The sequence below is a fragment of the Dinghuibacter sp. genome (genome assembly GCF_035492835.1).
In the GTDB taxonomy this organism is placed as follows: domain Bacteria; phylum Bacteroidota; class Bacteroidia; order Chitinophagales; family Chitinophagaceae; genus Dinghuibacter.
Genome location: NZ_DATJIY010000024.1, coordinates 1 through 56272 on the forward strand (window position 1 = coordinate 1; position 56272 = coordinate 56272).

A 56272-nucleotide genomic window follows, 5' to 3' on the forward strand; every position below is an offset into this window, starting at 1 on the left:
TTGGCGCAGATGTCGCCGGCGATGAGGACGCGGTCCTTTTCGTGCAGGAAGGCGACGTGCCCGGCGCTGTGACCGGGGGTATGGATGACCGTTAGGCCGTTGCTTAATCGCTCGCCGTCCCTTAGCGTCCGCTCGATGCTCACGGGCTCAATCGTTTTTGCGGCGTTCTTTACGAAGAGGTGGTAGACAAGCCAGTTGACGGCGCCCGGAGATAGGTGCATCGGCGTCCGCCCGGGGATGCCCTGCTCGACGAGCCTGGCGTCCTCGGCGTGCGCCCAGACGGGGACATTCCATTGTTTTTGCAGCGCCGCCGCGCTGCCCGCGTGATCGGTATGGGCGTGCGTCAGCAGGATGCGGTTTGGCGCCTTCGGCAGCTGGAGCTTCTTCGCGCTCCCGGGCATACCGGTGTCGATCAGGGTAAGGTCGTCGCCATCCTCGACGAGGTACGCGTTGACGGGACCCAGCGGGAGGAGGTAGATGTGGGGGGAGATTTGGCGCATTATTGAATTTTTATTCATTATTTGGGGAAAAAAATTAATTCAGGTCGAAGGGTTTGATGATCGTCAGCCCTGGAATTTGCTTAAAGTCATCGAGGTTTCGAGTTACCAGTGCCAGGCCGTGCTCGATGGCTGTCGCAGCGATGATGGCGTCCGGGGTTTTCAATCGTTTGAATGTCTGCCGGAGATCGATGGCTTTTCGGGTAATCGACTCAGTGAGCAGGTAAACGATGGAGTCATTGACAAAATCTGTCATTCTGATATATGTTTCGACCGTAAGACTACCCCATCCCAACAGTTCTATCCGGGTTATTACGGATAATTCTGACCCAATTTTGTCAAGAAAATTCTTCCCTTTTTCGGGAAGCGATTCGTCAAACCGGGCAATTATTATGTTCGTATCCAGTAAATATCTGTTTACCATTCGTTACGACTTTGTTGGACATAGCGTTGAAATGCCTCGCCTTCTTCTTTTGTCAAGATGCCTGCATAGTAAGACATAGGGCGTCTTTTACGGTTGGCGGAAGCCTCTTTTAACACATCATTCTCCAATTCGGAATACTTGTTAATCAATTCATTCCACTTATCCATGGGTATAACGACCGCTGTCGGGTTGCCGGTGTTATCGGATATGTATTGTAACTGCATAACGTTGTTTTATACTCTAAAGTTACTCCTTTATCGCGTCCCAGAAAAAGCGGAAGCTCTTGTCGAGGGCGGCTTTGCCGAGCAACGAGGGGTCGTGGCGGGCGGCTTCGGCGGCCTGGGACATAAAGCCCATGAGGAGCGGGACGATGAGCCTTTCCTTGTCAGATTTGACGAGACCCTGCTCCTGGCCTGCACGGAGGATGTCCCGTAATGGCGCCATCATCTTTTGCGCGTAGGCGGTCATGTCGTCGGCCCGGCGATAGGGCGAGATGCTGTATTGCTGCAGGAAAATCTGCTCCTCGTAGTGGGCGGCCATATAGCGGAGACCGTGGTCCCATAGTTTCCGTAGGGATTCCTTGACGGGCCTCGAGGGGTCGAAGCCGGCGAAGAAGGCGTCCTGAAAACGATATTTCACTTCACGATACAGCGCATTGATCAGGTCGTCCTTGTCCTTGAAATATACGTATACCGTGCCGGTAGCGACTTTGGAGGCCTTGGCTAGCTGCGGCACCGTCAGGCCGGACAGGCCGACTTTGGCCACCAGACCAAGGGTGGCGGTGAAGAGCTGCGGGATCTTCTGGTCGTCGCGGGGGCGCATCGGATACAAAATTAATGAATATTTTTTCATTTTTGAGCCCGCGGTGAAAAATAGCCGGAGGCTGCTGACATAGGGTTGGCAATGTCGCGGTCTACTTTCGGGACATGGAAGCAACACTACTTACCGCCCAGGCCTTTCTGAAGCACTGGCAGGGCCATCGCCGGTTGACGCGCCGCGTTATCGAGGCGTTCCCGGAAGACAAGCTCTTTACTTTTTCGGTGGGCGGGATGCGCCCGTTTGCGGGTCTCGCGCTCGAGATGATTAGCATGGCCTCCACCGGGGTGCGGGGCGTGGCGTCGGGCCAATGGTCCGACACCGAGGCTTTGGCGCATCGTTCGGCGGAAGGCGCGCCGGCGACGAAACGGGACTTGCTGGACCGGTGGGACGAGACCACGCGGACCATCGACCATTGGTGGCCGCAGATCGCGCCCGCGCGGTTCCAGGAGGTGGACAAGGTGTTCAATATGTACGAGACGACGATCTACGAGGCGCTGTTGTACCTGATGGACAATGAGGTCCACCACCGTGGGCAGGGGTATGTGTACCTGCGGGCGCTCGGGATCGAGCCGCCGCCGTTTTGGGAGCGCTGAGCGCGCCGGCCTATGGCGCGGACAGCGCCTCGAAAGGTATGTCGGTGACGGGATAGTCCTTCCAGCCGGCGTAATCGAAGTGCCACCATTCATGGGCGTAGATGTTGAACCCGTGCCTGACCATCACGTACTGGAGGAGCTTGCGGTTACGTCGCGCGTCCGCGGGAAGGTCGCCGTAAGCCGCGGCGGCCTTGGGGGTGAACGCGTCGTAGGGCGTCGGCATGGAGAGCTCGCGACCGGTCCGCAGATCGATCATCGTGAGGTCTACCGCGCAGCCGCGATTGTGGCGGGAGCCTGTATAGGGAGACGCCACGAAGTTGGTGTCGTGATACGCTTCATAGAACATAACGGTGACGGCGTAGGGGCGGTATGCGTCGAAAATCTTAAGGCCATAGCCTTTGACGGCGAGCTCGGCTTCGACGGCGCGCAACGCTTGCGCCGCGGGGGCCCGGAGGTAGGCGGCGGCGACCGTATATACGGGCCGGTGCATCAGGTTGCTGTCGGTCGCATACCGGATATCGAGGACGACGCCCGGGATCGCGGCTTGTAGCGACACGAGCGCCTGGCGGGGATCGGCGCGGACGGCGGCGTTGTATGTAGCGGTGTCGTGGACGGTGGCGAGGCTATATTGCGCGGCCGCGCGCAACGATAACAGGCACCAAAAAAGCGCGGAAAGCTTCATTGGCTCAAGGTAGCGAAATCCCGGTAACGGCGCAGCAACCGGCGTTGTTGATGAGGACGTCCAGCGCGGCGTGCGGGCCGGCGCCGGCGGCGATGCATTGCCGCACCTCGGCTGCCATCCGGCGGAAGCAGGGAGCGGTGAAACGCCGTGGGCTCGTTCCGGTGAAACGCCCCGGGGCGTATGCCGGAATCCGCGGTTTAATTACCTTTGCGGAATGCTGGATATCTGCTGCATCGGGCACGTGACCCGGGATACGGTTATAACGCCCTTCGATACGCGGGTGATGCCCGGGGGCACCGCGATATATTTTTCGCACGCGCTGGCGCACCGGGGCGAGCGGTACCGCCTGGTGACGGCGCTGGGCGCGGGCGGTCTGACGGAGGGCCTGCTCGACGGGCTTCGCGCCGCGGGAGTGCCGATGACGGTGCTCGGCAGCGCGCACACGGTCCACTTTGAAAATAAATATGGCGCGGACACCGACCAGCGGACGCAGCGCGTCCTGGAGGTCGCGGACCCGTTCCGGCTCGAGGACCTGGCGGAGGTCGAGGCCCGGGTCTACCACCTCGGGCCGCTGCTGGCGGAGGACATCCCCGGGGAAGCCATACGGATGCTGGCGGATAAGGGCGCGGTTTCGCTGGACGTACAAGGTTTTTTGCGGCGCGTGGAACGCCAGCGGGTCGTGCCGGTTGACTGGGCATCGAAGCTGGAATGGCTGCCTTACATACATTACCTGAAGGCGAGCGATGAAGAGATGTACGTCCTCACGGGCGAATCCAACCCCCAACGGGGCGCGGCGATCCTCCACGGCTGGGGCGCGACCGAGGTGATCATCACCAGCGGGAGCAAGGGCTCGCTGATCTATAACGGCTCCGAATTCATTACCGTCCCCGCGTTTGTCCCGCAGACCAACCGGCCCGATGCCACCGGGTGCGGCGACACCTATATGGCGGGTTATCTTCAGCAACGCCTGAAAGGGGCGACCGAGGCCGAGGCGGGGACCTTTGGCGCGGCGATGGCGACGCTCAAGATCGAGGCGGGCGGCCCCTACACGGGGACGATGGCGCAGGTCGAGGGGGTGCTGCGGCGCGCGGAAAGGGCGTAGGAGCGGACGCGGGGTCGAAGCGGACGCGGCATTGAAGCGGCCGCGAGGTCGAAGTGGAATTTTTTGTATTTTATAGGCATGAGACAGCTAGCTTACCTCCTATGCCTCCCCGCGGCCCTCGCAGCCCTCGCGGCAGGCGGCGCATGCGCGCAAAACGTCGGGCCGAAGGTCGACGCCATCATCCAAAGAGTCATGACGCAGGACGCCATTCCCGGGATGGCCGTGGCCGTTATCAAGGACGGCAACGTCCTGTACCAGCAGGCCTATGGCGTCCGTTCGATCGACGGCTCCGCCAAAACCGACGTCCATACCGCCTTTAGCATCGGTTCGGTATCCAAGGCATTCACGGCGATCGGCCTCATGCGATTGGTACAGGCGCACCAGCTGAACCTGGACGATCCGATCAAAAAATACATGCCCACGCTGCCCGCGGCCTGGCTGAACATCACCGTCCGCCAGTTCATGGCGCATACCAGCGGCATACCCGAAGTAAAAGGAGCGAAAGACCCCGACTTCAACAATACCGCGGCTGCCGCCGGTGCGAAGCCGCTCGTCTTCCAACCCGGCGCCCGCGGGCAGTACAACAACTTCAATTTCGCCATCATGGGTAAGCTGATCGAGGCCGTGAGCGGGATGGACTACCTGGCCTATATGCGGCAACAGGTCTTTACCCCCGCCGGTATGACCAGCACCGGCGTCGGGCTGTCCACCGGCGACGTCAGCACCGGCCAGCTGGACAGGAACGGCAAAGAGGTCGCGATCAAGTCCCACTTCAAACCCGGCGACTATGGCGTAGCCTCCGGCGGGTTGCAGACCACGCTCGCGGACGCCATACAACTCTGCCAGGCATTACAAAAGAACACGCTGCTCCAAAAAGCCACGACCACCACGATGTGGACCCCCTACTCCACCCGCGTGACCTATACCCCAGGCTGGGAGTCGCGCATGGCCGGAAGCACCCTCGTCATACACAAAGGCGGCGGTGGCACCGGCATCGGAAGTCTCTGTGACATCAAGGTCGTGCCGTCGCAGAACATCTACGTCGTGGTGATGATCAACAAAGACAAGATAAAAGATTCCCCGAGCGGGATCACCGACGAGATACTGAAACAATGCTTTAACCTCCCGGAGGGACCGAAGGGCCAACCGGAAAACGAATAGGGGCAAAGGCCTATTCCGTCTTCAGACTCTTGATCGGATTCTCGAGCGCCGCCCGCAAGCTCTGGTACCCGGTGGTGACCAACGCAATGAACAGCGCAACGACCCCGACCGCGAAGAAAACCCACAGCTGCACCGGCTGCCGGTAGTCCGCCTTGAAGTCCTGGAGCCAGTGGTTCATCGCCCACCAGGCGATGGGCGACGCGATCAGGACCGACAGGACGATCAGGAACACGAAGTTGCGCGACATCAGCACCAGCAGGTGCGGCAGCGAGGCGCCGAGGACCTTGCGGATGCCGATCTCCTTGGTGCGTTGCTCGGCCATAAAGGAAGACAACGCAAAAAGCCCGAGACACGCGATGATGATGGCCAGGACGGTAAAGCAGGTCAGGATCGAGCTGTCGCGCCGGACGTCGGCGTACATCTCGCGGAAGCCTTCGTCCATGAACGTATAGCGGAGGGTCTGGTTGGGGACGTATTTTTTCCAGACGTCGGTTACCCTGGGGATCAGGTCCCCCGCGCTGGCGGCGTTGAGCTTGACGCTGACAAGACCCGGGCTGATCCCCAGTTGCAGACAAACGGGATTGACGTCGTCCTTGAAGTCGGAGTTGAAGTCCCTGATGACGCCAATGACGCGAACCTGAGTGCCGTAGTGGTCGATGAGGCTGCCCACGGGGTGGGCGCCGAGGCCGAGTTTTTTGACCATGGCGTCGTTGATGACGACCGCGGCGGTGTCGCCCGCCAGGGCCCGGGAAAAGTTCCGGCCGTCGAGCAGGGTCATGCCCATCGTCGCCAGGTAGTCTTCATCGACGATCCAGTACTGGCCGAAGATGGGGGCGTCGAGCTTGGAGCGGCCCCATATATAGAAACTGTTGCCGTTGGTTTTGCCACCGGAGATATAGACGGGCAGGTAGTCGCTGACGGAGACGTTTTTGGCCTGGGGTATCTGCAGCAGGTCGTTTTTAAAGGACTTGATATCCTTGATCGCGGCAGTGCCCTGGAGGACCATGACCTGGTCCTTGTCAAAGCCCACCTTTCTGTTCAGGATGAAATGCATCTGCCGGTACACGATAAAGGTGCCGATGATCAGGATGATGGAGGTGGTGAACTGGAATACGACGAGCGTGCTCCGCAGCGCCGAGTTCCGGGAGCCGCGGGCAATGCTGCCCTTGAGCACCTTGGCGGGTTGGAAACGGGACAGGTAGAACGCGGGGTACAAACCGGAGACGACGCCCACTACGAGTATGGCCGCCAGCAGCGTCGGGACGAACCACCAGACGCCCCACGGTAACGACAGCGCCCTACCCGTCAACTGGTTGAAGAACGGCAACAGCATCCAGGCCAGGAGCAAACCCAGCACCACGGACAGGAAGCTATACACCATCGATTCGGTCAGGAACTGGCGGACGAGGCTGCCGCGCTGCGAGCCGACGACCTTGCGGAGACCGACCTCCTTGGCGCGGTTCGCGGACTTCGCGGTAGCCAGGTTGATAAAGTTGATACACGCGATGAGCAGGATAAAACAGGCAATGCCCCCAAACATCCAGATCAGCCGGATATCGCCGTGGAAGGGCAGCTCGTCGCCGATCCCGTAGGAGCGGAGATAGACGTCCCGGATGGGTTGCATAAAGACGTTATATAACGCCCCCTTCTTATCCGCGTCCTTCACGCCGTAATCTTTCAACGAGGGCGTAAAAAACCGTTTGGACAGCGAAGCGGACAGCTCCTTCTCGAAGGCGACGGGGTCGACGCCGGCTTTCAGCTTGAAATAGGTGATGTAATTGTTGGCGCCCCAATAGGATTGCTCGCCCTTCCAAAGCTCCACGCCCTTGAGGGTGAGGAACCAGTCGTATTCGATGGAGGATTTGCCGGCATAGTCGGGAATGACGCCGGTGATGGTATACGGATGCTCCTTGTCGTTGTTGAGGATCATGACCTGGCCAACGGGGTTCTGCCCGGGGAAATACTTATCGGCTATACGTTTCCGTATGACGATGGTGTTGGGGGCGTCGAGCGCGTGACCGGCCGTGCCGTAGAGCATGGGGAAACCCATGATATCCAGGAAGGGCTGGTCGGCGTACACGAACTTATCCTCGTACGTATTCTGGGCCTGCGCGGCGGTGCGGACCTGGTTGGCGCCCACCTTCGCGAACAGCTCGTTCGGCATCAGCCGGCCGGCCTTTTCGATCTGCGGGTAGTCCGCTCCCAGCGTGACGCCCAGCGGACCGGGAGTAGATGTATATATACCCATGTCGGCTTTCTGCCAGTTCACCACGTAGCGGTAGGTGCGGCCTGGATCGGGGATGTGCCGGTCGATCGCGAGCTCGTTACGGATATATAGCGCGATCAGGACGCAGGCGGCGATGCTAAGGGCAAAGCCCCCGATCTTGATGGCGGTATACATCTTCTGGCGGCGGAACTGGCGCAGGGCGACGAGGAGGTAGTTGCGATACATGGTTATTCCGATTTAAGGCTCTTAATGGGGTTTTCGAGCGCCGCGCGCAGGCTTTGATACCCGGTGGTGCACAAAGCGATCAGGAGCGCCGCGAGCCCGACGGCTCCGAATACCCAAAGGTCGACGGGTTGGCGGTAGTCGGCCTTGAAGTCCTGGAGCCAGCGGTTCATGGCCCACCAGGCGACGGGGGAGGCGATCAGCACCGACAGGAGGATCAGGAAAACGAAGTTGCGGGACATCAATGCGAGCAGGTGGGGAATCGACGCGCCGAGGACCTTGCGGATGCCGATCTCCTTGATCCGTTGCTCGGCCATGAAGGAGGACAGCGCGAACAGACCGAGACAGGCGATGATGACGGCCAGTACCGTGAAGCAGGTGAGGATCGAGCCGTCGCGCTGGACGTCTTTGTAGAACGTGCGGAAACCTTCGTCCATGAAGAGATAGCGCAGGTTTTGGTTGGGCACGTGCTGCTTCCAGACCTGGGACACCACGGGTATGACGTTGCCGATGTTCGGCGTTCCGAGCTTGATGCTCACCAAACCGGGACTGACGCCGAGCTTCAGGCAGACGGCCGGCATGTCGTACTTGAAGAACGAGGTAAAGTTTTTGATCACGCCGACGACGCGGAGCTGGGCGCCGCTATGGTCGATCAGACTGCCCACCGGATGGGGCCCGAGACCGAGTCGTTTGGCGAACTCCTCGTTGACGACGACAGCGGCGGTGTCGCCCGCCATTTCCTTTGAGAAGTTGCGGCCGTCGAGCATGGTCATGCCCATCGTTGGCAGGTAATCGTGGTCGACGATCCAGTACTGGCAGAACTGTTCCGGGTCGGTCTTGGCATGTCCCCACTTGTAGAAGCCGTTGGCGTCCATCTTATCCCCCGGTACATAGACCGGCAGGTAGTCGCTGACGGAAACGCTTTTGACCTGGGGTATCCTGAGCAAGTCGTTTTTAAAGGCCTGGATGTCCTTCACCGCAGTGGTACCCTGAAGTATCATGACCTGGTCCTTGTCAAAACCGATCTTTTGGCGCAGGATGAATTGCATCTGCCGGTACACGACAAAGGCGCCGATGATCAGGATGATGGAGGTCGTGAACTGGAAGACGACCAGCGTGCTGCGCAGCGCGGAGTTCCGCGAGCCGCGGGCCACGTTGCCCTTGAGCACCTTGGCGGGTTGGAAGTTCGAGAGGTAGAACGCGGGATATAAACCAGCAACCACGCCGACCACGAATATGACGGCCAGCAGCGACGGCGCCAGCCACCATTCACTCCAGGGCATGGACAGCTCTTTACCCGTGAGCTGGTTGAAGAACGGGATCAGGACATACGCGAGGACCACGCCCAGCGCTACGGACAGGAAGCTATAGAGCATCGATTCGGTCAGGAACTGGCGGATCAGGCTGCCCCGCTGCGAGCCCACGACCTTGCGGAGACCGACTTCCTTGGCGCGGTTGGCGGATTTGGCGGTGGCCAGGTTGATGAAGTTGATACAGGCGATGAGCAGGATAAAACAAGCGATGCCGCCAAACATCCAGATCAGCTTGATGTCGCCCTTGTCCCACCCGCCGTCGATCCCGCTGGAATGGAGGTAGACGTCGCGGAGGGGTTGCATGTAGACGCTTAACAGCGCGCCTTTTTTTTCCGCGTCATTGTCGCCGTTGGCCTTCATGTTGGGTACATAGTAGCGCCTGGCGAGCGTCGCCGACATCAACTTGCCAAAGGCAACCGGGTCGACGCCGGGCTTGAGCTTGTAAAACGTCGAATAGTTGTAGGCGCCCCAATCGCCTTGTTCCCCCGGCCAGAGCTCCACGCCCTTGAGGGTGAGGAACCAGTCCTCGGTGACGGAGGAAACGGAGGTGTAATCCGGTATGACGCCGGTTACGGTATAGGGATGCGTCTTGTCGTCGTTGAGGATAACGACCTGGCCGACGGGGTTCTGCCCGGGGAAGTATTTGTCGGCTATGCGTTTCCGTATGACGACGGTATAGGGCGCGTCGAGCGCGTGACCCGGTTGGCCATAAAGCATCGGGAAACCCATCACGTCCATGAAGGCCTGGTCGGCGAAGACGAATTTTTCCTCGTAGGTGTTCTGGGTCTGCTGTGCGGTCCGGACCTGGTTGGCGCCCGCCTTGTCAAACAGGGCGTTGCCCATCACCCGGCCGGCCTTTTCGATCTGCGGGAAGTTCTCGGTCAGCGCGGGTCCGAGGGGCGCCGGGTCAGAGGAGAAAATGCCCTGGCCAACCTTATGCCAGTCGGACACAAACCGGAAGGCGCGGTCCGCGTCGGGGATATGGCTGTCGATCGCCATTTCATCGCGGATATACAGCGCGATCAGGACGCAGGCGGTGATGCTGAGGGCGAAGCCGCCGATCTTGATGGCAGCGTACATCTTCTGGCGGCGGAACTGGCGCAGGGCCACGAGGAGGTAGTTGCGGTACATGTCCAAGGGTGAACAAAGGGAATGCCACCTATAATGGCCTGAGGAGCAATGACTACATAAAAAGGCGGCGTACGCTTTCGATACAAGTCGCGTATATGTACGCTTTCAATTGACCTGAAAAGTTTAAAATTTTGTCCCCGATTCAACCGCTCACTACTCATGGGACTAACCAAGAAAATACCAAGGCCCCTTGTCTGCCTTTGTGTGTTGTTTTTACACCAGGCAGCGACAGCGCAGGACACGCTGCTTCGACCCATAAGACCGATTGGACCCATCCGTCTCATCTCTCCGCCGGACACGTTGAACTTCGGCAACTTCACCGTTGTCGTGGACTCGTTCGTTTCCCGCGGCGCCTATGACGCAAAGGGGCTGGTCTACACCGGTCTTTCGGGCACGGGCACGATCCACTTCGGCTGTCAGCGGCCGATCATCATCTTCGAAAACCGGTTGCGGAACGGCCTGCGCTGGCCGGGTGTCACCGTGCATTTTACCGGGGTGACGACACACCCCCTTCGCCGGGGGTACGGAACCGTTAGCGCGGGCATGGCCACCGGCGGCGGGTTTAGCCTGAACGTCGCGCCGGGCTTTAGCCTCGAAGTGGACACGGTGACCATCCGACCCGGCCAGAACGCGGAGGCGGGCGCCCGGCTGCGGCTGCCCGCTACACTAAGCGGGACGGGCGGTTGCCAGGGGGCCACCATCGGGCTGGGCACGATCAGCCTCACGAACGCGTGCGAATTCTATAAAGTCCTGCCCGATTCCAACTATGGCGTTTTCACGGTGGGGAACACCACCCTGGCGGTGCACGGACGGGGATATGTCGCGGACTTCAGCGCCACCCAATCATACGCGGCGGACGGACACCCGGCTGCGTGGAAGGGCGTGGACCTGTTGAACGGCGGTTCCGATGGCAGCCCCGGGGACACGGTGCTGTCTAACACCGGCTACCTGCAAGGTCATTATCTCTATACCCTGGCCTCCGTGGACGCGGGCGGCCTTGCCGCGACCATGGTGCTGGCCCAGCCGTATACGTATGCGCCGGCCCAGCCCCTGGGATACATCGTAACGTTCGACACCGCCCGGCTGGTACTGGATTCCAGCCAGGTCTTCAGCGGGTTGATGTTGGGCGGCCGGATACGGCTGCCGCGGACCGCGGCACGGCTGTTGAACGATGCGGACGTGGTGCTGCCCCGTCCGCTGCTGGCGATCACCCGCAACCTCGACGCGATCGGCCTCGTCACCGTCCCCGCCGGGATAAACGTGTGCTGGGGAGACCTCGTACACGCGGGCGGCGGCGATCAGAAGTCGTTTGGGATCGGGGGGATCGACAGCGCCGCCATGGTGTATTTCGCGGCGCAGCCCAAGCCTTTCCGCCCACCCTTGAGCGGGGGTGCGTCGATCTTCGATTCGGTGCGCTACCTGAGCTTGCGCGACGTGGACAGCCTGGGGTTCCAGGGCGTCACCTTCAAGGCATTCAGCACCCTTTTTGTCAATACGCTCCAGTCCCCCACCCACTTCGACCCGCAAAAACCCGCGGTCAGCCTGAGCGGCAGCCACCTGGACTTCGGACTGCTCTACCAGCGCAGCGGGTGGCTGAACGTCGCCTCGGAAGGGGTCGCGTGCAACATCCACACCCGGATCGGCAGGGCGGACAGCGTGTATATAGGCGACCCGTCCCAATCGCTGTATGACGGGGTCACGCCGTTTACCTTCCTCCCCGTGGGCGACCAAAACAGGGCGGTCGCGGTCAAATATGTCGACGCCATCGAGCTCCAATGCTGGGAAAGCGCGGTTGTCCAGTGCCGTTATAAGTCCATCCTGAAGGAGCCCCAACCCACCGGCGGGTACTTCGTGGTGGACGGCATCTTCTTTACATCCACGGCCAACAACGCGGGCGGACAGGTGGGTATCGGTCTCAACGATTCGCTGTCCTACTGGGGCCTGGCGCTCGTCCAGAAACCGGGGTTCGCCAGCGGTGGCACCCTGAGCGGGCGCACGGGTCAGATCATCCTCACTGCCAGCGGGCTGTCGGAAAAAAGGCACTTCGCGCAACCCTTCTGGCTGACCTGGGGGGAAATCCTGGCCAACGGGTCGGTGGGTCGTCTTTTCTTCGACTATAATTCGGCCAACCAATCCTTTGACAAATTTGACTTCGTGCCCACGGCCGTGGCGCTATCACCCTATCCGGGTTCCAAACCCTATCTCCATGTCGCGGGGAACGCCCACTTCCATTTCTTCGGCGGGGACTACCTGAACATCGTCGACAGCTATGTGCCCGCACACCAGGCCGATCCTTTCGACGGACGCGAGGTCTCCCTGAGCAATGCCCCGACCGGCGACTTCCTGCCGACCCACCGGTCGGTCGGCGGGAACTGGCATGACGGGCTCGGTTTGTTCCAGTTCGACATCAACTATAACGCGACCAGCCAGGACGGCTTCGTGGGAACGGGAACGAGCGCGCTGCGATGCCTGCCGGGTGGCTCCGGCGTCGGGTCCACCCTCGACATGAGCAGCCGCGGCACCTGTATCCGTATGGGGACCGACCCGACGGACATGCACGCCATCGCGCTGGGGCCCGTAGCCGATGTGTCCAACCTGACCCAGATCTGGGGATGTGCCTGCGTACACGGCGACGACATCGACAACGTCGTGGTGGGGGGGTCGATCTCCAACGCGGCCAACCTTAGCGCCGTCATCCGGGCGGGCGACTATCTCTCGGCCATCCTGCAGGTCACGCCCAGCATGCAACGCCTGACCCTGGACGGGATGTGCAGCCTGTCGCTGGCGCTCTCGCTGGACGCTGAGGTCAACGGGCACGCCCAACTGACCGTCAACGAGGCGCAGGGCTTTATCGAGGGCGAAGTGGATGGGGACATCTCCCTGGGAGAGGGCGACGTGCTCAGCGGGAATTCGCTGCAGGCGCAGGGCCAGCTCGACTGGCACCTGGGCACCGACTACCAGTCGCTCCAGGGACAGGTCGCCCTCACCATCATGAGTGGGATTACGCTGGTCGGCGGCACGGGGACCACGCTCGGGTCCGGTTTTTATATCGGGCACAACGCGCCAAAGGCCGATGCCTGGGTGCTGATGGGGACTTCTCCGCAATATGCCCTGAACACCGCGGCGTTGCCGGACAACCTATCCGGGATCTATGGCTATATCCACGTCCAGCAAGGCGTGAACCTCTATATCGTCTCCGGGCAATACGAGGTATTCCTGGGTCTGGGCGCGTTTATGCTCACACCCCAGGGCGCCGGCGCCCTCGGCGCGCTGACATCCGGCGTGGGTCTGCCCTATATCGTCGGGAACCTGGGGGGATCGATCAACGGCGAGATCCTCGGCGGTCTCGTCTCCGCGGGCGCCAGCTTCGACCTGCAGATCATCGGGCCCTATCCCTTCTCCTTTCAGGGATCGGTAGGACTCCATGCCTGCGTCCTTTGGGTCTTCTGCGGGTCGGTGAGCGTCACCATCGGGCTCAATTCTGCACAGGGATTCTATATTAATTAAAATGACACAGATGAAAGGATTCCGCGTCTTCCTGATGCTCAGCGTGCTCATCCGCACGGCCGACGCCCAGATCGCCGTCACGTCCAACCCGGGCCCCGGTTTGTACGTGGCGCTCAATTGGCCTTCCGTCAGCGGCGCCACGGGCTATAATGTCTTCCGTAAACCGGCGGCCGATCCTGCCTATCCGGCCGCGCCGGTCAACCCCACGCCCATACAACCCGCCACCGGTTGCGCCGCCATACGTGCGTTGCTGATACACGGCCTGGACTCCACGGCCTGGAAATTGGTCGCGGCCGGCCTGGCGGACTCCACAACGCTATTCAATCCCTGTCTGGTCAACGGTTCGCTGACCAGCGCCAAGCGCCAGCGCCTGGCCGTTCTTACGGCCAGCAACATGCCGGTCGCGGAGGCGGTGGGGCTGGGGTACGAGGACCACGGCGTCACGAATGGTCAGGCTTACCAGTATAAGATTGTCGCGATAGGCCCCGGGACGACCGTGGCCACCGACCTGGCGGTCACCGCCGGTGTGGTGTCGCCGCTGGCCGCACCTGGCCAGGTACAGGCACAGGCCGGGGACGCCACCGCGCAGGTCAACTGGGCGACCGTTCCCGGGGCGGCCGGTTATGCCGTCGAACGCGCTACCAATGCGGGTGGGCCTTATACCCGGGTCAATCCCAGCCCCTATACATCCACCTTTACCCGCCAGCTCAACGGGGACACCCTCGTGCCGAACGCGCTGGGGTACGTCGACTTCCAGCACTATGACGCCACGGGTCACCCCGTCACACATATCGTCGCCGGCGTAAACGTAAACGGGCCGTCCGACAACACCGCCTACTTCTATCGCATAAAAGCCCTGGACTTCTTCCTGCGCCCGGGGACGGCTTCCGGACCGGCTGCCGCCGTGACGCCCAGGGACACCACGCCGCCGGTGGCGCCGGGGAACCTGACGACGTCGGTGGACGACGTGCACGGGTATGTACGCGTCGGCTGGACCCAGGTCACCAGGGACGTCAAAGGCCGGCAGGAACAACCCGACAGCTCGGTCACGTACAAGGTCTACCGCTTCACGGGGTCTGGCAGCCCGCTCACGCTGACACCCACCCTGGTGGCCAACATCGTCCCCGCGCGGAAGGGCCTCCATACCGACGACACCCTGGACACCTATAGCGGCTTGCGCGCGCAGTACGGGGACAAAACCTGGTGGTACCGCGTCCGGTCGGTGGACGTGGCGGGTAATATCAGCCCCTGGTCAACGGCGGTATCCGCCATCGTCAAGGATACCACGGCGCCGCGTATCGTCAAGGGCGTCATGGCAAAGGGTTTCGAGGACCATATTTCGGTGATGTGGCAGCTCAATACCGAACCGGACATGGCGCAATACACGGTTTACCGCAGCCTGTGTCATTTGGGGCAGTGGGTGAATTGCGACCGGCCGGATACCTGCCGCAGCTGGTATGCGGGCACGCCCGATGCCAATACGGGCGTGAAGAGCTATGTCCCTCCCACCCTGGCCGTGAATGACCGAAAAACATTCCCCTGCCCCTGCAGCGGCACCTTCGTTTTCCTGGGGACGATCACCCAGGACTCCGCCAAACGGGCCAAGGCCGCGGGACACTATATGCTCGACGACTACACCGTGCCGCCGGGCTCACCCCTCTGTTATGCGTACTGGGTAAAAGCCAAGGACTCTTCCGGGAACGAAAGCGGCGCTTTCCCCGTGCCCACGCCCGCCGAACAACAACAGATCGTGTGTGCGCACCTGCGTGACACCACACCCCCGGAAGCCGCCACCATCACGGGGTTGAACGCGCTGCCGGCGAGCATCCTCGTCCAATGGGTCGGTCCTCCCTCCCAGGACATACGGGCCTACCAGGTGTATCGCGCCCAAGGCGCCATTCCAGGCAAGGAGCCCCCCGTCACCGACTTTACGTGGGTGGGCGGCATGACCGTGGAGCTCCCACCAAAATCCCCCCAGGTACTCACGTCACCCTATCACGCACCGGCCGTGCTGCCCTGCGATAGCATACCGGTCCAGGCTATGCCCTGGATGAGCCAAGGGTTTTTCCTGGACAAAACCGTTCAACCCAAACTGACCTATTGGTACAAAGTCGTGGGGATCGACTACGGGGGTAATCAAACCTCCCTGGAGCTGGCGGCCTCGGTGAGTACCTTTACCTTCAGCACGACCGCGGTGCCCGCTCCGGTGATCGATACGATCGGTACCACCGCGGCGCCCTGCTCGGTGGTTTTGCGTTGGACGCCCGCGTTCGACCCGGTCACGGATAAGGGCTTTATCGTCTACCGGTCGGCGTCCGCCACGGGGGTATTCAACCCGATTGTCAAGGCGCCGGTGCAAGGCGATACCTATACCGACGCGAGCGTCACCCATGGTCAAACCTATTACTACAAGGTCGCGCTCCTGAAGACCGACGGGAAGCTATCGGCTTTGTCTACCGTCAAACTCATAACTCCCTAGCATATGAAAGCACTCTTGCCCGGCCTTTGTATGATGGCTTTCCTGGCCGCTTCCCCGGCCGCTTCCGCCCAGGCCGTGGACACGCCCTGGCTTCGCGAAAATACCTGGGCCTTCGGGAACATGGACTCCGGGAACGTCTCCTGGGACAACTTCCGCGCCACCTTTGTGGGCGTCGCGCCCAACCCGGCCGGGGACTTCGACCAGATCTTCTACAACGACCTCTATAAAGACAAGTTATTCAACGCGGGGTTTTGTTACGGCATGGACGTGATGGCCATGTTGATGATGTCCGACGGCGGCTGGATGGGGTTCTGTCACCCGCCCTATATCTATCCCGCGAGGTCCAGCCTGTCGGGCGCGCTGGACCCAAAGCTCGTACAAGCCATCATGATCACCCATGGCAACCAGATCAACCGGGGGTTCCTCGTCTTCCTGCTCGACGTGATCGCCGCCCAGGAAAACCGGGACGGCAACTATGCGTACTACCAGGTCGGGAAATACCTCGCCCAGGGGGATCAGCCGGTCATCAGCGTCTCGCAGTCGCTCATCCCCACGGACTCCGCGCACGTGCTGGTCCCCTACTATGAGGATGTCTCCGGTTCCATAAAGCGTATCTTCGTCTACGACCCCAACCGGTCGATCTATGTGCCCGGATCGGACCGCCACGACTACTATGCCAATGGGAGCAACTTCATCGCCATAAAATCCGACGGGACGTGGAGCTATCACTTCAACGACCTGTCGGCGCCGCCCTGGACCGGGAACCCCTCCAGCGGCGGTAACTGTATCGCCATCCCGCTCTCGGTGGCCGGCCGCAAGGACCGGCTCCCCCAAAGCCTGTTCGCGGACGCTCAGCTGGCGATCAACACCATCTTCATCTTTGGCCGTGACGTCCACGTCCGGCAGGTCACGGCGGGGGACCGGCGGTATATGAATGGGCGGGAGGTGGCTTTTGGGAAAAACGCGCTGACCACCATACTGCCTTTTCAAACGTCCGGAAGGAATCCGAACGACACGTTGCAGGTGTATTTTGTGCGCGGCATCGAGCCCCAATGCTGGGAAATCGAGGCGCACGGCCCTTATCGCGTGGAAATGTTCTATGCGGGGCAACACACCGCGGTCAGCGGTGTCGGCAACGGGGACCGGATGCGTTTCTACACGCCGCTCCGGCCGGTCATCAACCAATCAAGACGGTAGGGCACCCCAGGGTGATCGTCCCCCCGTGGGCCGTCGTATCGCCCATGCGGGCGGCGGGTTTGCCACCGATCAGGACGGTGGTGGAGCCCATCACGATGGAGTCGGGCGGGCCTACGCAGACGCAGGTGTCGCCCACGACGGCGGCGGGCATACCGCCGATCAGGACGGTGGGGGCGCCCGGGCCGACGACCGGGCCGCCTACGTGGGGAATGGGCGGGAGACCGGGGGTCACCATCGGGCAAACGTGCATATCGGTTAAACGTGCGGCGGGTTGTCCCATAGCTGTAAATCTTATATACAAAATACGCGTTTAATCGCGAAAATTTACCTACTTTTCGATGAAAGCTCTGACAAAATCGATAAAAGGGGGGACGTGAAAAACCAGGACAGGCGAGGGAATAATCGACGAAGAGGGCGAAAAAATCGACCAGCGTAAATGTTACCCAACGAACTCGACCATAAATATTTTTCACGGGAAAGGGTGCGCGCGCGTCTGCTCAAACGCGCGGCCGAAGTATGGGGTTTCTCCGAAACCGAAATGGACGACTTCGACCCATTGGTCAACCTGTTGATGGAGGCCCTGTCGGTGGAAGTCGAAAGGGTGGCCGGGGAAATCCCCAAGGCCCAGCACCGTATGCTCGAACGCCTGGCGCAGCTCCTGCATCCCGGCACGGTGGACGCCAAACCAGCCACGGGCGTGCTCCAGGTCCGCTCCACCGAACCCGTCTCGACGCTCTACCCCGACGCACAGTTCGTATTCAAAGCGCCCAACCCGGAGTTGCGGCGCGATGCGCCGATGGTCGATTGTTTTTTCTCCCCCGCTTTTCCGATGCGGATCGTAGATGGCTCGGTGAAAACGGTGGCCTCCCGGCGGGAGCTCTTCCGCGTCCATGACGGCGCGCAGAAGCAGTCGCTGGCGGTCTCTTCTGGGCGCGTCCCGCAGCAGCAATACCAAAGTTTCTGGATAGGACTCGAGCTTCCCCCACAGGCCACCGGGCTGGAGGGGCTCTCGTTTTTCTTTTATTGGGCCAACCGCACGGGGGCGGACGCCTGGTACGCCTATCTCCCGTATGCCACGTGGTACGCGGGAGGGCGGCCGCTGAACGTCCGCGTGGGCTTTCCCGAATGGGAGGAGGTGCCCGCGGGGATGGATGGGATCGAGCACGAGTTCGATTCGATGCAGAAGACCGAGCAAGAGGCCGGGCAGCATTATGCGAGGCATTTCGTGACGATCACCGGCGGCGTGGGCACGGCCACTGAGCGGCTCCCCTACCCCGCGGCGTTTACGCAGTGGTTCGCCGCGCGCGACCTCCAGGAGCTGCGCGACCCGCTGACGTGGGTGGAGGTGCGCCTCCCCACGGCGCTCCCGGAGGAAGCCCTGGACAGCCTGTTTTGCAGCATCAACGCGATACCGGTGCTGAACCGCCGGTTGAACCGGATGACCTATAAGCTGATGCAGACGATGAACATCGTGCCGCTCGACAGCGACGGCATTTTCCTGTCGATAAAGGAGGTCACCAACAGCCAGGGGACGGCGATCCGCCTGATCCCCTTCGGTGTGTCGGGGAACCAGCCGCCGGAGACGTACGCGCTCCGGTACGGGATCAACCGTTTTGACGAGCGCGATACGTACCAGACGCTGGCGGCGCTCACCGAATTGATACGGGAAGAAAGCGCGTTCTTTTCTTCCCTGGGAGAAGACTTCCTGGAGCAGAATATACGCGACCTCAACCAGATCCACGCCCGGCTGGAGGAAAAGGTCAAGGGCCAAAGCCGCAACCGCTCGCCCCACCCTTACCTGATGGTCCGGCCGCGGCGGGAAGGCGCGAACATCCTCATCGAATACTGGACGAGCAACGGCGAGATCGCCAACAAGATCCCGCTGGGCTCCAAGCTGACACCCTATCAGAACGGGACGGTGCGCCAGGGTTCGATCTATATGATTCAGTCGACGTTCGGGGGACGCGCCCGGTTATCGGACAAGGAAAAGATCGATCAATACAAACGCATGCTCCTCACGCACCACCGGGTGGTGACGCTGGAGGACGTGAAGGCGTTTGTGCGGGCGGAGCTCGGCAGCGACCTGGCTTCGCTCGACGTGCGCAAGGCCTACGTCCGCGGGACGGGGAAGGAAGAGGGGTTTATGCGTTGTATACAAGTATATGTGACGCCCGCGCCGGGGGGGCTCAACGCCCAGGACTGGCAGGAAAGGCTGCGCACGTTGCAGTTGAAGATCGAGCGGCAATCCGCGGGGAACGTGCCCTATCAGTTCGTCCTAAAAGGCGCCTCCCGATGAACGAGCGCATCAACATAAAAGACGTCGTACTACCGGAGGCGGACATCCGCCTGGAGGTGATCCTCGCCGAGCTCGGCGCGCTGGGGCTGTCGGCCGACGACATCCTGGTGCTCCGCAAATCGCTGTTCCGGCGGAATTTCTCCCGGGAGATCGAGAAGGTCGAGGAGATGGAGGTCGGACAAAGCCGCCGGAAGCGGCTCGCGGTCCACATCAACCGCGAGGGCCTCTACGACCGGCTGCCCCAGGACCTGATCCACCAGCCCGAACCCGGCGTCAAAAGCGGCGTCCAGGACATCGCGCGGCAGGCGGAACGGGAGAAGGGGGCGCGGATGTTTTTCCTGCCGTATGAACAGGAATTGAGCCGGTTGCTGCTGCGGCTGGAATGGGAGGAACGGCAGTTCATCTTCGAGACCAACAGCGATGTGTCAGGGGAGCTGATGGGGTTGCTGTGGGATATGCCGGAGCACCTGACGAGTTTTCAGCGGAGTAAATTGGGGGTGATATTGCCGTTGCTGCACCGCTTTGGCGGGGATAACGAGCGGCTGGCGTTTGTGTTGGAAAACATCGCCGGCTACCCGGTCACGGTGCGGACGGCGCCGCCTGCCAGGACATGGCTGGACGACGTACCGCTCCTCGGCGACGCGTACCTGGGCGTGGACAGCCTGCTCCCGGGGGAGGTCGTGGACACCCAGCTGGCGCTGCGGGTCACGGTCAGGGCCAACCGCGCGGAAGATTTGGACGACCTGCTGCCGGGGGGTAGCGGGTTGCAAACGCTGGAATACCTGGCGGGGGCGCTGACGCCCATCGAGCAGGACGTCGTGTTCGAGCCGGACCTGGAGGGGTGTTTGCCCGCCTTTACGCTCGGGGATGAACGCGCTTTTGCCGGGCGATTGGATTATACCACGATACTATGACGCGCCTTCGGCGCGCAGACATTATAAAATAACCTGTATGCTTTCGGATTTGACACACCTGCCGGTAAATTGGATCGACGGAATGAAGATCGCCCGGAGACACTTCGAGGAAACCGGGCAGTATATCGCGGAGCAGGTGCGGGACGTAGCCGCCCGTGGCCTATCGGACCTCAACTTCGGCATCCTGCCGGCGGACCGTTCGCTGGAGGTGCGGATCACGACGGACGCCAACCAGCTGATCCGTGTGGAGGTCCTTTCGTGCAAGGGCGTCACCCCGAACGGGACGCGGCTGGAGGTCCACCCGGGTCTCGGCGTGACGCTCCAGGCGAGCTTCCCCGAGCTGGCGGCCCGGTTCGGACTGCAAACCAGCCAGGCGCAGCAACTCTTCGTGGTGCTCCAGGCGGACCTCTTCAACCGGGCGCCGGAAGGCGACGTGCCCGTACAGGAGACCCCGCCCCGGCACCCCTATACCCGCGAGACCCTGACGCTGGACCTGGTCCCCGCCGAGTACCTGGTACCGGCTCAGCTGGTGAGCGGGCTGGTCGTCGGGAAAATATCGTTCGCCAACGGGGAATTGGTCGTCCAAAAGGACTTCATCCCCAGCTGTACGGCGATGACGAGCATCGCCCAGACCCGGGAATGGTACGAGCGTTTCCGGCAGGCGTCCGAAACCTGGGAGCAGAATTGTATCCGGATCATCCAAAAAGTCAACAGCCGCGCGCAACCGCAGAATTCGCTCACGGCCTCGATCATGCGCCTGAGCGAAAAGCTCCTGGAGCACTTCGCCCAGGGCCGCCTGGCGTACCGCTGGATACTGCCGTCCCAGCCGCCGGTGTATACCTGCGAATGGATGATGTCGCGGGTCTACTATCTATTTACGCTTTTACAGACCTATAGCGAAAAGGACCGGGAGGAAATGCTGGCGTACTTCGCCGAGTGGGGGGAGCTCCAGGGTGGGACGATCGAGAACCAGACGCTACGGGCGCTACAGGTGGGTTATAACCACTTTGACCTGCTGACCGTATTCCAGGAGGTCAACCAGGTCTATAGCCTGTACGGCGGGATCTTCCAGAAGCTCTCGCAGCTCGAGTTCATCGGGAAGAAGAAGGGCCAGAGCGTCTTTGTCATCGAACAACCCGCGACGCAACAGCAGGCACCGCCCCCGCCGCCGCCACCACAACCCGAGCAGCAAAAGACGCCGCCGAAGCGGTGGAGCCCATTGAGCTAAATGACCCAGCGCAAAAAAAACATATCATGGAACCGCTTAACCAAGCCGAAAGAAAAGAAGCCATCCGCAACTTCCTGATCGTAAACGCCGTCCTGGTCGTCCTCTTCCTCGCCGGCGCCTACCTGATCTTCGCCAGCCCGCTGAGGGTGATGAATCACCACCTGTCCGCGTATGTACAGGACGAAAGCCAGCAAAAGGACCTGAATGAAAAGGTGAAGGGCATCCACTCCGACATATCGGACCTGGTGCAGAACGACAAGGACCGGCTGACGGTCCAGGCGACCGACGTGGCGGGCCAGCAGGCGCTGCAGCTCAAGCGCGACAACCTGGAGGACCACATCCGCAGCACGCTCGAGAACATAAAGAACGACACAGCGCGCGCCCTCCGGCCGATCGTCCTGACCAACTACCAGAACTATATCCAGCTGCTGGACGTCACGCTGACCTACCGCAAGACGATCGACGTGCTCAAGCAGGCGGCCAGCGACGCCAACGCAAAAGCGGCCGGGCTCGACGACGCGAACCGGAAACTGAACGAGCAGGACCAGCAGCTCAAGACGGAAAATATGATCGCGGCGGCGACGAAGGGGCCGGCGCCCGCGGGCGGCGGGGGCGGCGGTCCCGATCCCGCCACGCAGAATATGCTCAAGGCCAAGGACGCGCAGATCGCCGACCTCACGCAGAAGTACAACGACTGTAACACGGCGCTGCAGCAATATAAGACTTACCGCGGCGTGCCGGCCACGACCGGCGGCGGCGCCAGCAGCACGAGCGTGCTCTTTGACGAAGCCAACGACCTGCTCCAAAAGGGCAAGACAGAGTCAAGCCCCTCCAACAGGGACTCGTACTATTTCGTAAGTCAGGAAATCCTCAAGAAGATCAAATCCTCCTATCCCGACCAGAATGCCTGGAGGGCCAAGTACCAGGAGGTGGAATCGGCGATCAAAAAGGCGGGAGGGTTCTAAGAGCCGCCGCCGCGGACGGCGGCACTTGCTTACCACTTATCCTCGTGCGTGGCGGAACCAACAGTGACTTTCCGCGCGGAAATATTCAGCGTGATGGTCAGGGGGTCGTTGTTGTTGGCGCCGAACGCTTCGGTGAAACCTACGCAGTAGGCGTCCTCGAACTTGAGCTCCTTCAGGGTCGACGCCTGGTCGATCTTTTCGAAGACGATCGAGCCGTTGGTCTTTTTGTAGGGGTCGATCATCCAGCCCAGGAGGGAGTCGTCGTCGGACCCCACGATGGAGACGGTGATGTTGCCTTTGCGGACGTCGGAGGCGGGGCGGCCCTTTTCATCGGTTTTCTGGCTGAAGAGATAGCTGACGCCAATTACGTCGAATTCTTTACCGTTGACTTTGAGTGTTGCTTTGAACGATGACATTGTTTGAAGTTTTGAGGTTTACCATTTGTCTTCATGGGTGGCGCTGCCGACCGTGATCTTACGGGCGGAAATTTCGAAGGTTTCGGTCATGGCCTGGGCGTTGACCGCGTCGAAGTCCTCTTCGTAGGAGACGCAGTAGGCGTCCTCGAACTTGATCTCCTTCAGGGTCGAGGCCTGGTCGATCTTTTCGAAGGTGACCGAGCCGTTTGTCTTTTTGTAGGGATCGATCATCCACCCGAGGACCTTGTCGTCGTCGGAGGCGACGATGGTGACCTTCATGTGGTTCTTGCGGACGTCGGAAGCGGGACGGCCGCGCTCGTCGGTGTTCTGCGTAAACGAGTACGTGCAGGCGACGACGTCGAAGGACTTACCGTCGACTTTTAGCGTTGCTTTGAATGATGACATAGGTGATATTTTTTGCTGTTTGAAAAAACTAGTTGATCTGGACCATGGTGCCCTGGATTTGCAGTTGCCCCGAGCTCGTCACCTTGCACTGGGCGGTGCCGTCCATTTCCGAGTTGATACCGGATGCCTTGAAGGAATCCGATGCCTCCAGGTCGATGTCGACCGCGCTGATCTTGGCGGCGTCCGTGGCGTCGAGCTCGAAATCGGTGCAGTCGATCTTCACCTTCTGCTGGGCCTTGATGTTGACGTTGTTCCCGCTGAGGGTGAGGTCCTGCGTGGCCGTGACGTCGATCTTGCCCTGGGTCTTGAGCTCGATCGAGCCGTCGCCGTTAAAGCTGATCGTGATCGCGGTGTCGGTCTTGTTTGAATTGGTGATGGTGATGGTAGGGCCCTGCTGGGTGTCGTCCTCGATGTCGATGGTGTTACCGCCCATCGTGTAGACGAGCTTTTGACCGTTGTTGGCGGCGGCGCCGCGGGTACCCGACACCTTTGGATAGAGGCTGGTCTGGACAAAGGGATAGTTAGGGTCGCCGTTCTCGAAGTCGATCATGACCTGCGCACCCACTTCCGGGATGAACAAGCAGCCTTTGCCGTCGTTACCCCCCGCGTAAAAGGTCCCGACCCTGACCCAGGTGGTTTCCACGTTGTTCCCGTCGGGGGTGGACCAATTGAACTGGACCCTGACCCGGCCGAGCTTCTCCGGGTCGCTGTTGTCGAGGACCGTCCCTACTTGCGGGTAGGCGATCGGGCGCGTGACGTTGGGATTGGCCGGGGGTATCTTCAGTGATTTGGGGACCGCGGTGAACTGGCTGGAATAATTGCCCTTGTCGTCGACGCGGTGGACGATACCCGTGACCCGGTAGTCGCCGAAACTGTCGTCGTTGGACCGGCCGCCGATCTGGGGCATGGAGCCGCTGACCTTGATCACCGTCCCGATCGACAGCTCCGGGGTGACCCCGCTGCCGCTGAAGACCACCATTTTGGCGGCGATGCCGCTCAGACGTTCCTTGACCTCCGTTATCAGGTCCGAATCGCTCGCGGGAAACGCGAAGGGCTGCAGCTCCGCGTCGTTGGAAAACAGGTTACGCGATTCGTTCAGGGCAAACGACCCGAAGGGGTTGAGGCCGTCCACCTCTTCCCTGTCGGAGTCGACGTTGCCGGTCTCGTTCTTCGTATAGTCGTAGGACGAGAGGTTGAACTTGATGGGTTTGAGGTCGACCGACATGTTGAAGGTCTGGATGCCGTCCACCTTGAAGTCCTTGCTCTCCCCGTCGTCGGGGTCGCCCAGGCACAATTGGGTGCCGTCGTAGTAGAACCATTCCCCGTATTCCCGCGCCAGCCGGCTCAGGAAAGTAAAATTGGTTTCGTCGTACTGGACGGAATAGGCGATGGTATCGGTGTGGCGGGGGTTGAAGTTCCGCTTCAGGACGTTGGAGGGATACAGCGCCAGCGTGACGCCCTTGAAGATGTCGCCCAGGCTCTTGGAGACAAAGGCCTGCCGGATGGTGACGTCCTCCATCACGATGGTGGGGCTGTAGCCCTTGATCACAAAGACGCTGGAGAGGTCCTTTTGCTTTAGGCCAAGACCCGTGACGACGCCCTTGAACTGGAAGTCGAAGCTGCCGTCCTCCAGCGCCTTGTCAAAGCTGATCTTGATTATTTGTCCGACCACCTGCTGGTGGGCGTTGTCGAAGAAGGCGCTGTCCTTTGATTCAAGCTCGTCATAGGGGACGATGATCTCGAAATAATGGTGGTTGTGCAGGTCCTGGGTGAGGGTCAGGCCGAGGCAACGGGCAATTTTCTTGCCCTGCAATTCGATGTTCGTCCTGACCATCTGGCCCGTCCTCGGCGCCGAAGGCGCCGACGGCTGGGGCGTAACTTGAAGTTCGTTTATTACTACGGGCATAGCTTACCATTTATTGTCATGGGCAATCCCATCGACGTTGATCGTTTGAGCGGATATTTCGCAGAAAAGGACATAGCTCCGATCCATCCGGTTCTGGAGCCGGCTGGTCCACTGGTAGATCTCGTGGGGGATCGGGCCGACAGCCTCGGGCGACATCAGTATGGCGTCCCCTTCGCCAAAACTTTCGGCCGTCTGCATCATATAGGCCTTGGTGAACTTGATCTCCTTGAACTTGGAGGCCTGGTCGATGCGGTTGACGGTGATGGAGCCGTCCTTGGTGCTCCTCCAGTCGAACATCCAGCTGGAAAAAAAGGACTCGTCGAGGATCTCCATCAGGAATCTGATCCTGCCCCCGCGGACCCCGCTGGCGGGTTTGCCGTCCTGGAGCGCGTCCTGGCTGAGGTCGTACCCGAAGGCCAGGAGGGCGAAGTCCTTGTCATCGACGTGGAGGTTGTAGGCAAAAGACATGGTCAGGCGTTTTTGTAGTTGACCGAATTGTTGATGGTCACCTCGTCCCCCATCACCTGGAACCGCAGCAGGCCGTAGTTCTCGTCGGACTCGAAGCGTTCGTGGTAGAGGTAGCAAGACGCCTTGCTCAGCTTGATCTCGCGGAACTTGCTGTTCTGGTCGGTGTGGTAAAAGGTGATCGTGACGTCGAGCGTCTTCTTGGGGTCCATCATCCAGTTGGCGATGGTCGTCTTGTCGGTGGACTCCATGTTGATCCAGGTCGACCAATACGGCTTCGACTGCGGCCGGCCGTGGTCGTCGGCGAAGCGGTGCATCTCGAAATAACACCGGCTCAGACCGAAGGTCTGGTTATCGAGGGTGAGCTCTGCTCTGAATGAAGACATAGGTATATCATTTCCCTGGTTAAGGAATTGCGTTGGCGCCAAAGCGCTGCTGCAAAATGTAGCGCCTTGGCGCCAGCTTCGCTAATTATGACTGTGCGTACTCCGCCTGCCATTCTGCGGAATCCGGGTCGTCCCCTTTACGGCCGTCCAGTTTGATCATGAAATTCTTGGCTGGGAAATAGGGCACCATGTGGATGTCGAGATAGACCCGGTCTTTCTGGTTGGGGTCCTGCTCGAGGCGGAGCAGCTTGAACTTCTCGATCAGCTTCCCGGGCCCCGTGATGCTGTCGAGGAATTTCACGATCTGCTTCTGTATGTCCATACGTGTATTGACGTTGAAGTTCTCGAAGGCGCGGCGGTTCAGGAAGTCGATGAGGACCTTGGTCACGTAGTCGAATACACGCACTACCGAGTAAGTTTGTAAACCGATATTATCGCCGTTGAAGAGGGTCTTGGCGGAGAAGGGCATGACCTTGCCATACTCGTTGACCATCGGAATGAGACCGATCTTCTCGAGCTGGGCGATCTCGCTTTTTTTCAAGGGAAAACGTACCCCGTCCACTTCATTGAGCGCCCCGTGCTTGCGGCCGGCGGCCACCTGCGACATCAGCGTCCCATAGACCTTGCCGGCGAGCGCGGTCGACGGCGGGACGTAGAGGTCGTCCTCTTCGCCGACGTCCTGGGCCTTACCCCGGCCGACGAGCCAGTTACAGGTCATCATGACATTGGAGAGGTAGAGGTCGCCCCCGGTGAGGTCGTCGGACTCGAAGAGCTCGATGACGTCGTCCGGGCCGTCCAGGTGCTGGAAGTCGGTCAGGAGCATGACCTTGTTCTTGTTGGCGATCCGGGCCCATTTGTCGACGACCTTTTTGGAGCCGAGGTAGCCGGGGATAGACAGTATGGCGTAGTTGTCGCGGAGGTCGAGGCGGTCGTAGTTCGCCTTGAGCTCCTCGTTCACCGCGTCGATAAAGGTCGTATTGTCCAGGTCGGTGAGCTGCTCCATCGAAGCGTTCATCACGTATACGTTCTTCACCTTGTCCTGGTCGGTGTTCTTGAAGAAGTTGTTGACCGACCGGTAGCTCGTTTCGAGCTCGCGGGTTTCGTCGAGGGCGTTCTTGAGGTTCTTGGAGAGCAGTACCTGCGCCTCATCCACCTTTGCCTGCGCCTGTTCTACCAATTCCGGGACCGAGTCCGCGGAGTCGAGGAGGTCGCGGATGAGCTCGAGACGCTTAAGGAGGTCCTTACGCTCTTCGGCCTTGCTTTCTTCCGTGAGGAAGATCTTCTTCCGTGCCTTCTTATCGGGGTTGAGATTCTGGGCGCCGTCCACCGTGGTTTCCACGATGCCAAAGCCGCCAAACTTTATCAGGGCCGTCGCGAGCTGCTCAAGGGGTTTGCCTTCGATCTCCGACTCGCGGGTTTTTAGTTTCAATTCCTTTTCTTCCGCCATGGTTAGTGGGATTGTTCGATTTCTTTAATCATACTCTGGAGGACCGAGAGGTATGCTTCTTTGGCTTCCTTATTTTCGAGGACCTTTTGCAGGATCTTGTTGCTCTTGAGCTGCCGCATGAACTTCTGGAGGTCGTCGCATTGGTGGTTGAGCTCGTTGAGGAAAGCGCTCTGCTTGATGATCCCCTGTTTGCCGAAGTCGGCCAGGCTGGAGAAGTGCAACGTCTCCTGCTGGGTCGCGCCGTCGGCGGTCTCGAAGGAGACCTCCTTTTCGGGGTGGAAGTGATCGAACACCTCCCCTATCGTCTTCAGACCGGGCACGATCTCCGGCGCCAGCGGGGGATCGGTCGACAGCTTCTCGATCAGCAGCGTCCTGTTCTGGGGAATGTCGGCGATGCCTTCGGAGGCATCCTGGTTCACTTCCTGACCGCCAATGTCATAGTTATACATAATCGACTAGTTTGTTACTCGTTAATATACAAAATCTTATTCGGATTCTATGCCCCAAATTACCTTTTGATCCGCGTCCAGGCTGACTTTGATCGTGTCGCCCCGTTTGACTTCCCCCGCGACTATGCGCCGGGAGATCGGTCGTCTCAGGTCGTTCCGGATGACCCCCTTGATCTGCCGCGCCCCGTACTTGGGCGTGAACCCGCTCAGCGTCAGGTGTTTCTTTGCATCGGGCGTGATCTCCAACGTGATACCCTGCTTGCCCAGCGGGTCGGTCAGGCTCTTCAGGTGTACGTCGAAGATGCGCACCGCGTTGGTTTCGCTGATGGGCGCGAAGGGTACGATTTCGGTTAGGCGTGCCAGGAACTCGGGGCGGAAGTGGCGCGCCATGAGCTCCATGAGGTCGACGTTCTTCGGGACCGCGCCCTGCGCAAACGTCTCGGCGATTTTCTCGCTCCCGATGTTCGACGTAAAGAGGATGATCGCGTTGGAGAAGTCGCCCTCCTTGCCGAGACGGTCGTGTATCTTGCCCTCGTCCAACACCTGGAGGAATATGTCAAAGACGCTGGGGTGGGCCTTTTCGATTTCGTCGAAGAGCACGACGGAATAGGGCTTCTCCCTTATCTTATTGACGAGCATCCCGCCCTCCTCGTAGCCGACGTAGCCCGGAGGGGCGCCGTAGAGCAGGGCCGCGCTGTGCTCCTCCTTGAACTCCGACATGTCGAAGCGGATCAGGAAGGACTCGTCGTTGAAGAGGAAGTCGGCGAGCGACTTGGCGAGCTCCGTTTTGCCGGTACCGGTAGGCCCCAGCAGGAAAAACGAGGCGATCGGCTGACCCGATTTTATCAGCCCCGACCGCGATTCCAGTATCGCCTCCGAAACCGCCTTGACGGCGTGGTCCTGGCCGATGACGCGGCGCCGCAGGATGTCTTCGACGCTCAGAAGCTTCTCCCGCTCGGAGGATTGGATCTTACCCAGCGGGATGCCGGTCTTATAGGAGATGATGCTGGCAATGTCGGCTTTGGTAACGGTGTCGCGTGTCTCCTGGGCGAGGGCTTCGAGGTGGTCGATCTGGCGCCCCAACCGTGCGAGCCGTTCGGACAGGACTTCGAGTTCCTCTTCCGGCTCCAATTGGGCGACCAGGATGGGACTGATCTTGTCTTTGAGCCCTCGCTCCGCCCAGCGCACCGCATCAGCATCGGTGTCGGCGCCGTTACCGAGTTCGGCCAGGCGTTGCCGGAAGTCCGCCAGTTCGCGGAGTGACGTGTCGCCCATGATGCGGAGCGCGGCCATGGTACGGTCGATCAGGTCCACCGCGGAGTCCGGGAGGTAGCGGTCCTTCGAGTAGCGTTTGGCCATGATAACGGCTTCGCGCAGGGCCGCGGGCTCGACGCTCAGCTTGTGGTGGGTCTCGTAGAGGGGCACTACGCGCTTGAGCATCTCGACGGCGGTGTCGGTATCGGGCTCGTCGACGCGGACCACCTCGAAACGGCGGCTGAAGGCTTCGTCGGACTCTATGTATTTACGGTATTCGTCGTTGGTGGTGGCGCCGATGACGGTGAGTTCCCCCCGCGCCAGCTCCGGTTTCAGGAGGTTGACCATGCCCGTGCCGAGGGCGCTTTTGCTGTCGAGGAGCAGGTGGATCTCGTCGATAAAGAGGATCGACTTGCCCAGCTGTTTGATCTCCTTCAGGATACCCTTCATCCGGTCTTCCAGCTCTCCCTTGTAGGCCGCGCCGGCCACCAGCGCGCCGGTGTCGAGCTCGAAGAGGTGCGCGCCCTTCCAGGCGTCCGGCACTTGTCCGGCGTTTATAAGCTGCGCAAAACCATCGACCAACGCGGTTTTGCCCACGCCGGGCTCGCCGACGATGATGACGTTGGGTTTGGTGCGGCGACCCAGCACCTCCATGACCATGCGGAGCTCGCGGTCGCGGCCGATGATGGGGTCGAGCTTGCCTTCGGCCGCCAGGGCGGTCTTGTCGACGCAGAAGCGATATAACGCGTTGGCGACGCCCCCATCCGCACCGGACCCGCCCGCGGCACCCGTTTTGGCGGCTCCGCCGCCGGTCCCGCCGTGGCCACCGCTCCCGTTCGGTGAACGCAGGGCTTGTTCAAGCACGTCATCCGCGATCGCGGCGTCCATAATTTCTTTTTGGCTTGCGGGGAAGCTCTTGAGCTGATCCGCGGTGAAGGCCACGCCGGGCTTCAGGAGCGCGGCCAGGATGCTCACGCCATCGGTCGCGTCGCGGTTGAGCTGGAGGGCGACCATGTCGGCGAGCTCGAGGGCGGCGGTGGCTTTGGGGTCGGCGGACGGGTTCTCGGTGGCGCGGCTGCCGCGGGGGTATTCCTCCATGCGGATCTCGGCCCAGTCGCGCATGAAGTGGATGTCCTTTTGCTGGGCGGCCAGCCAGGAGGCCAGGCCGGTCTCGTTGTGCAGGATCGCGGTGAGCAGGTGTGGCGGTCCGAACTGGGCGTGCTGGTATTCCTTCGCCAGGGATTGGGCGACGGGAATGGCGCGTTTTATATCTTCTGCAAAGGACATGTCTATGAAATTTTTTAGGTTTACGAGCCTTTTTTCTTGAAAATCCCAAGGAGGCCCTTTTTCTTCTTAGCGTTAGCGGAATCCTGTTCGGGTTGCGTTTTGCCCGACACATCGTAGTACTCGCGGTAGCCGTTGGTATAGATGGTCATGAACACCTCCGATTTTTTTATGGAGATCACCGATCCGCCGGCGACACCGTATGCTTTGTACTTGATCTCCGCGTCGGTGACTTCGACGACGACGGCTTTGATCTCCTGTTGGTTCTTTTTGATGATGATGTCCTGCGCCTTGAGTTTTGTGGCCAGGGCGATCAGGCACACCAGGAATAGGGTAATTGTTTTCATCTGAAATAGTCGTTTCTGATCTCCGTTTTTTTGTCTTCGTCCACCCGGCTCAGCGCCGAGATCAGCCAGCCGGAATTGGACTGCTCCCGCTGGAAGTAGCTGACCGTAAACACCCAGCCGTCTACGTCCAGGAAGTGGTACCGGATGGTTTTGACATACCCGTATTGCAACCGTCCGTCGAGCAGGGCATTGAGGAAGGCCAGGGATCGCGGGGACGACATAAAGTTCATGTCCAAATAGTCCCGGATGTGCCCCTTGTCCCGGAAAGCCCGCGCCAGCCCGATAAAGTTGGTGGTGTGGCTGATCGGGTTGAGGAACTTGGTACCCGGCACCGGTAGCTCCGGGAGCTTCACCGTCGCCGGCGTGCCGATCTGTTTGCACCACGCGTCGGAAACGATCCACTTCGAGCCGCCGGTGCTGTCGGTGTTCACGGTCAGCAGGACCACCGCTTCGGCGGGTTTGCCCTCGTAGGTGCAGCTGCAAACCGCTTCCGCAAACCAGTCGCGGCTGTAGAACGTGAGATGGACGGGGTTGGTCGTATCCAGTACCTCTTCAAAGAACGTATCGAGCTCCGGTTGGTTCCAATCCTTTTTAGAGCGGTCGACCAGGTTGTGCACCAGCGTCGCCCGGTCCACGCGGACCTCGGGATAATGGGTGCGGATATAGGTGCGGATAAAGGAGGCGGAGTCGTCGTTGAAGCGCTCGATGAACTCGTCGATCTGTTTGACCTCGAAGGCAAAGAGCTTCTCACGATTGTCCTGCGCGGCGGCGTGAACCGCTGTCAGACCGGCAAGGGCGACGAGTAGCGCTTTCACGCTTTGGTTTTTATTTCGGCTACCCCAATATCCCCCAACAGCACGTCCCAGTGCCGCTCTGCGATGCCGTTTTTCTCCACGGTCACGGGTTTCAGGACCACCTCGGTCTTTTTGCGCGTGATGTCGCCATAGGCCTTGAAGTTGTCGCCGGTGTAGGCGGTGAACTTCTGCTCGAATTCGATCTCCCCGTAATAGTTGCCGTCCGGGCCCTTCCGGAATTTGTTCACGAACTGTACATTGTACCACTGGATGGTGACCTTGTCGTAGCTCAGGAACCGGAGGTGGTTCATATAGTCCTTTATCTTCTTTTGCACTTTGGCGCCGTTCGGCCCCGCGACCTCGATGACCCGGTCGTCGTCGATAAACAGCGTGAGGGCGCGGGCGATGACGGCGTTGAGCTGGTCCATGTCGGCGTCCTTGTTGCAGGCTTCCTGGAGGTAGTAGCCGAAGTCCTTTGCCTTTTGGATGGCCTTGGCGCTGAGCTGGTCCATCTGGTCGTCGGTGAGCGCCAGGTCGGCGGTATCGGGTTTCGGCGCCGGCGGCGGGGTTGGCTGCGTGGGCTGGGGTTGGGTCGTGGCGGCTACCGGGGGGGCGTCCTTGTCGTGTTTGCCGCGTTTCTTTTTGCTTTTGTCGTCGGCGGGGGGAGGCGTAGCGGCGGCGACGGGCGTGACGACCGGGCCGTTAGCGCCCGCGGGCGCTGCCGTCCCGAAGGCCAGGTCGTTGAACTGCTGCTCTATGGCGTTGAGCACCTGGAAAGCCTTGTTGGTGCTGCTGTATATCTTGTGGTCCCCGTTCATGAATATGATCACCACGATATCGGAGGTCGCGATCTTGCCGTCCTTGCCCTGGGCGGTGTAGGTGATGCTGTTCCCGTCCACGCCGGTATACTTCCCCGTTATGATGTCGTTGTTCGTGGTGATGATGCGGTCCTCTTTGCCGTAGGCGTCGCTGGCCCCGCTGAAAAAATTGTCCTTGAACCGCTGGTACTTCGGGTCGGCGTCGTTGAGCGTGGGGATGACCAGGAAGTTCCCGATGCGGTTAAAGATAAAGAGCACGTTCGAACGGGCGGTGGAATAGGGCACGCCGGGGTTGGCCGGGATGTTCCCCTGGATGTCGGTGGGTGTGATCGCGGTGACTTTCCACTCGTTGATCTTCCCGCTCTTCAGGTACATCTGGTCCTGCGCCCTCAGCTGGAGGCTGATGGCACCCATGAGCAAAGCCGTGTATAGGATTCTGCGTGTCATATCTTACTTGGGCATCTGGTCCGAATACTTCTTCAGAAGCGCCTTGAAAGCCTTGTCGTCCCGTACAGGGTCCAGCGTCTTGTCCTCCTTCACCTGGGATCGATGGACCTTACCGGTCGCGAAGGCCTTGCCAAACCACGCCAGGGCGTCGTCCTTCTGGTTTTTTTCCAGGCTGGCGGCGCCCATGCCGTAGAGGGCGTCGACGTCGTTGTTGTCTTTAGCGAGCACCGCCTGGAAGCTGGCGATCGCGGAGTCGGGCCGGTTGGTCTTTACGTAAGCGGCGCCGATCATCGCGTCATACGGCTGACCGCCGGCCTTGAGTGCCTGGAGGTCGGCCAGCGCGCCGTCATAGCTGGCGGCCTTCATGCGGCTCATCGCGCGGGGATAGAGGGCGCTGTTGTCGCCCCGTTTGATGGCCTCGGTGTATTGGCTGGCGGCTTCGGCGTAGTTGTTCATTTTAAAATAGGTGTCGCCCAGCGCGATGTACCACCTGGTGCTGTCGTTGTGGGCCGCCTGCGACAGGTCGGCCTGGGCGTCCTTGAGCTGGTTGAGCTTGAGGTAGGTCTTGCCGCGGTCGTAGAGATAGGCCGGGTTGACCGCCTTATTGAGCTTGACGGCGTTTTTGAAGTTGTCGAGCGCCGCGGTATAGTTGCCTTGCTGGTAATAGCATTCACCCCTCAGGTCGGCGACCTGCGCCTGGATGGTGTCGGGCAATTCCCTTTTCACGGTCTTGGCCCAGTTGGGGACGGCGTCCATGTCCTTGATCGCCTTGTCGTACTGACCCATGTTGAACAACGCCCTGCCGCGGTAGAGGTACTTTTCGGGCACCTGACCGTTGAGCGCGATCGAGCTGTCCAGGTCCGCTACCGCCGCCGCATAGTCGCCTAGATGGTATTCCGCGCGGCCGCGTTGCTGATAGGCGGTGTCGTTCCGGCGGTTCAGCGCGATGGCCTGGGTATAAAAGTCTTTGGCGGTGGCGAAGTCGCTCTTTTGAAAGGAAGCGTTGCCGCGGGCGAGCCGGAAACAATCGCGCGACGGATCGATCAGGATGGCGTTGTCGTACTCACCCTTGCCGTAATAGCTTACCGCTATGCCCTTGGTATGGTCGTCGAGGGCCGGGTCCAGCTTTAGCATGCGTGCCTGGGCGAAGTCGTGCGAGGCGTCCCCGATCTTGTTCCCGTCGACTTCTGTAAGGCCCCTGTAGTACCAGGCCCTTGGGTTCGCCGGGTCCTTCAGGATGGCGGTGCTGAAGTCGGCTTGCGCCGCTTCCGGCTTGTGCTGGCGGTCGTACTCGAGCTCCCCCTTTTGCTGGTAGAAGGCAAACCGGGCGGGGTTGATGGCGATGCCCTTGCCTAGTTCGGTTATAGCTTTGTCTACGTCATTCTTGTCGACGTCGAGCGCGGCGGTATAGAGATAGACCGAGTCATTGTTCTTGTCGGTCTGGGCCACCACGGTGTAGTCGGAGAGCGCGCTGCTGTAATCCTTGACGCGCTCGTAGTACGCGCCGCGGACCAGGTACGCTTCCAGGTAGCCGGGTTCCATATCCACCGCTTTGGCATAGTCTTTCCGCGCCTGCTTGGCGTCGTTCTGGGCTTCGTAGGCGCGGGCGCGTTTGAGCAGGAAGACCGGGTCGTTGGGATACTGGGTGACGCCGGTCTTGGCCTGCTCGAGCGCGCCTTTGAAGTCGCGGTCGTCCATCCTCGTGTCGATGCGGTTGACCAGGAGGGCTTTGGCCGTCAGTTCGTTGATCAGGGGGCGGAGTTTATCGGACTCCGCCGGCCTGATCCCGAGGGCTTTATCATAGGCTACACGGGCCGCGTCGTAATGGTGCTGGCCTTTGGCGAGCGTGGCCTGTTGTATAAAAATGTCGTATTGCTTGTCGGGGCTGATGTTCTGCGCGTCGATCAGCTGGTTGACGTTCGCGATCCGGGCTTTGAGGTAGGGGTTGGATTCGTCGATCTTTTGGGCGTAGGTGAAATTCTTCAGGGCTATGAAGTAGTCTTTGCGGTTGAGCGCGGAGTCGCCGTCGTCGGTGAGCTTGCGGGCGGCCATCGCTTCGTTTTCCTTCCTGATACGTTCGCGTTGCTCGTCGGTGAGGATCGTTTTTACTTTTAACGCCGAGTCCGCTACGGCGCTATCGGCCGGAGTGGCGTTTTCGCTCGGATCGGGCGTGATGTTTACGTCGCCCTGATAGAATTTGGCGGAATCGGCGGGGTTGTAAAAGTCGACGGTTTCGATATAGGTCCGCCAGTTGGCGCCCTCTTTTACCACGCGGAAAAACGCGATCTTGTGTTGGAGGGGCACGGATTCCATCCGCCGGGACTTGCTCGTGAAAGAGCAGTCGTACAGGATTTCCAGGTACAGGTGGTCGCCCTTTTTGATGTTGGATACCTTATAGTTGGAGAAGGCGATGCTGGGTTCCGATTGTTTTACATAGAATATATTGAAGTCGGTGAGATAGCCGCGGACGACGTCCTCGGAGGGCGGCGCATTGGGCGCGCGGTCTTCGAGGTCCTGGACCAGGATGGCGGTGGAATCGAAGAACTTGCGGCGGGAAGGATCGGCGTAGCTCGACCGGATCACGTTGTCCAGGTCGTCGGAGGGCAGCTCGTTCTGGGCGATAAAATTGAGGAGCTCCTGGAAGGCGGTCAGTATCGTCACTGCCCGTTGCTTGATGTGCTTATCATCCGACCGGGTAATAACAGGGTCGCCGCCCTGTTGGGCTTTGGCGGTGAGTGAGTTCAAAGTGGCCGCCGACAAGCATAGCGTTGCGAATAAGATCGAGCCCCTTAGCATAGCGATTTAAATGTAGTTAATCTTTTCGGAAGTTTACCCTCGGTAATTACGCATTCTGTATTACCACTTTCGGGTACTCTGCCTTTATCTACATGAAGATACTGTGCTCCTTTTGCCGGGGATAGTCTAAACGACGAACTGCATTTGGAACCGACGAATGCCGCGTGGCCCTTTAGACCGCGGGCGCACTAACGGGGTCGGCTACGCCTACACGCTCGGCGTAGATCAACTCGTTGGGCTGTATCGCGTTCTGACGGAAGGTGTGGTCTGGGTCGAAGTAGTGACGACCGCGCGGCCATTTGCCCCGGCGATAGAACAGCCAGCCGTAGGGAAGCCTCTTCTCGTTGGCGAACTCGATGGTAGACAGGCTGTTCTTCTCGTTGTAGTCGTTGATGAAGATAAAAAAGAGTTGGGAGAGTGTCATGTCGAGGGGCGCCTTGGACGTGAAACTGGTGAGCGACGCGTCTTCGCGGCGTTTTTGAAAAACGAACTGGACCACCTCGATCTGCGACAGGTCGATGAAATCCAGGTCGGGCATCTCCTCGTTTTCGGGGTAAAACCACAGCTTGTAGCGCGCGTCGGGCACTTCCTGTAAGTAATAGAGCGCCAGTACCGCGACAAAAGGGATGGGAAAGAACAGGAGGACCGTGATAAACGCCACGTCGAGGTGCAGCCGGGTGTAAAGGATGTACATCAGGAGGCCGCCGACGAGCATGAGCTGCACGGTAAGGATGACCGAATTGCGCAGGTCGTCGACCTCGTATACCTGCCCGGAAAGGCGATACATCAGCCGCGCGTGTAGCCAGCCCAAACCCAGCATGAGCACGGCGCCCAGCAGGTACAGACCTCCCGCCGCCAGTTCGTCGATCCATTGCACGAGACCCACCGCGGCCAGCAGCACGGCTGTCACGATGGTGTAGATGATTGCCAGTCTTGGTTTTTTTTGAGCAAGCAGCTCGGTGGGCTTTGCCATTAAGCTAATATATTGAAATATCCGGTATATTTGATCATGCCCCAACGCTATTATCAGCTGCCGCTTCGACTGGACCAGGTGATTCGCAAACAGCCCCTGGCGGTTTGCAACATGAAGGACTCGATTGCGCAGAACTTGCACCTGATCATAGGTACGTACCGGGGCGAGTCTGCTTATTCACCCGATTTCGGGTGCAGCGTGTGGGACGAAGAATTTAATATTACCTTAAACCCGCGCTGGAAAGAAAATCTCTACGAAAGCCTCCGCAAGGCGATTGGCTTGTTCGAGAAGCGCTTGTCGGTCACCGACATCAAGGCGTACCTCGAAGAAAAGAGCGAGCGCACCGCCAAGGACCGTCTCATCGTCCGCAAGTCGCTCCGCATCGATATCACGGGCGTGATACGCAAGACGAACGAGCAGTTCAACTTCCGCGACCAGATGTATATTTCGCCGGTGGCGCAGCAATAAGCGCCGGGGGCGAGGGCTTCGCCGGCTCTTGCGCGGCGGCGCTGGTTCGCGGGCCCTTGCGCGGGCGGCTCATGGCGCCAGCGCGCGGGCGCGGTCGAGGTAGACGCGCGCTTCTTCCGATAAATGTACGGGCGTATAGAGGCCTACCGCGCAGACGGAGAAGAGCGCCATGGCGTCGGCCAGGCGGTCGGCGTCGAGGCGGCTCTCGAGGTATGCCTTGGCGGGGATGGAGCCGGGGTATGGGCCCTTGCCGCCGATGGCGATCCAGAGTTCATCCTGAAGAGATTTATAGAAGGCGTCGTATTGGGCGGCGGCCAGGTGACCCGCGGACCAGAAGAAGGGGTCGGCAGGGGCCGGGGTAGGTATTTTGGGGACGGGCGCGGCCGACGGCGACATGGCCGGCGGCGGCATGGCCCCGGCCCGCATGGGCTCGTTCTTGTAGGAACCGGTGAGTACCGGCGCTTCGGTGGGTTGGGGCGACGCGGAGGCGCGGCGTTTTCTGCCCCACCAGAGTGCCAGGACGAGCAGCAGGACCGCGGCAGCGAAAACCCAGATATAGGGGAAGGGCCTGGCCGGTGGTGCGCCGGCGGGCGGCGGGGGCGCGCCGGCACCGACCTCGAGGACGATCGGATCGGTTTGGAGGGTTTTGTAGGCGCGGGCGGCGGGGTCGAAATAAGTGAACGTTATGGGCGGAATCGTCTGGCGGCCGGGAAGGCTGTCGACAAAAGCGAAGTCGGTGAGGCGCGCCAGGGCGGACGGGAGGACGGAACGGTCGGTGTCCCTGACGTCGTAGGGCGTAATGCCGGCCGGCCAGCGGACGGTGGGGCGTTGCCCGGGGAGAAGGGTGCCGGCGCCGTGGAGGAGGACCTGTATATGATAAAGGCGACCGGTGACGACCTGGGTGGGCAGGTTTCCCAAGGTCAGGGTAAACGTGCCGACCGCCCCGGAGCTCCCGGCGGGCGGTGGTGGGAGCGGCAGGACGTCGAGACGCGGAGCGGCACCCGAAGCCGTCGTGTCTTTTCCGGCGGCCTTTTTATCGGTTTGGTCCATGAGGTCCTGGAGACCCGAGCCCTGGGCCAGGGGCGCCGGTTTCTTATAGGCGACGACTATCGGTGTGGTTTTTAACTGGCCCTGCACCAGCGGCAGCAGCCATTGCCGGAAGATGACCCGCGCCTCGTAAGGGCGGCCGTTGAGGGTGACGCTCCGCGTACCCGCGGTATCGACGCGGTCCGTCGGGAGCTGTGTGGCGTCGGAGAAGAAAGGGTCGATCTTGATGTGGACGTCGATCGAGCCCTTGGTGTAGACCGTGTACTCCACGAGGATGGGCTCGCCGAGGTAGCAGGAGGGTTTGTTGTACGAGACTTTTACGAAAACGGGCGCGGACGCGGCGGGCGGCGCGGGCGCTTGCGCGGTTGACGTGGGCGCGGACGGCGGCGCTTGCGCATGAACCGCCGGCGCGGCGAAGAGACTCAACCAAAGGAAACAGAGACGCATGGCGAAATATACGGCGCATTCCGGGGAATACACAACGGTGTCTGCGAACCGCGGGGAAAATCGCCGAACGACCGGCGAAGCGGCGCGCGGGCCGCGGGACGCGCGGCGGGCAAGGGGACCGCGGGACGCGAAGCGCCTAGTGGCCGCCCTTGGCGACCTCGACCTTGTCGAAATCGATACCCTGGCTCTTGAGGATGCTCTTGGCGCGGATGGCGTAGAAGGCCAGGTAGCAGAAACAGGCGACGCCGACCAGGTAAGACCACTGGATGCCCAGCGCACCGTCCGCGATCCAGCCCTGGAAGACGGAGATAAAGCCGCCGCCCATGATCATCATGATCAGGAAGCTGGAGCCCTCGCTGGTGTGTTTGCCGAGACCGGCGACGGCCAGGGTGAAGATACAGGGCCAGAGGGTGGAGCAGAAGAGGCCTACGCTGATGAAGGCAAAGGCGCTGACGGTGCCGTGGGCCAGGATGCCGATAAACAGCGCGACGATGGCAAAGGAGGAAAACAGCAACAGCTGGCGGGCGGGGTTGCCCTTGCTGAGGAGGTCGCCGACGATCATCACCACGATCACCGCGGCATAGTAGTAAAAGGAGCTATCCAGGTGACGGCCGACCAGTACGTTGATCGCCACGAAAACACCGAAGGCGATGTACGGGGTGACGAAACGCATGATCTGCTTGGCCGTGTCGCTCATGTTGAACGCGCCGACGGAGCTGGTCCAGCGGCCGATCATCAGGCTCGCCCAGTACAGGGAGATATAGGGGGCGATGTTGGAGTTGGCGACGCCCATGTTGTTCTTGAGGAAAGCGGGCAGGTTGCTGGCCGTGGATACTTCGACGCCGACATAGATAAAGATGGCGATCATACCCAGCCACAGCTGGCCGTAGTTGAGGGCGCTGCCCTTTTCGACGCTGTGCAGGAACTTGCCGCCGGCGCCCGCGGTTTTGGCGGAGTCGTCGGCTTTGGTTTCCGACTCCCCTTCGACGTGGATCTTGTTGGGGAGGTTCGATATCTTGAAGATGACGGCCACCAACAGGAAGGCGGCGCCGATGATGAGGTATGGCACCTTTACCGCGCTGATGCTGGCCGAAGCGGAGGTCGTGGTGACGCTGCCAAAGATGGCGAGGCTCACCAGGACGGGACCGATGGTGGTGCCGAAGTTATTGATACCGCCCGCGAGGCTGAGGCGTTGGGAACCCGTTTTGGGATCGCCCATGGCAATGGCCAGGGGATTGGCGGCGGTCTGCTGGAGGGCGTAGCCGATGCCTATGATAAAAAGACCGGCCAGCAGGAGCGGGAAAGACGCCGCGTTGGCGGCCGGGTAGAAAAGGACCGCGCCGATGGTGGATATGACCAGACCCAGCGCAATACCGTTCTTATACCCGATGCGGTTGAGCAGGTCCTCGCCCATGGCTTTGGAGACGAAGAAATAGATGAGCGCGCCTACCGTGTACGCCACATAAAAGCAAAAAGAGATCATCTGCGACTGTACCTGCGTCAAATTCAGGTGGTCCTTGAAAACCGGGATCAGGATGTCATTGGAGGCGGCGACAAAGCCCCAAAAGAAAAAGACGATGGTGAGGATGAAGAAAGAAGAGAGGTTGCTCTTGGCGCTGTTGGCAGACATCGGTATAGTTTAGCGATCAATGAAGCCGCTAACTTAGGCAGAATTTGTCATACGCACAAATATGGATTGGCCCAGCCGGTGGCGACTTCCTGGAGGTGGGCGAAGGCCGGATCCTCCGTGGAGGTGTCGTCGAGGCGCTCCAGGACGGCCGTTCCCCGGCAGAGATACACCGGTTGTGGCGCGGTCACGGGTTGGCTGGAGAGACGGATGGGGCCGCGGGGGCCGATAGGAGACGCGGTAGAAAGGTGAGCGACGATCTGCGTGCGCGAAAGCCGAGGGCCGGATGCGTTGAGTCCCGACAAGGCGAGACCGCTCTCATAGCCGAGCATCGCGAACACCGATGGCTCCGCGCCATGTGCCGAAAGGTAGGCCGATACGAACGCCCGGTTGCCGGGAGTGTCGAGTGACGCTATCCACGTCGAGGCAAAGGGGATGTGCTCGGCGCCGAGGAAAGGGTGGCTCGTCAGGGGCACGGAGTCGCGGATAGGGGAAGCGTCATAGTAGGACAGAAAACGTTCGGCCTCCGGACCCGACACCAGCACGTGGGAATAGGGCGGCTGCTGCTCCTCGAGGAAACGCACCAGGGGCAAGGGGTCCGCGGGGCCGTCTTCCCGGCGCATAACGTTGAGGGTTAGGGTCTCCGCGCCCGAGGCGCCAGCGCCGTTCTTGAAGCTTTCCAGGAAGTGGTAGCCGGCTTCGTAGAGCGACAGGCTCACGGCGGGCACGCCGCCATAGCGGGCCTGGGCCCATTTACCCATCGCCCACTCGCTTTTCCAGAGGTGGAGGCTGTTGTAGAACAGATACGGGGAGGAAAGGTACCGGCCGGGAAAATGACCACCGAGGTTGTGGACGATCAGCGGCGCCTGCGCCCGCTCCAGCGTGGGGAGCAGGTCGTGGAGGACGCAGTTGCCGACGATCCCCGCGACCACGTCGACGCGTTCATAAAAGAACAGCTTTTGCAACGCCTGTTCGGTCGTCTTGAGATCGCCGTTCTGGATGAACTCCGCCAGGACCGTGGGGGCCGCGGCAACCGGGGTGGCGGCCGCGGAACCCGCGGCGGCGGCGCCGCCGAGCCCTAACAAAAACCCCTGGCGGAATTCATCCTTCAGCTCCGGGAACACCCCGGAATATGGAAACAACAAACCTATTTTCATTCTACGACGATCTTAAAGAACGGATATACGACCTGGTGATCCCGGATACACACCACATTCACAATATACAACCCCGGCAGCACGTGGCTGATGTCCAGCGGGATGGTGCTGGAGTTGTTGGCCACGTCGAACTCGCCCGCCACGACCCTGCCGTGGAGGTCGAACATCGTGATCTTGGTGACGATGTAGCCTTCGCTGAGGTGGATGTAGAGCGTCCCGTGCGCCGGGTTCGGGAAGACCCCTACCCCATCGTGGAAGCCGCGCTGGTCATAGGGTTGGAGTGTATCGGACACCGGAGCGGCCGGTAGGTAGTTCATGCTGCCCGCCTGGTTGGCGGTGACGATGACGGTACCCGTGCCCGTGATGGTGAGCTGGTTCCCGGAGACGGTGGCGACCGTGGGATCGGAGGTGGTATACGTTATCGGCAACCCGGAGCTGGCGGTGGCGTTGAGCGTGATCGTCGTGCCGGTGGTCGGCGTGAATGGCGCCGGGTTCGGGAACACGATAACCTGCTCGCCCCTGTCGATCACCAGGTTCTGGTCCACTTCGGTGGCGACCGCGTAGGGCACGCCGCCCGCCTGGGTGGCGGCGATGAGGACCTGGCCGGCCGAGACGATGTGTACCATATACTGACCGGAGCCGTTCTGGTAGACGGTGGCGACGGAGTTATCCAGCGACGCCAGGGTCACGGGCAGACCGGACGAAGCCGTCGCGGAAATCGCGAAGTCTGCGTCCCCGAAGGCTTTTGCCGGCAGGCTGTTGAACGTGATGACATTGGCCAGCAGCGCCTGAACGGTCAGGGTGCCGTTGACATAGGCGAACGTATAATTGGTGGCGGCGGCGCCGGAGGGCACGATCGGGTACGTGCCGGCCGGTGATGCGGTCGTCGCGGTGGTGGTTTCCGTGGGCAGCGTGGTGAGCGACGCGGCGTTATCACCATTCACGAATCCGCTGTAGTTGACGCTGAACGCCGGGTTGGGCTGACCCTCATACCGGCTCGCGTCCGCGGCGGTCACGGTGAGCATGGCGGGACCGACGGTTACCACGCCCGGGACATAGCTGAAGGTATAGTTCGGGTCGGCCGCGCCGGACGCCGTCGAGGGATACGTGCCTACCGGCGACGCGGACGTGGCCGTCGTGGCGACCGCCGGCGGAGCAGACAACGAAGAGGCGTTATCCCCATTGACAAAACCGGCATATGATACGCCAAGCGTCGGCACCGCGCCGCCATAGGTCATCGAGGCGTCGCCGGCGGTTATGGTAAGGGCCGCGGGACCGATGGTCACCACGCCCGGTACATAAGTGATGGCATAGTTCGGGTCGGCCGCGCCGGACGCCGTGGCGGGATAGGTGCCGGCCGGTGATGCGGAGGTGGCCGTCGTGGCGACCGCGGGCGGAGCAGACAACGAAGAGGCGTTATCCCCATTGACAAAACCGGTATACGTTACGCCGATCGCGGGCACCGTCCCGCCGTAGGTCATCGACGCACTGCCGGCGGTAATCGTCAGCGCCGCGGGACCGACGGTCACTACACCCGGGACATAGTTGATGGTATAGTTCGGGTCGACCGCACCGGACGCCGTGGAGGGATACGTGCCGGCCGGCGATGCGGAGGTGGCCGTCGTGGCGACCGCGGGCGGAGCAGACAACGAGGAAGCGTTATCTCCGTTGACAAAACCGGCATATGATACGCCAAGCGCGGGTACCGCACCGCCATAGGTCATCGAGGCGTCGCCGGCGGTTATCGTGAGGGCCGCGGGACCGACGGTCACCACGCCCGGTACATAGGTGATGGTATAGTTCGGGTCGACCGCGCCGGACGCCGTGGCGGGATACGTGCCTACCGGCGACGCGGAGGTGGCCGTCGTGGCGATCGCCGGCGAAACAGACAACGAAGAGGCGTTATCCCCATTGACAAAACCGGCATATGATACGCCAAGCGCCGGCACCGGGCCGCCATAGGCCATGGAAACGCTGGCGGCGGTGATGGTGAGCGGCGCCGGGTTGATCGTGAGGGTTCCGGGGGCGTAGGTAATGGTATAGTTCGGATCGACCGCGCCCGAGGCCGTGATCGCGTAGGTCCCGGCCGGTGACGTTGCAGTGGCGGGGACGGTGAGCGCCGGACCCGCGGTGAGCGACGAAGCGTTGTCGCCGTTGACAAAACCGTTGTAGCTGACGCCCAGCGCCGGCATGGCGGCGCCATATATTTTCGACGCGTCGTTTGCGGTGATCAGCAGCGAAGCCGCGGTGATGCTATAGGTCCCGTTAACATACACGATGTTATAGTTGGGATCGACCGCACCGGACGGGGTCAGCGCATAGGTGCCAACCGGGTCACCCGTCGCAGCGGTGTTGACGACGATGGGCGGCACCGTTAGGCTGCCCGGGCCGTCCCCGTTGATGAAGCCGCTATAGCTGACCGTCAGGCTGCCGTTGGGTACCAACGGTGACCCATACACGCTGGTCGCGTTGTCTGCGGTAATGGTCAGGGTGGCCTTTTGCACCGTCAGCGTCCCGTTCACATACACGAAGGTATAGTTGGAAGAGGAGCCGCCGGAGGGTGTGATGGCATAGCTTCCCGCGCCGGAACCGGCGGTGGCGGTCGTCGATACGGTGGGTTGGGTGGTCAGGCTGGATGCGTTGTCCGAACCCACGAAGCCGCTATAGCTGACGGTCAGCGCCGGGAGGGGGCCGCCGAGGGGCATGGTCTTGTTGTCCGCGGTCACCGTAAGGGTGGCCTTGGTGACGGTCATGACGCCCGGGACATAGGAGATGGTATAGTCCGGGTCGACCGCACCGGTGGCGTTTGTGGCGTACGGGCCCACGGGCGAGGTCAGGGTGGCCGTGGTGCTGAGCGTGGGAAGCGTCGTCAGGCTGGCGGCGTTGTCGCCGTTGACAAAACCGGTATAGGTCGCCGAGAGCGAAGGGATCGGACCGCCGTAAGGCATGGACGAGCTGCCCGCGGTGATCGTCAGCGCCACCGGTGTGATCGTCAGCGTTCCGGGGTGGTAAACAAAGGTATAGTTGGCGTCGACCGCGCCCTCGGGCGTGGCCGGATAAGTGCCGGCGTGCGAGGCCGGCGTGGCGGCGATACTCACCGCGGGTAGCACTGTCAGGCTGGAGGCGTTGTCCCCGTTGACAAAGCCGCTATAGGTCACGCTAAAGGTCGGGAACGCGCCGCCGTAGGACATGGTCTCGTCGTTTGCCGTGACGTCGAGCTGTACGGGGGTAACCGTCAGCGTACCGGGTATATAATTGAACGTATAGTTATTGGACACGCCGCCGGCGGGCGTAACGGCATAGGTGCCTACCGGGGAAGACGCCGTGGCGGTCGTTGTCGCCGTGGGCGCCGTAGTCAGCGAGCCCGCGTTGTCGCTGCCGATAAAACCGGAGTAGGTCACGCCGAGCGCCGGGACCGCCGCGCCGTAGGGCTTGGTGGGGCTGGACCCCGTAACGGTAAGGGTGGCCTTGCCCACGGTCATCGTACCGGGGACGTACGAAATGGTATAGTTCGCCGCGGCCGCGCCGGTGGCGGTGATGGGATAAGCCCCCGCGACGGACGCCGGGGTGGCGGTGGTCGACAAGGTGGGCTGCGCGGTGAGCACGGAAGACGTCTCGCCGTTGACGAAACCGCTATACGTGGCGGTCAGCGTGGGCACGGCGCCGCCGTAGGTCATGGAATTATCGGCCGCCGTGATGGTCAGCGACGCCTTGTTTACGGTCAGCGTACCGGGGGCGTATGTAATGGTATAGTTCGGATCGACCGCCCCGGAAGCCGTGATGGCGTAAGTGTTCGGTGCCGAAGTCGCCGTAGCCGGCGTCGAAAGAGTGGGCTGGGTCGTCAGCGAGGCGGCCACGTCCCCGTTAACCAGGCCGCTGTAGGACACCGTAAGGACCGGCACCGGTCCGCCATAAGGCATCGACTGGTTGACCGCGGTGATCGTCAGCGCGGCGGGGGTAACCGTCAGGGTTGCGCTGTTGACGTAGGATATGCTGTAGTTTGGGTCGACCGCGCCGGAGGCCGTCAGCGAATAGCTCCCGACGGGCGACGTTGCGGACCCCGTAGACGTGACGGTGGCCTTCGTCGTAAGGCTGTTGACGTTATCGCCGTTGACAAAACCGCTGTAGGATGCCGTAAGCGTGGGCATCGCGGCGCCGTACGCCTTCGTTTGCGGATCGGCGGTCACGGTCAGGGGTACTTTGTCGACGACGAACGTGATGTTGTTGGTCTTGCTGAAGGGCGAACCCGTGCCCGTGGTGACGTCCTGGGCCGTAACCGCGACGGAATACGTGCCCGCGGCCGTCGGCTTGCCGGACAGAACGCCCGTGCCGGCGTTGATCGTCATGCCCGGCGGAAGACCTGCCGCCGTATAGGTATAGGGCGCGTTGCCGCCGCTGGCCGTGAAGGTCACCGGGGTGTACACGCTCCCGTAGGTCGCATCCGACAGCGTGGTCGGGCTGAGCGAAATGTTCGGTGGGGCAACGGTAAGGCTTACCGCGTCGGCGCCGCTGGTCTGGGCGGTCGCGTCGGTGGCCTGGACGCTGAAGTTGAAGGTGCCGACGGACGTCGGCGTGCCGGAGAGCGCCCCGGTACCGCTTAAGCTCATGCCGGGGGGCAACGAGCCGCTGACTTTGGCGAAGGAATAGGGCGCCGTGCCGCCGGTCGCGGTGAAGTTCTCGGTGGTATACGAAACCCCGGCGGTAGCGTTGGACAAGGCCGGGTTTATTACAGACATGGGTACGAGGGTGACGTTGTCGATACCCACCTGGGCGATCAATCCGCCCGGCGTCGATCCGTCGGAGATAACAATCGTTACCTTGTCGATGCTGTTGAAGCCGGTCGTGACCGTTTTCCAGTTGAGGGAGGTTCCCGGAAACGCGGAAGTAACGGGCGAGCCTACCTGGACCCCGGAACGATAGCCCGTCAACACGAACTGGACGTTGTCCCCGGCCGTCACCACCGAGCCCCACAAATCGATGCTCTGCAGGTTGAAGGTGGAGCCGTCGTCCGACGACAAGTCTATTTCGGTGAGGCTGGAGGTGGCGCTGCCCGCCCGCTGGGCATGAAGGTACCCGTTGACGGTATTCGGCGGGACGGGGGAGCCGTTGCCGCTGCCGCCCGATACGGACAGCGAAACGTTGGCCGCGGAAGCGGTCACCGTCACGTCGAAGCCGGTGCTGAAAACATTGGTGGCGGTAGCGGGACTGGCGACGCCGGAAAGGACCGGCGTGGCGGTCGTGGAATTTCCGTCAAAACCGGTCACGCCGACGGTCGGCGCTACGCCGGGTCGTCCAATGGCGGGCGCCTGGCTCCGCAAGGGTTTCCCCTCCCGGTGGCCAGGCGCGGCCAAGGTGATGTTTATAAATAAGATAGCGAGAACGCTAAAAATGGTCTTATGGAAAGCATTAGGGTAGAGTTGGTTCATAAGCATCACTTTGGGGCCAGTGGAAAAGGAGGGAGCAGGTTTTGCCCCCTAAATTTAGTTTCTGGACGGGAAAACGCCTACCAAAGCGATTTGAAAATTTATGGCCAGGTAGGGTTGGATAATAGAAACCGGGATATTGCCGCCCGTGAGTCCCGTATTGCCGGCAACGGTAGTTCCGGCGGTGTTTACAGCCACGTTCGGAGTGCCATTGGAATACAGGTTGACGGTGTCGGTGGAAATCGGGTCATACGGAGCGCTGATCGTGTTGGTCCCGCTGGCGGCCGTGTTGGCGGTCGCCTGGTTGTTGGAGACGTTGATCGTCACGCTCAGGGCGGGTACGGTGTGGGAGTGCTGGGGCAGGTTGTTGGTGATCAGGCTTACTCCTTCGGAGCCGCCTTTCTGACCGATCACGTAAGGGCTCAGGCCGATACCGTTGCCCATCCCGATGGGGACGCGTCCCTGCATGTCGGGAAGTTGGAAGTTGGAGGTGCCGTTACCGCCGTAATACGTGCCGATGATTGAAAAAAGGGCCGTGTAGGCAGAGATCGGGAGCGTTTGCCCGTTGCAGAGAGCCCAGCCTTTGATGGCGAAATTTCCACCAAACATGATGATTGACGCGAGATAATAATCCATGGTGTCCTTTATTTTTGTTTTTATGAAAAAATATCTGCTATTGTTAATCCCGGTTATCTGGCACGTACATGCACAGGACACCCTCCCCGTCATACGAATGAATCAGGTTGCATTTGACAGTAAGGGGCCTAAAATGGCTGTAGTAGAATCGGGCTATGCCCTACCCTCGTCGGCGCGCTGGGACCTGCTGGACGGGGACGGCAAGGTTATACCGGGAAGCGCGGTTAAAGGTACGGATCGTCTGGATAACTGGTACCCGTTAAAATACGTATATGTGTCGGATTTTTCCCACATCGATCGGCCGGGGTCCTATCGTCTCAGGCTGACATGGTCGGCCCATGAGGTCTTATCGGACCCCTTTATTATAGGCGAGGGGGAGCTGGCCAGCCTCACGATCCCGTCCATCCTCCATTATTATAGGCGACAACGCGCCAATACCCCGGTGGAATGGGCAACGGACGCGCATATCCCCCTTTTTGGGAGCAACCGGACGGCCGACATGCGCGGGGGCTGGTGCGACGCCTCGGGGGACGTGAGCAAGTATTTTTCCCACCTGGCGTACGCCAACTTCATGTCGCCGCAGCAGACGCCGCTGGTGACCTGGTCCCTGGCTTCCGCCCGCGAAAGCGCGCCCCGGCTGCTCCGTCGCCTGGGGGTCCTGGATTCCATCACCGACGAGGCCCTTTGGGGCGCCGATTATATGATGCGGGCGCTGTCGCCCGACGGCTATTTTTATATGATCGTCTTCAGCTACTTCAATAAAGACCCGAACGCCCGGCGCGTGGTGGGGTTGCTGGCCAACAGCGTCACGACCAGCGACTATGCGTGCGCCTTCCGGGAAGGCGGGGGGATGGCGATCGCCGCGCTGGCGAGGGTCTCCCGGTGGAAAAAGGACGGCGCCTTTACCTCGGCGCAGTACCTGGCCGGCGCCGAACGGGCGTTTGCACACCTGATGGTCCATAATACCGAGTACGATGATGACCACCGGGAAAACATCATCGACGACTATGGCGCGCTGATGGCGGCTACCGAGCTGTGGCTGGCTACCGATTCGGCGGTGTACCGTTCCGCCGCGCGGCAACGCGCGGCCAACCTGGAGGCGCGGCTGAGCCCGGCGGGGTATTTTATAGCCGACGGCGGGTCCCGCCCCTTCTGGCACGCCTCCGACGCCGGTCTGCCCGTGGTCGCCCTGGCGCGCTACCTCCGCGCCGAAACGGACCCCGCCCGCCGCGCGTCCGCGCTGTCGGTCATCAAGGCCTCGATCGACTATGAGCTCCGCGTGACGGGCGACGTCAGCAATCCATATGGTTATGCCCGGCAGACCTTCCGCTACCGGGACAGCATACGCGAGGGTTTTTTTATTCCCCACGAGAATGAAACCGGCTGGTGGTGGCAGGGCGAAAATGCCCGGCTGGCGTCACTGGCGACCGCGGCGCTGGTCGGAGGGCGGCTGGTGGACGGAGGCGTGGTGGCGGATTCGGTTGTCGTCTACGCGCAGCGGCAGCTGGACTGGATACTCGGGGGCAACCCTTACGGGGTTTGTTTCCTGTACGGGTTCGGCTCGACCAATGTGCCCTATATGCACTCCAACTTCGGCCACGGCTCCGAGCGCGGCGGGATCTCCAACGGGATCACCGGCGTGGGGCCCGACGGCGGCGGGATCGCCTACAAGACCGAGGACAACGGGAACGAATGGCGCTGGACCGAGCAGTGGATACCGCACGCGGCGTGGTTCCTGCAGGCGGTCGCGGCGCTGGCGGATGAGGGGCATGGGCCCTAAGGGGCGCTCGCCGTTCGGCCGGAAGTGCTACCTTTCATATATGAAGGCGCTCAAAATCATTGTCGCGGTGCTGGTGCTGGCGGTGGCGCTCATCTTTATCACCGGCAAGACTTATCTTTTTAAAACCGTGTGGTACAACTTCGCGGCGATCGACGACTATAAACACTTTACGAACGACACGGTGGCGACGGCGCGGCCGCAGCCTTGGCCGGTGGATTTCCTGGCGCTCCCCTACCCCGACAGCCTGGACCGCGAGCTAACGGAGCTGAAGACCGTCGCGCTCGTGGTCATCGACAGCGGGACGCTGCGTTTCGAACGGTATTGGGGCGGCTATGGGGACTCGTCGTTTTCGGGGTCGTTTTCGATGGCCAAGAGTATCGTCAGCTTATTGATCGGCGTGGCGGTACGCGAAGGGCGTCTTTCCATCGATACGCCGGTGCGCTCGTTTATCCCTTCCGTCGATCCCCGCGTTACGATCCGGGACCTGCTGACGATGAGCAGCGGGAGCGACTGGGACGAGTCGTACGCCAACCCGTTCTCCGCGACGGCGGAGCTCTACTACGGCAGCGACGCTTACGCGGTAGCGACGCGCGTCCATACCGTCGTCACGCCGGGTACCCTCCACCGTTATAAGAGCGGGGACACGCAGCTGCTGGGTATCATTTTGCAAAAGGCCTATGGGATGAGCCTGGCGTCTTTAGCTTCGCAAAAACTCTGGCAGCCGCTCGGCGCGGAGCATCCCGCGCTGTGGAGCAATGACCACCCGGGCGGGTTTAATAAGGCCTATTGCTGTTTCAACTCCAACGCCCGCGACTTCGCGCGGCTGGGTCAGCTGATGCTCGACAGCGGGTGTGTTCACGGGGTCCGGCTCATCGACTCCGCCTACTGGGCGGCGTCTACGCGTCCCTGCGGCATCCCCGATGAAACTGGTCGGTCCTGCGACTATTACGGCTACCAGTGGTGGCTGGACCCGGTTCACCCCGGTGTCTTTTATGCCCGCGGGATACTGGGGCAATATATCATCGTGATACCGTCGAAGCGACGCATTATCGTGCGGTTGGGGAAGAAGCGGTCGCCGGTGCAGGTACATACGGTCACCCGGGAAGTCCGCGACCTGGTGGACTGGGGACTGGCGATATAGGCAACAAATCGGGAAGCTTGTCCGTTTCGTAAATAGTATTTTAGCCTATGGCACGACGTCGTCTCATCCAGGAAAAACATCCGCTGGCGATCCGCTGGTTCCACTGGATCAACTTCCCCATCCTCTTCCTCATGATCTGGAGCGGGCTCCTGATCTATTGGGGGAACGACGTGTATTCGATCACGTTGTTCGGGCACCGGTACTACCAGTTTTTCCCGCCCGCCATTTACCGGCTGTTGCACATACCCTTCCGGCTGGCGGAGGGGATGGCGTTCCACTTCCTTTTTATGTGGGTGTTCTTTTTGAACGGGCTGGCGTATGTGTTGTATACGGCTATCTCCGGGGAATGGCGGGACCTGCTGCCTCGCCAGTCTTCGTTCCGGGAGGCCTGGCTGGTGCTGCTGCACGACCTGCACCTGCGCAAGGGCATGCCGCCTCAGGGGAAGTTCAACGCGGCGCAGCGGATCGCCTATTCGGGGATCGTGTTTATGGGCCTGGGGTCTATCCTAACGGGGCTGGCCATCTACAAGCCCGTGCAGCTCTACTGGCTCGTCTGGTTGTGCGGGGGGTATCATGTGGCGCGGATCATACACTTTATACTCACGCTTTGTTATTGCCTCTTCTTCGTGGTGCACGTGATACAGGTGATCCTGGCGGGGTGGAATAATTTCAGGGCGATGGTGGCGGGGTTCGAGGTGTTCAAGCCGGCGCAGTCGCCGTTGACGACGACCCCGGCGCCGCTGAAACCGTTTGACCGCCCGGTGGCCTTTTCGGTGACGGAATCGTCTTTGCGGCGGCGGAGCTTTATCTCCTTTGGGATTTTTGCGGGGGCGGGGCTCGCGGGGCTTGGGGCCTGGAAATGGTTGTATAATTCGCCGGTCGAGCAGCCCGGGGTCACGAAGGGCGCGCGCGGGCCTTTGCGTACCGTGCTGAACGAGAACGAGCGGATCTTCCGGGGGATTTTCAGCACGCGCCACCCGGTCCGGACGTATCCGCTGTCGGAGGCAGCCCATCCCAACAGGGTGCGGATGACGGGGGACTACGGTTTGCGGTCGCCGCTGCCGGACTGGAAGCTTTCCGTCGCGCGCGCGTCCGGGGAGATACTGTCGCTGGACATCGCCGAGATCATGACGCTGCCGCGGACGGAGCTCACCTATATGTTCAAGTGCGTGGAGGGCTGGGATCAGATCTCCAACTGGGCGGGGGTGCGGTTTTGCGACTTCGTCGAGCACTACCATCTTACGGCCGAGGCGGCGATGGGGTACGTCGGATTCGAAACGCCCGACAAGGCCTACTACGTCGGTATCGATATGCCCAGCGCCCTCCACGAGCAGACGCTGCTGGCCTGGGAAATGAAGGGCCGGCCGCTCACACAGCAGCACGGCGCGCCGTTGCGGCTGATCATCCCCGTGAAGTATGGGATCAAGAACCTCAAGCGGATCGGGACGATCGCTTTTAGCGATACGCGGCCGCGGGATTACTGGGCGGAGCAAGGGTATGACTACTACGCGGGGTTGTAGTTCACGGCCGGGCGGGCCGTTACGAGGCGAGAACGCCGCCCATGACCGGATCGGAAATGGAGTCCTTACCGGTTTCTACGCGGCCCGCGAAGCGGGCCGTATACTCCGCGCCAATCCTTACGCTCACGTCATACCAGCCCTGCGTCGTGTCGAGGTCGACCGCGCCGCCCTTCTCCAGATGGAATTGTTTGTTGTTCTGGCCATAGCCGTGGTCGGTTACCGTTACGTCCAGCGGGTCGCCAGTCTCGAAGACGAGGCTCAGACCGCCGCTACGCGTGTAGGTTGCCATGACTTTCACATCCGGGTCCTGCGCGTTTCCTTTGAATTCGCGGTAAAACCCGTTGGGTCCGTAGACCCGTAAGTGGTACGTCCCGCCGGCGAAGTGCGCCAGCGGGAAGCGGTCGCCAAGGCTGTCGTTTGTAGCGACGGCGTACGACCACGTCTTGACGGGGGACATCACGGGGGCTCCTTCGGGTTTGCCGTGTACGCGGGGCGTTTGCAGGTATTCGCCGGGGGCATAGACGCTGAAGGGCGCGCCGAGCGAATGGCTGCCCGTGCGGAGCGTAAGCACGAACTCGCCGCTGGGCTTGTCCAGGTATCCGTCGGCAAAAAGCTCGTAGGCCAGGGCGTTGGAGGGGCGGGTGCCTTTTTCCTGGAAGGGGACATACGGAAGACCCGGCGCCTGGGGGAGACCGCGGAACTGGGCCTTGTGGATGTCCTCGATGACCCGGTCCTTGTCCTGGAAGGGTGGTTCGGTTATCCGTTCACCGTTATAGGGGCGGAAAACGGAGGTGAGGTCGCCGGCGACGGTGCGGCGCCAGTCGGTGATATTGGTCTCGACGATGTGCTTGTTCCATTTTTGTGCAATGAAGCTTTCCAGGAATCGCAGGCTGGAGGTATGGTCGAACACTTCCGAGTTCACGTACCCGCCCTTCGTCCAGGGCGACGCGACCACGAGGGGCACGCGGAAACCCAGGCCGATCGGGCCTTCGCGGGGCTCGGTGGCGGGCTTGAAGTCCTGGTCGTAGTAGACCCATTCGGGCGTGGTGTCGATGCCCCTGGAGACCTTGCCGGTGTCGTCCCGGTGCGGGTGCGGCGCGACGAAGGGCGGCACGTGGTCGAAACTGCCGTCGTTCTCGTCATAGGTCAGGATAAAAATGGTTTTTTTCCAGACCTCGGGGTTCTTCGTCAGGATATCGAGCGCCTCGGACACATACCAGGTGCCGTACCAGGCGGAGCCGGGGTGGTCGGAATAGTGCTCGGGGGCGACGAGCCAGGAGACCGCGGGGAGCTTGCCTTCTTCGACGTCCTTGCGGAACTGGTGGAGCGTGTCGCCCTTCGGCACTTCCACGGTCCGCCGGGTCTGACCGTCGGTGTACGTGAGCGATGTCAGCTCGCGGTAGTGCGGGTCGTTTTTATTCGTGGTAAAGGCCTTCTCGTGGAGGTTTTTCTCGTGCTGCGTCAGGGCGTCCCACGCCGCATCGGTGTACCCCGCGTCGGGTTTGTGGCGCCGGTGGCTCTCCGCAAAACGGATGCGGTATTGCGTGAACCACTCCAGCGGGTTGTCGGTAAAATTGGCCAGCCAGGGGTCCTGTTCGCCGGTGAACCCGGAGTCGATGCTGACTTCGTTCTGGTATACCTTCCAAGAGATACCCGCGGCTTCGAGGCGTTCGGGGAAGGTAGTCCACCCGGCTTCGTAGGGATAATCGGTCTGGTCGTTATAGACACGGGCGGGGTCGTTCTTGTCGGCTCTTATGGCGCCCGTCCAGAAATACAAACGGTTGGGCGTAGTGCCCGTGAGGGACGAGCAGAAATTCTGGTCGCAGACCGTGAAGGCGTCTGCCAGCGCGTAGTAGAAGGGGATGTCTTCGCGGTTGTAATAGCCCATGGTCATCGGGAGCTGCGGGAACTCGCCCTTCTTCACGTCCAGCCAGCGGTCCATCTTACCCTCGTTGCGGGCGTCGGTCTGGTTGGACCAGGAGTGCGGGAGGGAGCTCATCCAGGTGGCCTTGGTATCCTTGATGTCGAGACGGAAGGGCGGGAAGGTCTGGCCTTCGTGGTTGGTCTGTAGCCAGATGGGGTTGCCGTTGGGGAGCGTGATCGCGCGGGGGTCATTAAATCCACGCACGCCGCGAAGCGTGCCAAAGGTGTGGTCGAAGGACCTGTTTTCCTGCATCAAAAAGACGACGTGCTCCGCGTCGAGGTAGGTGGAGCCTTTGTCGGGATTGATGGCCAGCGCGCGTTGCAAGGGTTCCAAAAAGGCGAGACCGCCACCGAGGGCTACCGCTTTTTTCAAAAATTCTCTCCGGTTATCCATAGACCGCCGAAGCTAGGGGAAATTTGCTATTTTCGATGTTATGCAATTCAGAACATTTGGAAGAACCGGTTGGCGCGTCAGCGAAATGGGTTACGGCATGTGGGGCCTGGCCGGATGGACGGGCAATGACGACGACGAAACCTCCCGCGCGCTCGATTGCGCGGTATCATTGGGATGTAATTTTTTTGACACGGCCTGGGGATATGGGTCCGGGCATTCGGAACAGATCCTCGGCGGTCTGCTCCGTCGGTTTGGATCGGAGCGTTTGTATGTGGCTACGAAAATCCCCCCCAAGAATTTCAAGTGGCCGTCACAACGGGGTTATTTATTATCCGATTGTTTCCCGCCGGACCACATCCGCGCCTATACCGAAATGAGCCTGCGCAACCTGGGCGTCGAGACCATCGACCTCCAACAGTTCCACGTCTGGGAAGACGCCTGGGCGGCTGACGAGAGCTGGCAACGCGTGGTCGGGGACCTCAAGCGCGAGGGCAAAATCCGGGCGATGGGCGTGAGCGTGAACCGCTGGGAGCCGTCGAACGTGCTGGACACGTTGCGCACCGGGCTGATCGATACGGTACAGGTTATTTACAATATTTTCGACCAGGCGCCCGAGGATGAATTGTTCCCTTTGTGCGAGGCGCTGAACATCGGGGTGATCGCGCGCGTACCCTTCGATGAAGGGACCCTCACGGGGACCTTTAGCAACGACACGGTCTTTCCCGCGTCCGACTGGCGCAGCACCTACTTTGTCCCGGAGAACCTGCGCTCCAGCGTGGCGCACGCCGATGCATTGCGTCCGTTGATCCCGTCCGGCATGACGATGCCGGAAATGGCGTTGCGGTTTATCCTCTCCCATCCATCGGTCCACACCGTCATCCCCGGGATGCGCAAGGTCCGCAACGTCCAGGCCAACATGGCGGCGGCCGACGGGCGCGGGTTGCCGGCGGCGCTGCTGGAGGAGCTGCGCGGGCACCGGTGGGATCGGACGCCGACGGAGTGGTCGCAGTAGCGGGCGTGGGCTTCATGGCGCGGGCCGCTCAATAGGTCATCGCCGGCTGGCTCCGCTTCAGCTGGTGGTACGTCGTACTGCCGTCCGAGGTGAAGTAGAGGCTCTCGCGGGTACCGGGGCGGATCAGGAGCGACCCGCCGTCGGCGCGCGTCTCGACGCCCTCGGGGCCGGCAATGGCGCCGGCGTAGGAGACGCGAAGCGGGAGGCCGTTCTCGGCCCGGATCTGGTTTTCGACGTGCGTCGCGTAGAGCTCCGCATAGGGGACGCGTATGAACCCACCCTGCTGGGTGTTGAGCATCCGCCACGTGCGCCGGTTGACGGTCCCATTCCATACATCGATGATGTGCGCCAATTCATGCGCCAACCCGACATACGCGGGACGTTCGCGGCCGCCGGCCTGGTCCGGCGCGCTATCCGTGCAGTCCGGGTTCCAGTGGATATAGGCGCCGTCGTCCATGTCGGCGTCGTTGTGGTTGCCGTAGGCGATCTCGATCGTCCGGCCGCCGTTCTCCAGCCTGTCGATCAGCGCGCGTCCCTTCGGGCCGCCCGCGGCAATGCGGTGCAGCGCTTCGGCGAGCTTGGCTACAAACGGGTCGGGGCCGTGATACGCCTGACCGGCGGAGTCGACGAAATCATCCACGCCGGGGTCGTAATGCAGGTCGTCCGTCAGGACTACAGACGTTCCATCGACAAATCGCTGGCTAAACTTGACCACCGTGGCAATGCCCGTATGGGCGGACGCGCGTGGCGCGG

Annotated in this window: 43 protein-coding genes; 15 read left to right on the forward strand and 28 right to left on the reverse strand. The window is 61.1% G+C overall.

Annotated features, from left to right (window positions below; translation table 11 throughout):
• The 4 genes from VL547_RS02320 to VL547_RS02335 all read right to left on the reverse strand — a co-directional run.
• The coding region (locus VL547_RS02320; protein WP_325574756.1) for an MBL fold metallo-hydrolase at window positions 1-500 on the reverse strand (500 nt) is incomplete at its 3' end.
• Between the two features lie 34 nt (window positions 501-534).
• Window positions 535-921, reverse strand: a complete 387-nt coding sequence (locus VL547_RS02325) for a type II toxin-antitoxin system VapC family toxin (RefSeq protein WP_325574758.1) — start codon at window positions 919-921, stop codon at window positions 535-537.
• Window positions 915-1145, reverse strand: coding sequence for a hypothetical protein (locus tag VL547_RS02330; protein ID WP_325574760.1), 231 nt, complete (start codon window positions 1143-1145; stop codon window positions 915-917). Before VL547_RS02330 ends, VL547_RS02325 begins: the two co-directional genes overlap by 7 nt.
• 22 nt (window positions 1146-1167) lie before the next feature.
• Window positions 1168-1743, reverse strand: a complete 576-nt coding sequence (locus VL547_RS02335) for a TetR/AcrR family transcriptional regulator (protein ID WP_325574762.1) — start codon at window positions 1741-1743, stop codon at window positions 1168-1170.
• Between the two features lie 104 nt (window positions 1744-1847).
• On the opposite strand from VL547_RS02335, the gene VL547_RS02340 reads away from it, so the two are divergent.
• Window positions 1848-2333 carry a DinB family protein gene (locus VL547_RS02340; RefSeq protein WP_325574766.1) on the forward strand — a complete coding sequence of 162 codons (486 nt, stop codon included), beginning with the start codon at window positions 1848-1850 and terminating at the stop codon, window positions 2331-2333.
• 10 nt (window positions 2334-2343) lie between these two features.
• On the opposite strand, the gene VL547_RS02345 is transcribed toward VL547_RS02340, so the two are convergent.
• On the reverse strand, window positions 2344-3015 hold the full coding sequence (locus tag VL547_RS02345; RefSeq protein ID WP_325574768.1) for a M15 family metallopeptidase: 672 nt from the start codon (window positions 3013-3015) through the stop codon (window positions 2344-2346).
• Between the two features lie 214 nt (window positions 3016-3229).
• Here VL547_RS02345 and VL547_RS02350 point away from each other — a divergent pair, with 214 nt between their 5' ends.
• Both VL547_RS02350 and VL547_RS02355 read left to right on the forward strand, forming a co-directional pair.
• Window positions 3230-4117: a PfkB family carbohydrate kinase gene (locus VL547_RS02350; protein WP_325574770.1), complete on the forward strand. Its 888-nt coding sequence runs from the start codon at window positions 3230-3232 to the stop codon at window positions 4115-4117.
• Window positions 4118-4195: 78 nt separating this feature from the next.
• The gene (locus VL547_RS02355) at window positions 4196-5278 is read left to right on the forward strand and encodes a serine hydrolase domain-containing protein (protein ID WP_325574772.1); all 1083 of its coding nucleotides are present in this window, start codon (window positions 4196-4198) and stop codon (window positions 5276-5278) included.
• 10 nt (window positions 5279-5288) lie between these two features.
• Here the strand turns inward: VL547_RS02355 and VL547_RS02360 are convergent, their stop codons facing one another.
• A complete protein-coding gene (locus VL547_RS02360; protein WP_325574774.1) occupies window positions 5289-7730 on the reverse strand; it encodes an ABC transporter permease in 2442 nt (813 codons plus the stop codon).
• 2 nt (window positions 7731-7732) lie between these two features.
• On the reverse strand, window positions 7733-10171 hold the full coding sequence (locus VL547_RS02365; protein WP_325574776.1) for an FtsX-like permease family protein: 2439 nt from the start codon (window positions 10169-10171) through the stop codon (window positions 7733-7735).
• 204 nt (window positions 10172-10375) lie between these two features.
• Here VL547_RS02365 and VL547_RS02370 point away from each other — a divergent pair, with 204 nt between their 5' ends.
• From VL547_RS02370 to VL547_RS02380, 3 genes are read left to right on the forward strand one after another with little or no spacing between them, the layout of a single operon-like run.
• Entirely contained in the window at window positions 10376-13678 is a 3303-nt protein-coding gene (locus VL547_RS02370; protein ID WP_325574778.1) for a hypothetical protein, read from the forward strand.
• Window position 13679: 1 nt separating this feature from the next.
• Entirely contained in the window at window positions 13680-16157 is a 2478-nt protein-coding gene (locus VL547_RS02375) for a hypothetical protein (protein ID WP_325574781.1), read from the forward strand.
• A 3-nt stretch (window positions 16158-16160) separates the two neighbouring features.
• On the forward strand, window positions 16161-17354 hold the full coding sequence (locus tag VL547_RS02380; RefSeq protein ID WP_325574783.1) for a hypothetical protein: 1194 nt from the start codon (window positions 16161-16163) through the stop codon (window positions 17352-17354).
• On the opposite strand, the gene VL547_RS02385 is transcribed toward VL547_RS02380, so the two are convergent.
• Window positions 17335-17634, reverse strand: a complete 300-nt coding sequence (locus tag VL547_RS02385; RefSeq protein ID WP_325574785.1) for a PAAR domain-containing protein — start codon at window positions 17632-17634, stop codon at window positions 17335-17337. The genes VL547_RS02380 and VL547_RS02385 overlap by 20 nt on opposite strands.
• A gap of 156 nt (window positions 17635-17790) precedes the next feature.
• On the opposite strand from VL547_RS02385, the gene VL547_RS02390 reads away from it, so the two are divergent.
• Genes VL547_RS02390 through VL547_RS02405 form a run of 4 tightly spaced genes read left to right on the forward strand, consistent with a single transcriptional unit; the run spans window position 17791 to window position 22757 of the window.
• Complete coding sequence (locus tag VL547_RS02390; protein ID WP_325574787.1) at window positions 17791-19650, forward strand: hypothetical protein; 1860 nt, start codon at window positions 17791-17793, stop codon at window positions 19648-19650.
• Entirely contained in the window at window positions 19647-20564 is a 918-nt protein-coding gene (locus tag VL547_RS02395; RefSeq protein ID WP_325574789.1) for a type VI secretion system baseplate subunit TssG, read from the forward strand. The genes VL547_RS02390 and VL547_RS02395 overlap by 4 nt, the downstream gene beginning before the upstream one ends.
• Before the next feature lie 37 nt (window positions 20565-20601).
• Complete coding sequence (locus tag VL547_RS02400; protein WP_325574791.1) at window positions 20602-21792, forward strand: hypothetical protein; 1191 nt, start codon at window positions 20602-20604, stop codon at window positions 21790-21792.
• A 26-nt stretch (window positions 21793-21818) separates the two neighbouring features.
• Entirely contained in the window at window positions 21819-22757 is a 939-nt protein-coding gene (locus VL547_RS02405; RefSeq protein ID WP_325574793.1) for a hypothetical protein, read from the forward strand.
• Window positions 22758-22786: 29 nt separating this feature from the next.
• Here VL547_RS02405 and tssD (VL547_RS02410) read toward each other — a convergent pair whose 3' ends face one another.
• The 13 genes from tssD (VL547_RS02410) to VL547_RS02470 form a co-directional block, all read right to left on the reverse strand.
• Complete coding sequence (tssD, locus tag VL547_RS02410; protein WP_325574795.1) at window positions 22787-23173, reverse strand: type VI secretion system tube protein TssD; 387 nt, start codon at window positions 23171-23173, stop codon at window positions 22787-22789.
• An 18-nt stretch (window positions 23174-23191) separates the two neighbouring features.
• Window positions 23192-23578 (reverse strand): type VI secretion system tube protein TssD, encoded by a 387-nt coding sequence (gene tssD / locus VL547_RS02415; protein ID WP_325574797.1) that lies wholly within the window; start codon window positions 23576-23578, stop codon window positions 23192-23194.
• Between the two features lie 28 nt (window positions 23579-23606).
• A complete protein-coding gene (locus tag VL547_RS02420) occupies window positions 23607-25484 on the reverse strand; it encodes a type VI secretion system Vgr family protein (RefSeq protein WP_325574799.1) in 1878 nt (625 codons plus the stop codon).
• 3 nt (window positions 25485-25487) lie between these two features.
• Window positions 25488-25952, reverse strand: coding sequence for a type VI secretion system tube protein TssD (gene tssD / locus VL547_RS02425; protein WP_325574801.1), 465 nt, complete (start codon window positions 25950-25952; stop codon window positions 25488-25490).
• Window positions 25953-25954: 2 nt separating this feature from the next.
• A complete protein-coding gene (gene tssD / locus VL547_RS02430; RefSeq protein ID WP_325574803.1) occupies window positions 25955-26335 on the reverse strand; it encodes a type VI secretion system tube protein TssD in 381 nt (126 codons plus the stop codon).
• Between the two features lie 85 nt (window positions 26336-26420).
• Complete coding sequence (locus tag VL547_RS02435) at window positions 26421-27782, reverse strand: DUF5458 family protein (protein ID WP_325574805.1); 1362 nt, start codon at window positions 27780-27782, stop codon at window positions 26421-26423.
• A 2-nt stretch (window positions 27783-27784) separates the two neighbouring features.
• On the reverse strand, window positions 27785-28231 hold the full coding sequence (locus VL547_RS02440; RefSeq protein ID WP_325574807.1) for a hypothetical protein: 447 nt from the start codon (window positions 28229-28231) through the stop codon (window positions 27785-27787).
• Window positions 28232-28267: 36 nt separating this feature from the next.
• Window positions 28268-30772 (reverse strand): ATP-dependent Clp protease ATP-binding subunit, encoded by a 2505-nt coding sequence (locus VL547_RS02445; RefSeq protein ID WP_325574809.1) that lies wholly within the window; start codon window positions 30770-30772, stop codon window positions 28268-28270.
• 20 nt (window positions 30773-30792) lie between these two features.
• Complete coding sequence (locus VL547_RS02450) at window positions 30793-31116, reverse strand: hypothetical protein (protein ID WP_325574811.1); 324 nt, start codon at window positions 31114-31116, stop codon at window positions 30793-30795.
• A complete protein-coding gene (locus VL547_RS02455) occupies window positions 31113-31931 on the reverse strand; it encodes a hypothetical protein (RefSeq protein ID WP_325574813.1) in 819 nt (272 codons plus the stop codon). The genes VL547_RS02450 and VL547_RS02455 overlap by 4 nt, the downstream gene beginning before the upstream one ends.
• Window positions 31928-33175, reverse strand: coding sequence for a hypothetical protein (locus VL547_RS02460; RefSeq protein WP_325574815.1), 1248 nt, complete (start codon window positions 33173-33175; stop codon window positions 31928-31930). The genes VL547_RS02455 and VL547_RS02460 overlap by 4 nt, the downstream gene beginning before the upstream one ends.
• A gap of 3 nt (window positions 33176-33178) precedes the next feature.
• A complete protein-coding gene (locus tag VL547_RS02465; RefSeq protein WP_325574817.1) occupies window positions 33179-35920 on the reverse strand; it encodes a tetratricopeptide repeat protein in 2742 nt (913 codons plus the stop codon).
• Window positions 35921-36143: 223 nt separating this feature from the next.
• A complete protein-coding gene (locus tag VL547_RS02470; protein ID WP_325574819.1) occupies window positions 36144-36944 on the reverse strand; it encodes a TssN family type VI secretion system protein in 801 nt (266 codons plus the stop codon).
• 36 nt (window positions 36945-36980) lie between these two features.
• On the opposite strand from VL547_RS02470, the gene VL547_RS02475 reads away from it, so the two are divergent.
• Complete coding sequence (locus VL547_RS02475; protein ID WP_325574821.1) at window positions 36981-37412, forward strand: GPW/gp25 family protein; 432 nt, start codon at window positions 36981-36983, stop codon at window positions 37410-37412.
• 69 nt (window positions 37413-37481) lie between these two features.
• On the opposite strand, the gene VL547_RS02480 is transcribed toward VL547_RS02475, so the two are convergent.
• The 5 genes from VL547_RS02480 to VL547_RS02500 all read right to left on the reverse strand — a co-directional run bounded on the left by VL547_RS02480 (window position 37482) and on the right by VL547_RS02500 (window position 47749).
• Window positions 37482-38906 carry a hypothetical protein gene (locus tag VL547_RS02480; RefSeq protein WP_325574823.1) on the reverse strand — a complete coding sequence of 475 codons (1425 nt, stop codon included), beginning with the start codon at window positions 38904-38906 and terminating at the stop codon, window positions 37482-37484.
• Between the two features lie 136 nt (window positions 38907-39042).
• The gene (locus VL547_RS02485) at window positions 39043-40536 is read right to left on the reverse strand and encodes an MFS transporter (RefSeq protein WP_325574825.1); all 1494 of its coding nucleotides are present in this window, start codon (window positions 40534-40536) and stop codon (window positions 39043-39045) included.
• Window positions 40537-40583: 47 nt separating this feature from the next.
• On the reverse strand, window positions 40584-41675 hold the full coding sequence (locus tag VL547_RS02490) for an ABC transporter substrate-binding protein (protein ID WP_325574827.1): 1092 nt from the start codon (window positions 41673-41675) through the stop codon (window positions 40584-40586).
• 11 nt (window positions 41676-41686) lie between these two features.
• Window positions 41687-47116: an MBG domain-containing protein gene (locus VL547_RS02495; protein ID WP_325574829.1), complete on the reverse strand. Its 5430-nt coding sequence runs from the start codon at window positions 47114-47116 to the stop codon at window positions 41687-41689.
• A 54-nt stretch (window positions 47117-47170) separates the two neighbouring features.
• Entirely contained in the window at window positions 47171-47749 is a 579-nt protein-coding gene (locus VL547_RS02500) for a phage tail protein (protein ID WP_325574831.1), read from the reverse strand.
• Window positions 47750-47846: 97 nt separating this feature from the next.
• On the opposite strand from VL547_RS02500, the gene VL547_RS02505 reads away from it, so the two are divergent.
• The 3 genes from VL547_RS02505 to VL547_RS02515 are packed head-to-tail and all read left to right on the forward strand — an operon-like array spanning window position 47847 to window position 52190.
• On the forward strand, window positions 47847-49529 hold the full coding sequence (locus VL547_RS02505) for a glycoside hydrolase family 9 protein (protein ID WP_325574843.1): 1683 nt from the start codon (window positions 47847-47849) through the stop codon (window positions 49527-49529).
• A gap of 40 nt (window positions 49530-49569) precedes the next feature.
• Window positions 49570-50670: a serine hydrolase gene (locus VL547_RS02510; protein ID WP_325574833.1), complete on the forward strand. Its 1101-nt coding sequence runs from the start codon at window positions 49570-49572 to the stop codon at window positions 50668-50670.
• Window positions 50671-50717: 47 nt separating this feature from the next.
• Window positions 50718-52190 carry a molybdopterin-dependent oxidoreductase gene (locus tag VL547_RS02515; protein WP_325574835.1) on the forward strand — a complete coding sequence of 491 codons (1473 nt, stop codon included), beginning with the start codon at window positions 50718-50720 and terminating at the stop codon, window positions 52188-52190.
• A 19-nt stretch (window positions 52191-52209) separates the two neighbouring features.
• Here VL547_RS02515 and VL547_RS02520 read toward each other — a convergent pair whose 3' ends face one another.
• The gene (locus tag VL547_RS02520) at window positions 52210-54507 is read right to left on the reverse strand and encodes a phosphocholine-specific phospholipase C (RefSeq protein WP_325574837.1); all 2298 of its coding nucleotides are present in this window, start codon (window positions 54505-54507) and stop codon (window positions 52210-52212) included.
• A 40-nt stretch (window positions 54508-54547) separates the two neighbouring features.
• On the opposite strand from VL547_RS02520, the gene VL547_RS02525 reads away from it, so the two are divergent.
• On the forward strand, window positions 54548-55519 hold the full coding sequence (locus VL547_RS02525) for an aldo/keto reductase (protein ID WP_325574839.1): 972 nt from the start codon (window positions 54548-54550) through the stop codon (window positions 55517-55519).
• Window positions 55520-55547: 28 nt separating this feature from the next.
• Here VL547_RS02525 and VL547_RS02530 read toward each other — a convergent pair.
• A partial coding sequence (locus VL547_RS02530) for a M91 family zinc metallopeptidase (protein WP_325574841.1) occupies window positions 55548-56272 on the reverse strand: 725 nt, incomplete at its 5' end.

What these genes read in the sequence shown, in the direction of transcription:
- VL547_RS02325 (WP_325574758.1), bottom strand. Translation starts at nt 921, where the DNA reads ATGGTAAACAGATATTTACTGGATACGAACATAATAATTGCCCGGTTT.
- VL547_RS02330 (WP_325574760.1), bottom strand. Translation starts at nt 1,145, where the DNA reads ATGCAGTTACAATACATATCCGATAACACCGGCAACCCGACAGCGGTC.
- VL547_RS02335 (WP_325574762.1), bottom strand. Translation starts at nt 1,743, where the DNA reads ATGCGCCCCCGCGACGACCAGAAGATCCCGCAGCTCTTCACCGCCACC.
- VL547_RS02340 (WP_325574766.1), top strand. Translation starts at nt 1,848, where the DNA reads ATGGAAGCAACACTACTTACCGCCCAGGCCTTTCTGAAGCACTGGCAG.
- VL547_RS02345 (WP_325574768.1), bottom strand. Translation starts at nt 3,015, where the DNA reads ATGAAGCTTTCCGCGCTTTTTTGGTGCCTGTTATCGTTGCGCGCGGCC.
- VL547_RS02350 (WP_325574770.1), top strand. Translation starts at nt 3,230, where the DNA reads ATGCTGGATATCTGCTGCATCGGGCACGTGACCCGGGATACGGTTATA.
- VL547_RS02355 (WP_325574772.1), top strand. Translation starts at nt 4,196, where the DNA reads ATGAGACAGCTAGCTTACCTCCTATGCCTCCCCGCGGCCCTCGCAGCC.
- VL547_RS02360 (WP_325574774.1), bottom strand. Translation starts at nt 7,730, where the DNA reads ATGTATCGCAACTACCTCCTCGTCGCCCTGCGCCAGTTCCGCCGCCAG.
- VL547_RS02365 (WP_325574776.1), bottom strand. Translation starts at nt 10,171, where the DNA reads ATGTACCGCAACTACCTCCTCGTGGCCCTGCGCCAGTTCCGCCGCCAG.
- VL547_RS02375 (WP_325574781.1), top strand. Translation starts at nt 13,680, where the DNA reads ATGACACAGATGAAAGGATTCCGCGTCTTCCTGATGCTCAGCGTGCTC.
- VL547_RS02380 (WP_325574783.1), top strand. Translation starts at nt 16,161, where the DNA reads ATGAAAGCACTCTTGCCCGGCCTTTGTATGATGGCTTTCCTGGCCGCT.
- VL547_RS02385 (WP_325574785.1), bottom strand. Translation starts at nt 17,634, where the DNA reads ATGGGACAACCCGCCGCACGTTTAACCGATATGCACGTTTGCCCGATG.
- VL547_RS02390 (WP_325574787.1), top strand. Translation starts at nt 17,791, where the DNA reads ATGTTACCCAACGAACTCGACCATAAATATTTTTCACGGGAAAGGGTG.
- VL547_RS02395 (WP_325574789.1), top strand. Translation starts at nt 19,647, where the DNA reads ATGAACGAGCGCATCAACATAAAAGACGTCGTACTACCGGAGGCGGAC.
- VL547_RS02400 (WP_325574791.1), top strand. Translation starts at nt 20,602, where the DNA reads ATGCTTTCGGATTTGACACACCTGCCGGTAAATTGGATCGACGGAATG.
- VL547_RS02405 (WP_325574793.1), top strand. Translation starts at nt 21,819, where the DNA reads ATGGAACCGCTTAACCAAGCCGAAAGAAAAGAAGCCATCCGCAACTTC.
- tssD (WP_325574795.1), bottom strand. Translation starts at nt 23,173, where the DNA reads ATGTCATCGTTCAAAGCAACACTCAAAGTCAACGGTAAAGAATTCGAC.
- tssD (WP_325574797.1), bottom strand. Translation starts at nt 23,578, where the DNA reads ATGTCATCATTCAAAGCAACGCTAAAAGTCGACGGTAAGTCCTTCGAC.
- VL547_RS02420 (WP_325574799.1), bottom strand. Translation starts at nt 25,484, where the DNA reads ATGCCCGTAGTAATAAACGAACTTCAAGTTACGCCCCAGCCGTCGGCG.
- tssD (WP_325574801.1), bottom strand. Translation starts at nt 25,952, where the DNA reads ATGTCTTTTGCCTACAACCTCCACGTCGATGACAAGGACTTCGCCCTC.
- tssD (WP_325574803.1), bottom strand. Translation starts at nt 26,335, where the DNA reads ATGTCTTCATTCAGAGCAGAGCTCACCCTCGATAACCAGACCTTCGGT.
- VL547_RS02435 (WP_325574805.1), bottom strand. Translation starts at nt 27,782, where the DNA reads ATGGCGGAAGAAAAGGAATTGAAACTAAAAACCCGCGAGTCGGAGATC.
- VL547_RS02440 (WP_325574807.1), bottom strand. Translation starts at nt 28,231, where the DNA reads ATGTATAACTATGACATTGGCGGTCAGGAAGTGAACCAGGATGCCTCC.
- VL547_RS02445 (WP_325574809.1), bottom strand. Translation starts at nt 30,772, where the DNA reads ATGTCCTTTGCAGAAGATATAAAACGCGCCATTCCCGTCGCCCAATCC.
- VL547_RS02450 (WP_325574811.1), bottom strand. Translation starts at nt 31,116, where the DNA reads ATGAAAACAATTACCCTATTCCTGGTGTGCCTGATCGCCCTGGCCACA.
- VL547_RS02460 (WP_325574815.1), bottom strand. Translation starts at nt 33,175, where the DNA reads ATGACACGCAGAATCCTATACACGGCTTTGCTCATGGGTGCCATCAGC.
- VL547_RS02470 (WP_325574819.1), bottom strand. Translation starts at nt 36,944, where the DNA reads ATGGCAAAGCCCACCGAGCTGCTTGCTCAAAAAAAACCAAGACTGGCA.
- VL547_RS02475 (WP_325574821.1), top strand. Translation starts at nt 36,981, where the DNA reads ATGCCCCAACGCTATTATCAGCTGCCGCTTCGACTGGACCAGGTGATT.
- VL547_RS02480 (WP_325574823.1), bottom strand. Translation starts at nt 38,906, where the DNA reads ATGCGTCTCTGTTTCCTTTGGTTGAGTCTCTTCGCCGCGCCGGCGGTT.
- VL547_RS02485 (WP_325574825.1), bottom strand. Translation starts at nt 40,536, where the DNA reads ATGTCTGCCAACAGCGCCAAGAGCAACCTCTCTTCTTTCTTCATCCTC.
- VL547_RS02495 (WP_325574829.1), bottom strand. Translation starts at nt 47,116, where the DNA reads ATGAACCAACTCTACCCTAATGCTTTCCATAAGACCATTTTTAGCGTT.
- VL547_RS02500 (WP_325574831.1), bottom strand. Translation starts at nt 47,749, where the DNA reads ATGGATTATTATCTCGCGTCAATCATCATGTTTGGTGGAAATTTCGCC.
- VL547_RS02505 (WP_325574843.1), top strand. Translation starts at nt 47,847, where the DNA reads ATGAATCAGGTTGCATTTGACAGTAAGGGGCCTAAAATGGCTGTAGTA.
- VL547_RS02510 (WP_325574833.1), top strand. Translation starts at nt 49,570, where the DNA reads ATGAAGGCGCTCAAAATCATTGTCGCGGTGCTGGTGCTGGCGGTGGCG.
- VL547_RS02515 (WP_325574835.1), top strand. Translation starts at nt 50,718, where the DNA reads ATGGCACGACGTCGTCTCATCCAGGAAAAACATCCGCTGGCGATCCGC.
- VL547_RS02520 (WP_325574837.1), bottom strand. Translation starts at nt 54,507, where the DNA reads ATGGATAACCGGAGAGAATTTTTGAAAAAAGCGGTAGCCCTCGGTGGC.
- VL547_RS02525 (WP_325574839.1), top strand. Translation starts at nt 54,548, where the DNA reads ATGCAATTCAGAACATTTGGAAGAACCGGTTGGCGCGTCAGCGAAATG.